Origin of the sequence: Corallococcus caeni (assembly GCF_036245865.1) — a bacterium.
In the GTDB taxonomy this organism is placed as follows: domain Bacteria; phylum Myxococcota; class Myxococcia; order Myxococcales; family Myxococcaceae; genus Corallococcus; species Corallococcus caeni.
Map to the genome: position 1 here is coordinate 56296 of NZ_BTTW01000015.1, position 51840 is coordinate 108135.

General features: G+C 71.2%; 51 protein-coding genes and 1 tRNA gene (1 of these 52 only partly in view). 26 read left to right on the top strand and 26 right to left on the bottom strand.

Translation table 11 applies throughout. From position 1 onward, the window contains the following. The 23 genes from AABA78_RS37925 to AABA78_RS38035 all read right to left on the bottom strand — a co-directional run. Positions 1-107, bottom strand: the beginning of a protein-coding gene (locus tag AABA78_RS37925; RefSeq protein ID WP_338270408.1) for a CheR family methyltransferase. 766 nt of this gene lie to the left of the window's left edge; 107 of the gene's 873 nt are visible here — the first part of the coding sequence; its start codon is at positions 105-107; the stop codon falls past the left edge of the window. Positions 108-120: 13 nt separating this feature from the next. Further along, complete coding sequence (locus AABA78_RS37930; protein ID WP_338270409.1) at positions 121-2115, bottom strand: HEAT repeat domain-containing protein; 1995 nt, start codon at positions 2113-2115, stop codon at positions 121-123. Between the two features lie 175 nt (positions 2116-2290). Further along, entirely contained in the window at positions 2291-2680 is a 390-nt protein-coding gene (locus AABA78_RS37935) for a hypothetical protein (protein ID WP_338270410.1), read from the bottom strand. A gap of 46 nt (positions 2681-2726) precedes the next feature. Further along, on the bottom strand, positions 2727-3254 hold the full coding sequence (locus tag AABA78_RS37940; RefSeq protein WP_338270411.1) for a chemotaxis protein CheW: 528 nt from the start codon (positions 3252-3254) through the stop codon (positions 2727-2729). Further along, complete coding sequence (locus tag AABA78_RS37945; RefSeq protein ID WP_338270412.1) at positions 3251-3814, bottom strand: chemotaxis protein CheW; 564 nt, start codon at positions 3812-3814, stop codon at positions 3251-3253. Before AABA78_RS37945 ends, AABA78_RS37940 begins: the two co-directional genes overlap by 4 nt. Positions 3815-3848: 34 nt before the next feature. Beyond that, the gene (locus AABA78_RS37950; RefSeq protein ID WP_338270413.1) at positions 3849-6095 is read right to left on the bottom strand and encodes a chemotaxis protein CheA; all 2247 of its coding nucleotides are present in this window, start codon (positions 6093-6095) and stop codon (positions 3849-3851) included. Further along, complete coding sequence (locus tag AABA78_RS37955) at positions 6092-6466, bottom strand: response regulator (protein ID WP_120525327.1); 375 nt, start codon at positions 6464-6466, stop codon at positions 6092-6094. Before AABA78_RS37955 ends, AABA78_RS37950 begins: the two co-directional genes overlap by 4 nt. A 54-nt stretch (positions 6467-6520) precedes the next feature. Continuing rightward, positions 6521-7012, bottom strand: a complete 492-nt coding sequence (locus tag AABA78_RS37960) for a M17 family peptidase N-terminal domain-containing protein (RefSeq protein WP_338270414.1) — start codon at positions 7010-7012, stop codon at positions 6521-6523. Continuing rightward, a complete protein-coding gene (gene nusB, locus AABA78_RS37965; protein ID WP_338270415.1) occupies positions 7009-7434 on the bottom strand; it encodes a transcription antitermination factor NusB in 426 nt (141 codons plus the stop codon). Before nusB ends, AABA78_RS37960 begins: the two co-directional genes overlap by 4 nt. A gap of 5 nt (positions 7435-7439) precedes the next feature. Further along, positions 7440-7940, bottom strand: coding sequence for a 6,7-dimethyl-8-ribityllumazine synthase (gene ribH / locus AABA78_RS37970; protein ID WP_171418610.1), 501 nt, complete (start codon positions 7938-7940; stop codon positions 7440-7442). A gap of 27 nt (positions 7941-7967) precedes the next feature. After that, on the bottom strand, positions 7968-8633 hold the full coding sequence (locus AABA78_RS37975) for a riboflavin synthase (protein ID WP_338270417.1): 666 nt from the start codon (positions 8631-8633) through the stop codon (positions 7968-7970). 42 nt (positions 8634-8675) lie between these two features. Beyond that, a complete protein-coding gene (ribD, locus tag AABA78_RS37980) occupies positions 8676-9839 on the bottom strand; it encodes a bifunctional diaminohydroxyphosphoribosylaminopyrimidine deaminase/5-amino-6-(5-phosphoribosylamino)uracil reductase RibD (protein WP_338270418.1) in 1164 nt (387 codons plus the stop codon). 10 nt (positions 9840-9849) lie between these two features. Continuing rightward, a complete protein-coding gene (gene nrdR, locus AABA78_RS37985) occupies positions 9850-10353 on the bottom strand; it encodes a transcriptional regulator NrdR (RefSeq protein ID WP_120556172.1) in 504 nt (167 codons plus the stop codon). Between the two features lie 7 nt (positions 10354-10360). Further along, a complete protein-coding gene (gene glyA, locus AABA78_RS37990; protein WP_120525334.1) occupies positions 10361-11617 on the bottom strand; it encodes a serine hydroxymethyltransferase in 1257 nt (418 codons plus the stop codon). Between the two features lie 59 nt (positions 11618-11676). Beyond that, a complete protein-coding gene (gene rpiB, locus AABA78_RS37995) occupies positions 11677-12123 on the bottom strand; it encodes a ribose 5-phosphate isomerase B (protein ID WP_338270419.1) in 447 nt (148 codons plus the stop codon). Positions 12124-12225: 102 nt separating this feature from the next. After that, positions 12226-13482, bottom strand: coding sequence for a beta-ketoacyl-ACP synthase II (fabF, locus tag AABA78_RS38000; protein WP_338270420.1), 1257 nt, complete (start codon positions 13480-13482; stop codon positions 12226-12228). Between the two features lie 92 nt (positions 13483-13574). Beyond that, complete coding sequence (gene acpP, locus AABA78_RS38005) at positions 13575-13820, bottom strand: acyl carrier protein (protein WP_120604160.1); 246 nt, start codon at positions 13818-13820, stop codon at positions 13575-13577. Between the two features lie 105 nt (positions 13821-13925). Next, positions 13926-14678: a 3-oxoacyl-[acyl-carrier-protein] reductase gene (fabG, locus tag AABA78_RS38010; RefSeq protein ID WP_338270421.1), complete on the bottom strand. Its 753-nt coding sequence runs from the start codon at positions 14676-14678 to the stop codon at positions 13926-13928. Then, entirely contained in the window at positions 14675-15613 is a 939-nt protein-coding gene (gene fabD / locus AABA78_RS38015) for an ACP S-malonyltransferase (RefSeq protein WP_338270422.1), read from the bottom strand. The genes fabG and fabD overlap by 4 nt, the downstream gene beginning before the upstream one ends. 28 nt (positions 15614-15641) lie before the next feature. Beyond that, the gene (locus AABA78_RS38020) at positions 15642-16643 is read right to left on the bottom strand and encodes a beta-ketoacyl-ACP synthase III (protein ID WP_338270423.1); all 1002 of its coding nucleotides are present in this window, start codon (positions 16641-16643) and stop codon (positions 15642-15644) included. A 44-nt stretch (positions 16644-16687) separates the two neighbouring features. After that, complete coding sequence (plsX, locus tag AABA78_RS38025; protein WP_338270424.1) at positions 16688-17749, bottom strand: phosphate acyltransferase PlsX; 1062 nt, start codon at positions 17747-17749, stop codon at positions 16688-16690. A gap of 20 nt (positions 17750-17769) precedes the next feature. After that, on the bottom strand, positions 17770-17958 hold the full coding sequence (gene rpmF, locus AABA78_RS38030; RefSeq protein ID WP_014395447.1) for a 50S ribosomal protein L32: 189 nt from the start codon (positions 17956-17958) through the stop codon (positions 17770-17772). A 58-nt stretch (positions 17959-18016) separates the two neighbouring features. Then, positions 18017-18616 (bottom strand): YceD family protein, encoded by a 600-nt coding sequence (locus tag AABA78_RS38035; RefSeq protein ID WP_338270425.1) that lies wholly within the window; start codon positions 18614-18616, stop codon positions 18017-18019. 185 nt (positions 18617-18801) lie between these two features. Here AABA78_RS38035 and AABA78_RS38040 point away from each other — a divergent pair, with 185 nt between their 5' ends. The 23 genes from AABA78_RS38040 (at position 18802) to AABA78_RS38150 (ending at position 40908) form a co-directional block, all read left to right on the top strand. Next, complete coding sequence (locus AABA78_RS38040) at positions 18802-19674, top strand: hypothetical protein (protein WP_338270426.1); 873 nt, start codon at positions 18802-18804, stop codon at positions 19672-19674. Further along, positions 19671-20159 carry a hypothetical protein gene (locus AABA78_RS38045; RefSeq protein ID WP_120525344.1) on the top strand — a complete coding sequence of 163 codons (489 nt, stop codon included), beginning with the start codon at positions 19671-19673 and terminating at the stop codon, positions 20157-20159. The genes AABA78_RS38040 and AABA78_RS38045 overlap by 4 nt, the downstream gene beginning before the upstream one ends. Before the next feature lie 141 nt (positions 20160-20300). Then, the gene (locus AABA78_RS38050; protein ID WP_171417531.1) at positions 20301-20981 is read left to right on the top strand and encodes a winged helix-turn-helix domain-containing protein; all 681 of its coding nucleotides are present in this window, start codon (positions 20301-20303) and stop codon (positions 20979-20981) included. A 7-nt stretch (positions 20982-20988) separates the two neighbouring features. Further along, complete coding sequence (locus AABA78_RS38055; protein WP_171417529.1) at positions 20989-22350, top strand: sensor histidine kinase; 1362 nt, start codon at positions 20989-20991, stop codon at positions 22348-22350. 13 nt (positions 22351-22363) lie between these two features. Then, positions 22364-23314 carry a metallophosphoesterase family protein gene (locus AABA78_RS38060; protein WP_338270428.1) on the top strand — a complete coding sequence of 317 codons (951 nt, stop codon included), beginning with the start codon at positions 22364-22366 and terminating at the stop codon, positions 23312-23314. 186 nt (positions 23315-23500) lie between these two features. After that, complete coding sequence (locus tag AABA78_RS38065) at positions 23501-25120, top strand: trypsin-like peptidase domain-containing protein (protein ID WP_338270429.1); 1620 nt, start codon at positions 23501-23503, stop codon at positions 25118-25120. 102 nt (positions 25121-25222) lie between these two features. Beyond that, complete coding sequence (locus AABA78_RS38070; protein ID WP_338270430.1) at positions 25223-26989, top strand: chloride channel protein; 1767 nt, start codon at positions 25223-25225, stop codon at positions 26987-26989. Next, positions 26990-27250, top strand: a complete 261-nt coding sequence (locus AABA78_RS38075; protein ID WP_338270431.1) for a hypothetical protein — start codon at positions 26990-26992, stop codon at positions 27248-27250. Between the two features lie 96 nt (positions 27251-27346). Beyond that, complete coding sequence (locus AABA78_RS38080) at positions 27347-28210, top strand: sulfite exporter TauE/SafE family protein (protein WP_338270432.1); 864 nt, start codon at positions 27347-27349, stop codon at positions 28208-28210. After that, complete coding sequence (locus tag AABA78_RS38085) at positions 28207-28656, top strand: DUF1634 domain-containing protein (protein WP_338270433.1); 450 nt, start codon at positions 28207-28209, stop codon at positions 28654-28656. Before AABA78_RS38080 ends, AABA78_RS38085 begins: the two co-directional genes overlap by 4 nt. A 65-nt stretch (positions 28657-28721) precedes the next feature. Then, positions 28722-29201 (top strand): SixA phosphatase family protein, encoded by a 480-nt coding sequence (locus tag AABA78_RS38090; protein WP_338270434.1) that lies wholly within the window; start codon positions 28722-28724, stop codon positions 29199-29201. 61 nt (positions 29202-29262) lie between these two features. Then, positions 29263-29952: a response regulator gene (locus AABA78_RS38095; RefSeq protein WP_171421054.1), complete on the top strand. Its 690-nt coding sequence runs from the start codon at positions 29263-29265 to the stop codon at positions 29950-29952. Positions 29953-30066: 114 nt separating this feature from the next. Beyond that, positions 30067-31347, top strand: coding sequence for a porin (locus AABA78_RS38100; RefSeq protein ID WP_338270435.1), 1281 nt, complete (start codon positions 30067-30069; stop codon positions 31345-31347). 12 nt (positions 31348-31359) lie between these two features. Continuing rightward, positions 31360-32184, top strand: a complete 825-nt coding sequence (locus tag AABA78_RS38105) for a phosphate ABC transporter substrate-binding protein (protein ID WP_171421050.1) — start codon at positions 31360-31362, stop codon at positions 32182-32184. Positions 32185-32242: 58 nt separating this feature from the next. Next, positions 32243-33238: a phosphate ABC transporter permease subunit PstC gene (gene pstC / locus AABA78_RS38110; protein ID WP_171421051.1), complete on the top strand. Its 996-nt coding sequence runs from the start codon at positions 32243-32245 to the stop codon at positions 33236-33238. Next, positions 33235-34146, top strand: a complete 912-nt coding sequence (gene pstA / locus AABA78_RS38115) for a phosphate ABC transporter permease PstA (RefSeq protein ID WP_338270436.1) — start codon at positions 33235-33237, stop codon at positions 34144-34146. Before pstC ends, pstA begins: the two co-directional genes overlap by 4 nt. Before the next feature lie 50 nt (positions 34147-34196). After that, on the top strand, positions 34197-34940 hold the full coding sequence (gene pstB, locus AABA78_RS38120; RefSeq protein WP_171421055.1) for a phosphate ABC transporter ATP-binding protein PstB: 744 nt from the start codon (positions 34197-34199) through the stop codon (positions 34938-34940). Positions 34941-34966: 26 nt separating this feature from the next. Beyond that, positions 34967-35650 (top strand): phosphate signaling complex protein PhoU, encoded by a 684-nt coding sequence (gene phoU, locus AABA78_RS38125; protein ID WP_171421053.1) that lies wholly within the window; start codon positions 34967-34969, stop codon positions 35648-35650. Between the two features lie 108 nt (positions 35651-35758). Further along, on the top strand, positions 35759-36946 hold the full coding sequence (locus AABA78_RS38130) for a ceramide glucosyltransferase (RefSeq protein WP_338270437.1): 1188 nt from the start codon (positions 35759-35761) through the stop codon (positions 36944-36946). A gap of 61 nt (positions 36947-37007) precedes the next feature. Continuing rightward, positions 37008-37859: a metallophosphoesterase family protein gene (locus AABA78_RS38135; protein WP_338270438.1), complete on the top strand. Its 852-nt coding sequence runs from the start codon at positions 37008-37010 to the stop codon at positions 37857-37859. A 50-nt stretch (positions 37860-37909) separates the two neighbouring features. Next, complete coding sequence (locus AABA78_RS38140) at positions 37910-38338, top strand: response regulator (RefSeq protein ID WP_370469509.1); 429 nt, start codon at positions 37910-37912, stop codon at positions 38336-38338. A 63-nt stretch (positions 38339-38401) separates the two neighbouring features. Next, entirely contained in the window at positions 38402-39685 is a 1284-nt protein-coding gene (locus AABA78_RS38145) for a hemolysin family protein (protein WP_338270448.1), read from the top strand. Positions 39686-39810: 125 nt separating this feature from the next. Continuing rightward, positions 39811-40908 (top strand): glycosyltransferase family 4 protein, encoded by a 1098-nt coding sequence (locus AABA78_RS38150; RefSeq protein WP_338270440.1) that lies wholly within the window; start codon positions 39811-39813, stop codon positions 40906-40908. Positions 40909-40918: 10 nt separating this feature from the next. Here the strand turns inward: AABA78_RS38150 and AABA78_RS38155 are convergent, their stop codons facing one another. Together AABA78_RS38155 and AABA78_RS38160 are read right to left on the bottom strand one after the other, a co-directional pair. Then, complete coding sequence (locus AABA78_RS38155; RefSeq protein ID WP_338270441.1) at positions 40919-41320, bottom strand: arsenate reductase ArsC; 402 nt, start codon at positions 41318-41320, stop codon at positions 40919-40921. Positions 41321-41399: 79 nt separating this feature from the next. Then, positions 41400-41473 (bottom strand) — tRNA-Arg (locus AABA78_RS38160). A gap of 249 nt (positions 41474-41722) precedes the next feature. Here AABA78_RS38160 and AABA78_RS38165 point away from each other — a divergent pair. Beyond that, positions 41723-42268, top strand: coding sequence for a hypothetical protein (locus AABA78_RS38165; RefSeq protein WP_338270442.1), 546 nt, complete (start codon positions 41723-41725; stop codon positions 42266-42268). Between the two features lie 19 nt (positions 42269-42287). Here the strand turns inward: AABA78_RS38165 and AABA78_RS38170 are convergent, their stop codons facing one another. Then, on the bottom strand, positions 42288-43451 hold the full coding sequence (locus AABA78_RS38170) for a lipase/acyltransferase domain-containing protein (protein WP_338270443.1): 1164 nt from the start codon (positions 43449-43451) through the stop codon (positions 42288-42290). Positions 43452-43673: 222 nt separating this feature from the next. Between AABA78_RS38170 and AABA78_RS38175 the strand changes: the two genes are divergently transcribed. Together AABA78_RS38175 and AABA78_RS38180 are read left to right on the top strand one after the other, a co-directional pair. Further along, complete coding sequence (locus AABA78_RS38175; protein ID WP_338270444.1) at positions 43674-44504, top strand: mechanosensitive ion channel family protein; 831 nt, start codon at positions 43674-43676, stop codon at positions 44502-44504. A 471-nt stretch (positions 44505-44975) separates the two neighbouring features. After that, a partial coding sequence (locus tag AABA78_RS38180; RefSeq protein WP_338270445.1) for a non-ribosomal peptide synthetase occupies positions 44976-51840 on the top strand: 6865 nt, incomplete at its 3' end.

The window sequence follows — 51840 nt, forward strand, 5'->3', positions numbered from 1 at the left end:
TTCATGTTCTCGTGGATGAGGATTCCGCAGTGCGCGTAGACGTGGTCGCGCAGCAGCCGGAACTCCTCCAGCGTCATCTCCGGGCGGCCCTCGTCGAAGCGTGGCATCCGAGTCCTCCCCTCACCGCCCCGACGACAGCCGGGCCACCGCGTCCGCCAGCGCCGCGCGGGCCAGCGCGTCCCGCTCCACCGACAGCGCCTGCTCCAGCGCGAGGAGGCACTCCGGCCGCCCCAGGCCGCCCAGCACGCGCGCCGCCGCCACCCGCACGTCCCAGCGCGGATGGCCCAGCAGCGACACCGCCAGCGCCGCGCCATCCGCCGAGGCCTCCGCCGACGCCAGCGCCGCCAGCGCCGCCTTCACCACCTCCGCGTCGGGGTGGCTGAGCGCGTCCCACAGCACGCCCGCGCCCACCGTCCCCAGCTTCGTCAGGGCCCGCACCGCCAGCATCGCGAGCCCACTGTCGCCGTGGCGCACCAGCGACTCCAGGTCCGCCGAGCGCTCCTTCGCGCCCGCCGCGCCCACCGCCTCCACCGCGGCCACGCGCACGCCGCGGTCCTCGTCCTTCAGCGCGAGCCCCAGGAACGTCGCGGCCTCCTTGCCGCCCTGCTGGCCCAGGGAGCGCACCGCGGCGATGCGCACCCGGGGGGACTCGTCCGCCAGCGCGCCGCGCGCCAGCTCCAGGCCCGCTTCGCCATCCACGCGGCCCGCCGCCTCCACCGCCGCCGCGCGCCAGGAGGCCTCTTCATCGCGCGCCAGCCGCCGCAGCAGGGGCAGCACCCGCGCGCCGCCCAGCCGGCCCAGCACCGCCACCGCCGCGGGCGTCGCGCGCTGCTCCACCGCCGCCTCCAGCGCGGTCAGCGACGCCAGCGGATGCGCCACGGTCAACTGCTCCAGCGCCCGCGCCGCGATGCCCGACAGCGCGGGGTCCGCGAGCAGCTCCACCAGCGGCGCCACGGCCTGCGGCGAGCGCGTGCGCCCCAGCGCCCGCACCACCACCGCGCGCAGGTCGTCCTCCGCCCACTCCAGCAGCGCGCACAGCTCCGGCACCGACGTCGCGTCCACCAGCAGCACCAGCGCCTCCGCCGCCACCGTGCGCGCGGGCAGCGACAGCGTGCCCATGCCCTCCAGCAGGAGGCGCCGTCCGTCCGGTCCCAGCTGGCCCAGCGTGAAGAGCACCTCGCGCAGGAGCCGGTCCTCGCGCGCCACCTCCGCCACCGGCACCGCGAGCGACGCCTCTCCCAGCGCCCCGGCGGCCACCAGCGCGCCGGCCCGCACCTGGACGTCCTCGCCGTCCAGCGCCTGCGCCACGCGCTCCGTCACGCCCGGGATGCCGCCCAGCACCGAGCGCGCCACCGCGTCCAGCTCCCCGCGCTCGTACGGGCCCAGCGCGCCGGCCTGCGTCCCCAGCGCGACGAGGGCCGCCTCTCGCACCGAGCGCACCGGCGAGGCCAGGGCCCGGCAGATGCGCTCCGTGGCCACGCCCGGAGCGTACAGGCCCAGCAGCCGCAGGGCGCTGCGCTGCAACGCCGGGTCCTCCACCAGCGCCATCACCCGCTCCAGCGGGGGCGCGCGCTTGAGCGACGCGAGGCCTTCCAGCGCGGCCAGCCGCAGCAGGGGCGTGGGCGTGTCCAGCAGCCCCTCCAGCGCTCGCGCCGCGGCGGGCCCGCCCATCCGGCCCAGCGCCTCCGCGGCGGCCACGCGCACGTTGAGGTCGCCGTCGGAGAGCGCGCGCAGGAGCACGTCCTCCACCTCCGGGTGCCCCAGCTGTCCCAGGATGTCCGCCGCCAGCTTGCGCTGATCCGGATCCTCGTGCTCCAGCAGGTGCACCAGCGGCTGCGTCGCCACGGGCCCCATGCCCGCCAGCGCCTCGGCCGCCGCGTTGCGTGCGCCCGTCTCGCCGCGCTCCCCCAGGACGGAGATGAGCCGCGCGGTGACCCCCTGCGCGTCCGGCACGCGGCGCAGGCCCTCCGCCGCCGCGTGGCGCACGCGCCAGCTCTCGTCATGGAGTCCGGTGGTGAAGGTCTCCAGGGCCCCGGGCGCGCGCGGATCCACCGCCTGCAACGCCCGGTACCGGGCCTCCTCCTGCCCCGCGGGGGACCGCACCGTGTCGCTCATCCGCCGTCCTCCTTCCGGGGGTCCGTTCCTCGGGGTGTCCGCATCCTGCTTGAAGCGGCGGAGGGAGTCGCGCCCCACGAGGCCGGAACGGAGGCCCGGCGGGCCCATTCCCCGAGGGCCCCTCGCGCCGGGAGGCAACCTGGCGCCGGCCTGGAACGTTCACCTTCACACCCTTTCAGGGGCTCCAGGGCTCCGCGTCCCAGCCCTCCTGCGAGAAGAACCAGAGCGAGTAGACGCCCAGCGCCGTGCCCAGCGGAAAGGTGGGCAGCGCCACGAGGGCGAGCAGCGTGGCCAGCCCCTTGGAGACACGGCGGCCGCGCACCAGCCCCAGTCCCAGGGCGAGCCCCGCGATGGACGCCGCCAGGAGCACGAAGAAGATGGCCGCCATCGCGAGGACCCAAGGGTTCTCCCACACCGGCAGCCGAGGGGCGGACCTCCCGGCGGCGGCGACGAAGCCCAGGGCGGCCGTGACGTACGCCATCGCCCCCGTGGCCAGCAGCATCAACGCGTGGACGAACAAGTAGAAGAACCCCAGCGACTTCCGGTGCCCGCTCAGGTCTCGCATGACGTCCCTTCCTAAATCCGGGGCGCGCACGGCGAAAACGGCGCGCTCACCCCCCGGACGGAGGGCGCGCGTCACGTTCCAGCTCCGCGCGCAGGAGCGCCTTCAGGTCCAGCAGCAGCCGCAGCCGCTCCGGCGGTCCGCACACGCCCACCACGAACGGCGTGCGACCTCCGGACATGAGCGCCGGCGCGGGCTTGATGTCGCCGCGGCGCACGCGCAGCACCTCCGCCACGCGGTCCACTCGCGCCACCACGCGGCGCGCGCCCAGCCGGCACACGAGCATCCGCGTGCGCCGCGTCTCCTGCGCGGGCTGACCCAGCAGGCGCCGCCGCAGGTCCACCACCGGGAGCATCGCGCCGCGCAGGTGCAGCACGCCCTCCACGAAGGCGGGCGCGTGCGGAATGGGAATCACGCGCTGGGGCGGGAGGATCTCCTCCACACGCATGATGTCCAGCACGTACTCCTCGTTGCCCACGAAGAAGGCGCACAGCTGCACCTCGGCTTCGGCCACCGGCGCGTTGCCGGGAACGTCGCCGCGCGGACGGCGGGTCAGCAGGTTCACGGGGTCCGTCATGGGGCGAGCGCCTGCTCCGGATCCAACAGGATGTAGAGCTGCGAGCCCTTGCGCCCCAGCCCCGCCACGCAGTCGCGGTCCCCGCGCAGCCCCGCGGGCGATAGCTCCACCATGGACGGCTTGAGCCGCACCACGCCCGCCACCGAGTCCACCCACACGCCCGCGGGCCCGTCGTCCATCTTGAGCACGAGGATGCGCGCCTCCCGGGGCGGCAGGCCCGCGTCCGGCCCCGCCACCAGCGGCGGAGCCTCCGCCAGCCGCAGCCGCAGCTTCACGTCGTAGACGGGCAACAGCTCCCCGCGCAGGTTCATCACGCCCAGCAGGTGCGGCTCCGCGCGCGGAATCTCCGTGAGCAGCGGCACCTTGCAGATCTCCCTCACCGCGAGGATGGGCACCGCGTAGCACTCGGATTCCAGGCGGAAGGCGAGGTACTCGACCGGCTCCTCCTCCAGCAGCGGCGGCGCCAGGTCGTCACTGCCCGCGGCGAAGTCCAGCAGGCCGCCGACGTCCTCGTCCGGGCGGTAGAAGAACGCGTCGAGCAGGGCTTCGAAACGGGACACGGCCGGGAGGATAGCAGCCCCCGGCGCGGACGCCTCAAGCGCGGCGCCGCTCGTGCGCGATGCCCTCTTCCAGGAGTTCCGCGACATCCAGCACCAGGACGGTGCGCCGGTTGCCCAGGTCGGTGGCGCCGGAGATGCCCTTCACGCGGCTCAGGCGGCCGCCCAGGGGCTTGGTGACGATGTCCTGCTGGCCGAACAGCTCGTCCACCGCGATGCCCAGCCGCTGCTGCGCCAGGCCCACCACGACGACGAAGTGGCGGTTCACCTCGCGCTCCGGCAGGTGGAACAGGCGCCCCAGCCGCAGGAAGGGCAGCGTCTGGCCGCGCAGGTCCAGCACCTCGCGGCGCTCCACGGTGCGGATGTCGCGCGGCTGCACGGAGAGGATCTCCAGCACGCTGTTGAGCGGCACCGCGTACGTGCGGCCGCTGACGCCCACCACCAGCGCGCGCACGATGGCCAGCGTCACCGGCAGCGTCAGGTGGAAGGCCGTGCCCTTCCCGCGCTCGCTCCACACGTCGATGATGCCGGAGAGGTTGCCCAGGTTGTTCTTCACCACGTCCAGGCCCACGCCCCGTCCGGAGAGCGAGCTGACGCTGGAGCGCGTGGAGAAGCCCGGCAGGAAGATGAGGTTGAGCAGCTCGCGCCGCGTCATCTCACTGACCTGCGGCGGGGTGACGAGCCCGCGCGCGAGCGCCACCTCGCGCACGCGCACCTCGTCGATGCCGGAGCCGTCGTCGGACACGCTGATGACGACGTGGTTGCCCTTCTGCTCCGCGCGCAGCCGCACCACCGCGCGCCGGGGCTTGCCCGCGCCGAGCCGCGCCTCCGGCCCCTCCGCGCCATGGTCGATGGCGTTGCGGATGAGGTGCATCAGCGGGTCGCTGAGCTCCTCGACGATGAGCTTGTCCAGTTCCACCTCGCCGCCGGAGCTGACGAAGTCGATCTCCTTGCCGGCCTCGCGGGCAATCTTGCGCACCAGCCGCGCCAGCTTGTCGAAGACCTGGCCCACCGGGACCATGCGCGCTTCGAGCAGCCCCTCCTGGAGCGCCTCCAGCTTGCGCTCCAGCTGCCGCGTCTCACGCGACAGCTCCTGGCCGAAGAGCTTGGACAGCGCGACCGCCCCGTCCTGCCGGGACGTCTCCGCCAGCCGCTGGAGGTTCGCCTTGATGAGCAGCAGTTCGCCCACCATGTTGATGAGCCCGTCCAGCCGCCCGATGTCCACGCGCACCGTCTGCGTGAGCGAGCGCAGGGACGTCTCTTCCGGCTTGGGACGGCCCGCGGGGATGGGCGCGGACGCGGCGGCCTGGAGCCCGACCACGGTGGGCGGAGGCGACACCGCCCGCATGCGCGGAGGGCTCCCCCCCGGAATCGCCGGCACGGTCGCGAGGCTGGTGGACGTCACGGCCGGCTCGGAGTCCTCGTCGGAGTCCTCCTCGTCGGTGTCCGCGAGCAGGACCTCCGCGTCGGCCTCTTCGCGCCCGGGAGCCGGCGGGGGCACGTCGAACGCGGGCCCCGCCGCACCTTCCCCTGGCTGGCGCACGGACAGCGGGGCCAGCTCCGCGGGCGTGCCCCGGAGGCCGTCCTCCAGCGCCTGCGCGCCGACCTTCGCGCCGAAGATGAGGTCGAACGCGATGCCGTTGGCGCCGCCCGGCCGCGACGAGGGCAGCGTGCTGATGACCTCGCCCAGGGGCTTGAGGCGCGCGTTCAGGTCCGCGAGCCCCTGGTCGAAGTCCGTGAGGTCGAACGCCGCGCGCACCCGCCACAGGGACACCCCGCGCCGCACGTTCTCGCGCAGCCGGTGCTCCTCGTACTCGGTGAAGACGGCGCGCACCGTCGCGTCCAGCTCCAGCCGCTCCAGCGGATCCTCTTCCACGGCGGGCGGAGGCGAGCCCAGCCGCGCCATCCGGTCCTCCATGGCCCGGGTGCGCTGGGTGAGCTCCTGGCCCTCCTCGGTCCGGGACGCCTCCCCGAGCAGCGCCTGGAAGGTGTCCAGCGCGTCCACCAGCGTGTCCAGGACCCCGTCGTCCAGCGTCAGCCGGCCCAGCCGCAGCCGGTCCAGCAGGTCCTCCGCCGCGTGCGCCAGCTGGCTGATGCGCTCCTGGCCGAAGAGGCCCGACAGCCCCTTGAGCGAGTGCGCCGCGCGGAAGATGCCGTTGATGTGCTCCGGATCCGCCTCCTGCCCGCGCGCCTCGTCCAGCGCCAGCAGGTCGCGGCCCAGCGCATCGAGGATTTCCGTGGCCTCGGCGACGAACTCCGCCAGCGCCTTGCCCCCGGGCGTCACAGCGGCTTCAGGAAGCGCCGCAGGAGCGCCTCCAGGTCCTCCGGCTGGAACGGCTTCACCAGGTAGCCGGCCGCGCCCAGCGCCATGCCCCGCGAGCGGTCCTGCTCACGCCCCTCGGTGGTGACGATGATGAGCGGCACGTCCCGGTAGTTGGGGTTCTTCTTGACGAAGTTGATGAGCTCCAGCCCGTTGATGTCGGGCATGTTGATGTCGGTGATGATGAGGTCGAAGCGCTGGCGGGGCAGCAGCTTCAGCGCCTCGAAGCCGCTGGCGGTGGTGACGGCCTCGACGCCGTCCACGGCCTCCACGGTCGCGGCGATGTGCTCGCGCGACACCTTGGAGTCCTCGACGATCAACACCTTGAACTTCATCGCGCGCGCCTCAGGGCCCGGATGCTAGCAGAACCCCCGCCCGGACGCTGCGCGTCAGCCCTTCCGGGATGACAGCGACCCGACAAGCCCCTTGTCCGCGAGGAGGGACACCCGTCCCCCCTTGAACGCGGGCAGGAACTGCCGCTGGTACGCCTCCGCGCGGGCCGAGTCACTCAAGGAAGCCCCCTGGGGGACCTCCAGGGCCACCGACTCCACCTTCGCGCGGCTCAGGACCTTCGCCGCGCCCGCCAGGGCCTCCCCCAGCGAGGCCGCGTCCAGGCGCTTCCGGGAGCCCAGCCCCACCACGAAGATGCGCGGCACGGTCAGCTTCCCGTCCGACGGCAGGAGGAGCCAGTCGTCCTTCACGCCGGTGAAGAAGCCGCCCTGGAGCACGCGGGACAGGGCGCCGCACAGCCGCCAGTCCACGTAGCCGGCGGAGGACGGCAGGGGGCGGTCGTCCTCGGCCACGAAGAGGCAGAGGGCGTCCACCCCGGTCAGCGCGTCCAGGCCCTCCAGGCCCACGTCCAGGGTCTGCGTCTGGCTCACGGCTTCCCGAGCGCCACCGCGACGCGGTCCAACAGGCCGTTGACGAAGGCGCTCGACTCCTCGGTGCCGAAGTTCTTCCCCAGCTCCACCGCCTCGTTGATGGTCACCTTGCGGGGGATGTCCGGGCGGTACTTCAATTCGAAGATGCCCAGGCGGAGCACGTTCCGGTCGATGCGGGACATGCGGTCCAGGCGCCAGTTGTGGCTGTGGCGTTCGATGAGCGCGTCGATTTCGTCGCGGTTCACCTCCACGCCCTCCACCAGCTCCTTGGCGAACTTCACCGCGTCCGGCTCCGGCTTGCCGTCCTCCGCGGAGGCGGCCCAGGCGGAGTCCAGGGCCTCCCGCGTGGTGGCGCCCTGGGTCATCTCCAACTGGTAGAGCGCCTGCAGCGCCCGCTCCCGTGCCGTTCTGCGCGCGCCCATCGCGGTTATCCCTTTCGCTCAGCGCCCGGCATGCGAGCGAAGAGGTTGACCATCTCGATGCAGGCCACGGCGGCCTCCGCGCCCTTGTTGCCCGCCTTCACGCCCGCCCGGTCGATGGCCTGCTCGACGGTATCGCACGTCAGGACGCCGAACGTCACCGACGCCGGCTTCGGGCCGGCCGCCGCGCTGAACGCCACCGAACCAATGCCCTTGGCGCACTCGCCCGCCACGTAGTCGAAGTGGGGGGTGCCGCCGCGAATCACCGCGCCCAGGACGATGATGCCCGCGTACTGACCGCTCTCCGACACACGGCGGGTGACGCCCGGCAGCTCATAGGTGCCGGGGCAGCGGTACACGTCGATGGCGTCGTCCTTCACGCCATGGCGCACCAGGGTGTCCACGGCGCCCTTCAAGAGCTCCTCCGTGATGAAGCTGTTGAACCGGGACACGCAGATGGCGAACCGGCCCTGGGGGGGGAGGAAATCCCCTTCGAAATAGCGAGGCATGGCGCGCTCCTTACACCACCTGCGCCCCTACCCGCGAGGGGTGAAACCCGCCGCCCGCACCACCGCCTCCGTCAGGCCCGTTCCCTGGCCAGCCGCCTCGGGGGCGCCCCGGAGGGCATACAGCCGGGCCACGTACTTCCCAATCAGGTCGCCCTCCAGGTTCACCTGGGCCCCGGGGCCCTTGCCGTGGAGCGTGGTGCGCTGTTGCGTCTCCGGAATCAGCTGCACCCGGAAGGTGCTGGCATCCACCGCGTTCACCGTGAGGCTGATGCCGTCGATGGTGACGGAGCCCTTCTCGATGAAGCAGGGGGCCAGCTCCGGGGGAAGCCGGAACACCATCACCCACGACCCGCCCTCCGCGAACGTCTCCAGGACCTCGCTGACGGCGTCCACGTGGCCCGACACCAGGTGCCCGCCCAGCCGGTCCCCCAGCGCGAGCGCCCGCTCCAGGTTCACCCGGTCGCCCGTGCGCCGGGCCCCCAGGGTGGTGCGCCGCAGCGTCTCCGGGGCCGCCTGCACGCGGAAGGTGTCCCCACCCTTCTCCACCACCGTGAGGCACGCGCCGTCCACGGCGATGGATTCGCCCAGGGCGAAGGCTTCCGCGCCCAGCGAGGTGCGAATCCAGAAGTCGGTCATCGCGCCGGAGGTGACGCGGGTGATGGTGCCAGTGTCCTGGATGAGGCCGGTGAACATGACCGGGACTTATAACGAAAGCCCCGGCGGCACGCTGGCCTGTCAGAGCAGGGCGCGCAGGAGGACGTCGTCCCCCACCTTCTCCATCGTCAGGTCCTTCACGGCCAGGGCGTGGGCCATGTCCTTCACGCCCAGCTCACCCGCCCACGACAGGCCCCCCGCCCCCACCAGCTTGGGAGCGAGGAACAGGGCGAGCGCATCCGCCAGGTGCTCGCGCAGCAGCGTGCCGTACAGGCCCGCGCCGCCCTCCACGAGCACGTGGTTGAGCCCCTCCTTCTTCACGCGCTTCAGGACGGCCTTCAGGTCCACTCGGTCCTGCTTCGCGCGCACGTTCCACACCTCCACGCCCTGGGCCAGGAAGCGCCGGGCGCGCCGGCCCTCCGGGTCCTCCAGCGTGGCCACCACGGTGCGCGCGGGGCTGCGCAGGTTGAAGACGGTGTGGCCCGGGGACAGCTTGAGGTGCGAGTCCACCACCACGCGCACGGGGTCCTTGCCCCCGCCGCCGGGCAGCCGCGTCGTGAGCTGCGGGTCGTCCATGCGCACGGTGTTGGCGCCCACGAGGATGGCGTCCACCTGGTCGCGCAGCCGGTGCACCCACGCGCGCGACGCCTCGCCCGTCACCCACTTCGAGTCGCCAGAGGGCGCGGCGAGCTTCCCGTCCAGCGTCACGGCGGCCTTGAGCGTCACCCACGGCAGGCCCGTGCGCATCATCTTGAAGAAGGGCCGGTTGAGCGCGTCCGCCTCGTCCTTGAGGACGTGCGTCACCACTGCCACGCCGCCGCGCTTGAGCCGGTTGAGGCCCTTGCCGGAGACGAGCGGGTTGGGGTCCGACGACGCGCTGAACACGCGCCGCACGCCGGCCTCCAGCACCGCCAGGCTGCACGGCGGGGTGCGCCCGTAGTGGTCGCACGGCTCCAGCGTCGTGTAGAGGTCCGCGCCGCGCGCCTTGGAGCCCGCGGCCTCCAGCGCCACGACTTCCGCGTGCGCCGTGCCGGCCTTCTTGTGATGGCCGCGCGCGATGATGCGCCCGCCCTTCACCAGCACCGCCCCCACGACGGGGTTGGGGCTGGTGCGGCCCAGCCCCTTGGCGGCCTCCTCCAGCGCGATGCGCATGAAGAACTCGGCCACCGCGTGGTCGAAGTCCGCCGCGCGCTTGGAGCGGGGCGTCTTCACCGCCTGCAACCGTGACCGCGTGAGCAAGCGCATACCGCCCTTCCTAACCGTCCTTGGGCGGAGTCACAGGCGGCTTCGCCTTGCGCTCACGCTCCTGGTCCTCGAGCAGGTCCTTCAGCTCGTGCATGAACTCGGAGATGTCCCGGAAGCTGCGGTACACGGACGCGAAGCGCACGTAGGCCACTTCGTCCAGTTGCTGTAACCGCCGCATCACGTGCTCGCCAATCGATGAGGAGGGCACCTCCTTCTCCCCCATCCCCTGGAGCATCCGCTCGATGTCCTCCACCGTCGCCTCCAGCTGCGCGGCGGACACCGGGCGCTTCTCACACGCCTTCTTCAGGCCGTTGAGCATCTTCTCGCGGTCGAAGGCCTCGCGCCGGCCGTCCTTCTTCACGATGAGCGGGTAGAGCTCCTCCACCCGCTCGTACGTGGTGAAGCGGCGCTTGCAGGCCAGGCACTCGCGGCGCCGCCGGATGACGGAGCCCTCGTGCGACTCACGCGAGTCGATGACCTTGTTCTCCGGGTCCTGACAGAAGGGGCAGCGCACGGGCGGCTTACTTCAACCGCGAGGCGTACAGCGGGAAGCCCTGGGCCAACTCCTTGACCTGCCCCTTGACCCGCGCGAGCGCCGCGTCGTCCTGCGCGGCGTCCAGCGCCTGCCCGATGAGCCGGCCCACCACCGCCATCTCCGCCTCGCGCATGCCGCGCGTGGTGATGGCCGGGGTGCCCACCCGGACGCCGGAGGTCGTCGTGGGCTTCTCCGGGTCGAAGGGGATCATGTTCTTGTTGACCGTGATGCCCGCCTTGCCCAGCACGTCCTCGGCCACCTTGCCGGTGAGCTTCTTGGCGCGCAGGTCCACCAGCATCAGGTGGTTGTCCGTGCCGCCCGAGCACAGCCGCAGGCCCGCGCTCTTCAGCGCCTCCGCCAGCGCCTGCGCGTTGGCGACGATCTGCTTCTGGTAGGCCTTGAACTCCGGCGTCAGCGCTTCCTTGAAGGCCACCGCCTTGCCCGCGATGGCGTGCATCAGCGGGCCGCCCTGGATGCCGGGGAAGATCTGGCTGTTGATGGTCTTCGCGAAGGCCTCGCGCGACAGCACCATGCCGCCACGCGGACCGCGCAGCGTCTTGTGCGTGGTGGTGGTGACGATTTCAGCGAAGGGCACCGGCGACGGGTGCACGCCCGCGGCCACCAGGCCCGCGATGTGGGCCATGTCCACCAGCATGGCGGCGCCCACCTTGTCGGCGATCTCCCGGAACTTCGCGAAGTCGAGCGTGCGCGGGTACGCGCTCGCGCCCACCACCAGCACCTTGGGCTTGTGCTCCAGGGCCAGCGACTCCACCTGCGCGAAGTCGATGGTCTCCGTGTCGCGCGACAGGCCGTAGTGGACGACCTTGTAGAGCTTGCCGGAGAAGTTGAACGACGCGCCGTGGGTGAGGTGGCCGCCGGAGTTCAGGTCCAGCGACAGCATGGTGTCGCCCGGCTTCATCAGCGCCATGAAGGCGCCCATGTTGGCCTGGCTGCCGGAGTGCGCCTGCACGTTCACCGCGTCCGCGCCGAACAGCTCCTTCGCGCGCGCGATGGCCAGGTTCTCCGCCACGTCCACCACCTCGCAGCCGCCGTAGTAGCGCTTGCCGGGGTAGCCTTCCGCGTACTTGTTGGTGAGCACGGAGCCCACTGCCTCCATCACCGCGGGGCTGACGAAGTTCTCCGAGGCGATGAGCTCCAGCCCCTCTTCCTGACGCTCCGTCTCGTGCCGGAGCACCTGGGCGATTTCAGGATCCACCTGGGACAGCGTGCGGGTGTTCTCCATGGGGGTTGCCTCCTGGCGTGCGAACGAAGGGGACTGCGAAGGGACGCTTCAACGGCCCGTCAGCGCTGCTGGGCCTCGACGTCGCGAATCTTCTGGACGCGCTTCTCGTGGCGGCCGCCCTCGAAGGCGGTGGAGAGGAAGGCCTCCAGGATGCCGCGCGCGACACCCGCGCCCACCACGCGCTGGCCCAGGCACAGCACGTTGGCGTCGTTGTGCGCGCGGGTCATCCGCGCCTCGAACTCCGTGGTGCACAGGGCCGCGCGGACGCCCCGGTGCTTGTTCGCCACGATGCTCATCCCGATGCCGGTGCCGCACACCAGCACGCCCAGCGTGCCGGCCTCCGCCACCACCGCGCGGGCCACCTGCGAGGCGAAGTCCGGGTAGTCCACGGACTCGCGCGTCTGGGGGCCCAGGTCCTGGAAGTCGGTGCCGCGCTCCTTCAGGAGCGCCACCATTTCCTGGCGCAGCTCGATGCCCGCATGGTCGGAGGCGAGGATGACTTTCACGGCCGGACTCCGGAAGGCGGGGCCCGCGCTTTTGAGGGCGGGGCCAGGAAGGAGGGCCCCTGCCCGCCGCTCCTTTTCAGGGAGCAGCGGGCCGGAAGGCCGTCAGGTGTAGCGCTTGAAGACGAGCACCGCGTTGGTGCCGCCGAAGCCGAACGAGTTGCTCATCACCGCGTCGACGCGGGCGTCGCGCGCCGTGTTGGGCACGTAGTCCAGGTCGCAGTCGGGGTCCGGCGACGTCATGTTGATGGTGGGCGGCAGCACGTTCTTGGTGAGCACCTGCACGCTCACCACCGCCTCCGCGCCACCCGCCGCGCCGAGCATGTGGCCCGTCATGGACTTGGTGGACGACACCGCCAGCTTGCGCGCGTGGTCGCCGAACACGGCCTTGAGGGCCTTGGTCTCATTGGCGTCGTTGAACGGCGTGGACGTGCCGTGGGCGTTGACGTAGCCCACCTGGTCCGGCCGCATGCCCGCGGACGCCAGGGCCAGGCGCATGCAGCGCGCCGCACCCTCGCCCTCCGGGGCCGGCTGGGTGACGTGGTACGCGTCGGAGTTGGCGCCGTACCCCACCACCTCCGCCAGGATGTTGGCGCCGCGCTTCTTCGCGGCCTCCAGCTCCTCCAGCACCACGATGCCCGCGCCCTCGCCCATCACGAAGCCGTCGCGCTCCTTGTCGAAGGGACGGCTGGCGCGCGCCGGGTCGTCGTTGCGCGTGGACAGGGCCTTCATCACGGAGAAGCCGCCCATGCCCAGGGGCGTGATGGCCGCCTCCGCGCCGCCCGCGATGGCCGCGTCCGTCTCACCCAGGCGGATGGACTTCCAGGCCTCGCCGATGGCGTGCGCGCTGGTGGCGCACGCCGACACCGGGGACCAGTTGGGGCCCTTGCAGTTGTAGCGCATGGAGATGAGCCCAGGCGCCATGTTGATGATCATCTGGATGATGAAGAAGGGCGACAGCCGGTCGAACCCCTTCTCCAGCCCCTTGCGGTGCTGCTCCTCCAGCGAGGAGATGCCCCCGATGCCGGAGCCCACGATGACGCCCACGCGCTCCGGCTGGTAGCCATGGGGCGCGTCCGGGCCGATGGGCAGGCCCGACTCCTTCACCGCCATGTCGGCCGCGGCCATCGCGTACTGGGCGAACAGGTCCATCCGGCGCACTTCGCGCCTGTCGATGAACTGCTCGGGCTGGAAGTCCTTCACCTCGCCCGCGATGCGCGCGTCGAGCTTCCCCAGATCGAAACGGGTGATCGTGCTGATGCCGGACTGCCCGGCCAGCATCGCCTGCCAGTTCTTCTCGGTGCCGGTGCCCAGCGCTGAAATGATGCCGGTGCCGGTGATGACGACTCGACGGTTTGACACTGTTCTTCTCCGCTGACCGCGATGGGGCGCGGAGCGCCGGTGAAGGCCGCTCCCAAAGGCCCCGACACTCCCGGGTGTCGCGACTGCCCTGCCTACTTCTTGTGGGTCTTCACGTAGTTCACGGCGTCGCCGACGGTCTTGATGTTCTCCGCCTCGTCGTCCGGGATCTCGACCTCGAACTCCTCCTCCATCGCCATGACCAGCTCGACGATGTCGAGGCTGTCCGCGCCCAGGTCCTCGATGAAGGACGACTCAGGCTTGATCTCGTCCTCACCCACCCCGAGCTGGTCGGCGATGATGGACTTGATCTTGGCTTCCACGTCGGTTGCGTTGGACATACGTGCAGAACCCTCCAGCTCCAGATGGGACCCGCCGTTTGTCTCGCGGGTCGTCTTCAAGGCGGGCGCGGTATATCCCACGCCCGGCGGCAATCCAACCTTGGCTTACATGTACATGCCGCCGTTGACCTTCAGGACCTCGCCGGTGATGTAGGACGCCGCATCACTCGCGAGGAACAACACGGCCCCGGCGACCTCCTCCGGGTTGCCCAGGCGGCCCAGCGCGATGCCGCCCACCATCTTCTGCCGCAGCTCGTCGTCCAGGTGGGAGGTCATGTCCGTCCCGATGAAACCCGGGGAAACCGCATTGACGCGGATGCTCCGGCTGGCCAGCTCCTTGGCCACCGACTTCGTCAGGCCGATAAGCCCCGCCTTGGCGGCCGAGTAGGCGGCCTGCCCCGGGTTGCCCATCTCCCCCACGACCGAGGTGATGTTGATGATGGCACCGGCCCGCTGCTTCATCATGGGCCGGCTGGCGGCGCGGATGAGCGCGAAGGCGCCCCGGAGGTTGGTGTCCAGCTGCCGGTCCCAGTCCTCGTCCTTGACGCGCATGACCAGGCCGTCAATGGCCATGCCGGCGTTGTTCACGAGCACGTCCAGCCGGCCGTGCGTCTTGACGACGCCGTCGATGGCGCCCGCGCACGCGGCGGTGTCCGCCAGGTCGAAGCGCACGGCCTCCGCCTTCGCGCCCGCCTGCTGGAGCAGGCCCACCGTCTCCTGCGCGGCGGCCTCGTTGCCCACGTAGCTGATGACCACGGTGGCCGCGCCCGCCTTCGCGAAGGCCAGCGCGCACGCCCGGCCGATGCCGCGCGAGCCGCCCGTCACCAGCACCACCTTGTCCTTGAAGCCCTCGCTCATGCTGCCCCCAACGCGGCGAGCACCTTCTCCAGGGTCGCGGCGTTCTCGACGTTGAACGACTCGATGTCCTTGGTGATGCGCTTGATGAGGCCGCCCAGCACCTTGCCCGGCCCCAGCTCCACCACGTGCGTGACGCCGTTCGCCTTGAGCGACTCCACGCACTCAATCCAACGCACCGGCGCGCTCACCTGCTCCAAGAGCAGCGGCACCACGCGCGAGGCGTCCGCGTTGGGCCTGGCCTCCACGTTGCTCACCACCGGCACGGACGGCGCCTGGATGCGCATGCCCGCCAGCACCTCCGCCAGGCGGGGCTTCACGGGGTCCATCAGCGCGCAGTGGAAGGGGGCGGAGACGGGCAGCGGCATCACGCGCTTGGCCCCGGCCTCCTTGCACTTCGCGCCCGCGCGCTCCACCGCGGCGGCGTGGCCCGCGATGACCGTCTGCTCGGGGGAGTTGTAGTTCGCGGGGGCGACGACCTGGCCTTCCGCCGCGGCGTCGCAGGCGGCCTTCACCGCGTCCGGGGTGAGGCCCAGCACCACCGCCATGCCGCCCGTGCCCACGGGCACCGCCTCCTGCATGAACGTGCCGCGCGCGCGCACCGCGCGCACCGCGTCCTGGAGGTCCATCGCGCCCGCGGCCACCAGCGCGGAGTACTCGCCCAGCGAGTGGCCCGCGACGAACGCGGGGGCAGGTCCCCGCTTCTGGAACACCGCGTGCACCGCGGCCGACACCGTGAGGATGGCCGGCTGGGTGGTGGCGGTGAGCTTCAGCGCCTCTTCCGGGCCCTCGAAGCAGGTGGTGGAGAGCTTCTCGTGCAGCGCGTCGTCCACGGCGTCGAAGACGGCCCGCGCTTCAGGGAACTGCTCGTAGAGGTCCTTGCCCATCCCCACGGCCTGACTGCCCTGCCCGGGAAACACGAACGCGACCTTCGCCATGTTGCGGTCCTTCCTTGTGTCGTCCTGCCTACCAGCGCACCACCGCGCTGCCCCACGCCATCCCCGCGCCAATGGCCATCATCGCGATGACGTCCCCGCGCTTGAGGCGACCGGCGCGCTGCGCCTCGTCCAGCGACATGGGCAGCGAGGCGGACGACGTGTTGCCGTACTTGTGCAGGTTGAGCCAGCATTTTTCCTTGGGAATCTCCAGCCGCTCCATCACGGCTTCCAGGATTCGCAGGTTCGCCTGATGGGCGATGACGTGGTCCACCTGCGTCGTGGTCATCCCGTGGACACCCAACGAGGCCTGGGTGGATTCCACCAGCGCGCGCACCGCGAAGCGGAAGACTTCCTTCCCGTTCATCTTGAGCTTGTGAAGATTTGCATCCACGTTGTCCGCGGTGACGGGGGTGCGGGAGCCGCCTGCGGGGATGCAGAGCAGGTTCGCGAGCTCGCCGTCGGTGCGCAGGTGGGTGGAGAGGATGCCGCGCGGCGCCATGGCGTCGCCCTCCGCGTCCGGCTCCGCGCCCAGCACCAGGGCGCCCGCGCCGTCCCCGAAGAGGACGCAGGTGTTGCGGTCCGTCCAGTCCACCGCGCGGGTGAGCACGTCCGCGCCCACGACGAGCGCGCGCTTCACCTGGCCGGAGCGCACGAATTGATCCGCCACGCTCAGCGCGTACAGGCCTCCGGCGCACGCGGCGGACACGTCGAAGGCGAAGGCGCGCTTCGCCCCCAGCTTCGCCTGCACCAGCGCGGCGCAGGACGGCATGGGCATGTCCGCGGTGACGGTGCCCACGACGATGAGGTCCAGGTCGCCGGGGGCCACGCCCGCCATCTCCAGCGCGTTGCGCGAGGCCTGCACCGCCAGGTCGCTCGTCGCCTCATCCGGGGCGGCCTGCCTGCGCTCCTGGATGCCGGTGCGCTCGCGGATCCACGCGTCGCTCGTGTCGACCAGGCGCTCCAGGTCCTGGTTGGTCAGGACCTGCGCGGGGGCATAGGAGCCGGTTCCGATGATGTGCGTGCGTGCCAAGAGGCCTCCGAAGTCGTCGGAGTCCAACGCCCGGCCCGCGCGCTCTAATCGGCCCCTTCGTCCCCGTCCGCCTTCCTCCCCCGCTGGTGGGGAGGAAGCCAGGCGGCGGCGTTGGCAATGCAGCGCGTCAGCTCTTCCTGCACGCCCGCGCGCACATGCTGCAGCGTGGTGACGAGCGCGTTGTGGATGGCGCGGGGGGAGGAGCGGCCGTGCGCGACGATGCCCACTCCCTGGAGGCCCAGGAGCGGCGCGCCGCCATATTCGGCGTAGTCCATGACGCGGCGCAGCCCCGCCAGGGTGGGCTTGAGCAGCAGCGCGCCCAGCTTCTCCGGCAGGCCGCCGCGCTTCTCGATGGCGGAGCGCAGGAGGCCGGTGATGCCCATGCCCACGCCTTCGGAAGTCTTCAGGACGATGTTGCCGGTGAAGCCGTCCGTCACGACGACCTCCACGTCGCCGGAGAACAGGTCCTTGCCCTCCACGTAGCCCACGAACTCCAGGTCCGAGCGGCGCAGGAGGGCGCTGGCGTCGCGCGTGAGCTGCGTGCCCTTGGATTCCTCCTCGCCGTTGGAGAGCACCGCCACGCGGGGGCGCTTCACGCCCAGGCGCGTGCGCGAGTACGCCTCGCCGAGCACGGCGAACTGGGCCAGGTGCGAGGGGCGGCAGTCCACGTTGGCGCCCGCGTCCAGCAGCAGGCAGCGGCCTTCGCCCTTGAGGGCCGGGAACAGGGCCGCGATGGCCGGACGCTCCACGCCGGGGATCCGGCCGAGCGTCAACATGCCACCGGCCATCACCGCGCCGGAGTTGCCCGCCGACACGAGGGCACACGCCTCCCCTTTCCGGACGAGCTCGAAGCCCACCCGGAGCGAGGAGTCCCGCTTGCGTCGGAACGCAGCGGTGGCGGGGTCGTCCATCTCCACCACTTCGGACGCGTGGTGGAGATGCACGTTGGCGGGCGCGCCGGCGCGATCCAGGACGGGACGTACACGCGTGGCGTCCCCGACCAGCACAAGTTCGTGCCCGGGATACGCTCGCGCGAACAGCACGCCCCCTTCCACGACGGCGTCGGGGGCGTGGTCGCCACCCATCGCGTCGAGGACGAGCCGCACCAGCAGCCTTCCGCTTTCAACTACTCCGCGGCGGTCGCGATGACCTCACGGCCACCGTAGTTGCCACAGGCCGCGCAGGCGCGGTGCGGCATCACGGGCTCCTTGCACTTGGAGCACTTGATGACCTGGACGGGGGTCCGCAGGTTGTTGTTGCCGGCCCGACGACGGTCCCGGCGCATCTTCGACGTCCGCTTCTTGGGAACTCCCACGGCTCACCTCGGCATCGGACCCGTCCCCCCTCGCGACCTGCGAGGGGCATAGGGACCGTCAGTTCAACTTGATGTTCTTCAGCGGCGACAGGCGAGGGTCCACGACCTTCGTCTCGCAGCCGCACTTCTTCTCATTGAGGTTCTGGCCGCACTGCGAGCAGAGCCCCTGGCAGTCTTCCCGACAGACCGCGTTCATCGGGAGCGCGAGCAATACCTGTTCCCGGATGATCGGATCCAGATCGATCGTCTTCCCATCGAAAACCTGCTCGTCCGCCTCGCCCAGCGCGAAGGTGCCCCCGGATTCACCCTGGGTGCGTTCCTTCTTCTCCATGGCCTTCTCGTCGTCGTCCTTGAAGTCATCGCCCCGGGCCAGGGACTCCGGCACCAGGTTGATGGTGAAGGACACGGGAAGGTCCAGCTTCACGTCCGCGAGGCAGCGCTTGCAGGGCGCGCCCACGTGGACCGTGAAGCCGCCCGTCAGCAGCACGCCGCCACTGACCTTGCGCAGGGTGGCCTGGAGCGTCGACGGAGCGGTCGCCTGGAAGCCAGTGCCCTCGCCGGACCCCTGACCTTCCAGGGCCTCCTTGAGGACCCCGGGAGCGATGGGCTCGTCGAGCTTCAGCCCCGCGTCTTTGATTTGTTCAATCTTTACGACCATCTACAAGGCTTCCCGGCAAAAGGGCGCGCAACATAGAGGGACTCCCCCCGTCAGTCAACACGCCGGGTTGGACTACCGAGCCGCGCCGCGTGGATCCCCTCAACACCGCTCTGGTAGCTTTCCATCTGATGCGCTTCCCCGCTCGACGTTCGCGGGGCGCACTCTGTGTCTGGGGGCTCGGGCTGATGCTCGCCCTGCCGGCGCAGGCCCGTGCGCCCCTTCCCCCGTCCACCCTCCTCTTCCAGCTTGGCCCGACGAGCCCCGCCATCGACGCGGCGAAGGACCTGCTGGAGGCCGGCCGCTTCCAGGAGGCCCTGGACGTGGTGCGGGGCGGGCTGGACGCGCCCGACGTCACGGACGACGAGCTGGTGGAGCTCTACCGCCTGCAGGGGCTCACCGCCCTCTACCTGGGCGACGAGGCCCTGGCGCGCGGCGCGTACGAGAAGCTGCTCCAGGCCCGGCCGGACTTCGAGCTGCCCCGCTCCGCGCCGCCCAAGGTCCGCGACCTCTTCGCGAAGCTGAAGGAGGACCTGCGCCACCGCCGCGTCCACCCCGTCACCCTGCAGGTGGACCCCATCCCGGACCCCGCGCCGGGCGAGCGCGTGGAAGTGGACGCCACCCTCCGGGACATGGCGCTGGGCGCGCGGGCGCGGCTGTTCTACCGGCGCGCGGGGGCGCAGGGCTTCTCGTCGGTGGACTTCGTGCGCGACCGCGCCCGGCCGGAGCACTACACCGCCGTGCTGCCCGCGTACGAGCTGCCCGTGGAGAGCACGCCCTATGAAGTGGAGTACTACTTCGAGGTCGTGGACGCGGCCGAGCGGCGGCTCGCCGGACGCGGGGATCCGTTCCATCCCCTCCTCTTCCAGGTGGCGTCGCGAAGCGCGCCCACTACGGCCCTGACGGAAGGCGCCAGCCGCCCCTGGTACAAGAGCCCCTGGCTCTGGGTGGCCGTGGGCGCGGTGGCCATTGGCGGCACGGCAGGGGTGGTGGCCCTGTCTTCCTCGGAGGAGCGCGGCCGCGTGCCCATCACCATCCGCCTGGAGGACGCCGCGCCATGAGACACGCAGCCCTGTTGATGCTTTCCCTCCTCTGCGGCTGCGGGCCGGACGCGGCTCCGGGGGCCCTGCCCCTGGGACTGGAGGTCACGCTCAGCCGCGCCGTCGCGAGCCAGGTGGGCGCCTACCAGGTGGTGGTGCTGAAGGACGGCGCGAAGCGCAACTGCACGGAGCTGCAGCGCACCTGCCTGGCCACGCAGGTGGACCCCGGCGACCTGCTGGAGCTGAAGGACGCGGACGGCAACACGGGGCGCACGCTGCGCTTCCCCTCCGCCCCCGGCGGCGCGGCCATGGGGCTGGCGGTGGACGTGCCGGTGGGGCGCGACTACGCGCTCGTCATTGAAGCGCTGACGGCCGACACGCCGACGCGCTTCCTGGGCAGCTCCTGCAACTACCTGCGCGAGGTGAACTCCGGCACCAACGCGACCCTGGTGGCCGCCCCCATCGAGCTGACCTCCCAGGCCTGCGACCCGGTGTTTCCGCGCTGAGCCCCGCTCGGAAGACTACCGGCGCCCCGCTGGGGAGGCGGGCGGGCATGGCGCGTGGATGTCACATGGTTGTCCCGAGCGCGGCGGAACGAATCTGTTACGGGACGCCACGCATTCCATCCCTTCGCGGGAGCACCCTTCATGGCGCGCATCCTCATCATCGAGGACGAGCAGGACCTGGCCGGACTCGTCGACTACAACCTCCGCGCGGCGGGCTTCGAGACGGACACGGCGAACACCGGCGCGGGCGGGCTTGCCCGGGCCCGGGCCCACCCTCCGGACCTGGTGCTGCTGGACCTGATGCTGCCGGACGTCGCGGGCGGTGAGGTCCTGCGCATGCTCAAGAGCGACTCGGAGCTGAAGAAGGCCGCGGTCGTCATCGTCAGCGCCAAGGGCCAGGAGGCCGACCGCATCCAGGGCCTGGAGCTGGGCGCGGACGACTACGTGGTGAAGCCCTTCTCCGTGCGCGAGCTGCTCTTGCGCGTGAAGGCCGTGCTGCGCCGCGCGGACGCGGAGGAGGGCCCCGCCGCGGTGCTGGCCGCGGGCGACATCAGCCTGGACACGTCCCGCCACCAGGTGCGGGTGAAGGGCGAGGAGATCATCCTCACCGCGCTGGAGTTCCGCCTGCTGCGCACGCTCCTGGAGCGCAGCGACCGCGTGCAGACGCGCGAGGTGCTGCTGTCCGACGTCTGGGGCATCCAGGCTGAAATCCACACGCGCACCGTGGACACGCACATCAAGCGCCTGCGCGAGAAGCTGGGGCCCGCGGGCGACATCATCGAGACCGTGCGCGGCGTGGGCTACAAGCTCAGCCCTCCGTGAGGCCGTCATGCCCCTGCGCTTCACGCTCCTGGCGCTGCTCGTTCCTCCCCTCCTGGTCGCGACGCTGCTCGTGCTCTTCGGCCACCCGGCGGGCGCGCTCGCCGCGGGGCTCGTCACGCTGGCGGGCTCCGCGCTGGCGCTGGGCACGAGCCGCGTGGCCATGGAGCGCCAGCTTCGCGCGCTGACCCAGAAGACGCAGTCGCTGGCCGCGGGCGTGGACGTGGCGCCGCCCAAGGGCCTGGAGCGCACCGACGACCTGGCGCAGCTGGAGGACGCCATCGACACGCTGGACGACCAGCTGTCCATGCGCGCCGCCGCCCTCAACCAGGAGGCGCGCATCCTCACCGCCGTGCTGGACGGCATGGCGGAGGGGCTCTGGGTGACGGACGCGGAGGGCACCGTGGTGCGCCACAACGACGCGCTCGCGGAGATGCTCCGGCCCGCGCACGGCGCCATCGTGGGACAGCGGCCGCTCGCGCTCATCCGCAATGAAGCCCTCAACGACGCGGTGGCCCGCGCCTGTCATGAGGGGGCCTCCACGCGGCTGGAGCTGACGCTCGAGGGGCTGTACTCCCGCACGCTGGCCGTGCGCGTGACGCCCGTGGGGCGCGACCTGCCCGGCAGCGCCGCCGTCTTCCACGACGTCACGGAGCTGCGCCGGCTGGAGAAGGTGCGCAAGGACTTCGTGGCCAACGTCTCCCACGAGCTGCGCACGCCCATCACCGCCATCCGAGGCTACGCGGAGACGCTCCAGGGCGGCGCGCTCCAGGACACCCAGGTGGCCCCGAAGATGGTGGAGATCATCCACCGCCAGTCCGAGCGCCTCTCCGAGCTGGTGGAGGACCTGCTGGAGCTCTCCCGCCTGGAGGCGCGCGAGATGACCTTCCAGCGCACGGAAGTCCCCCTGGCCCTGGCCGTCTCCCGCGCCGCCGAAGGCGTGCGCCCCAAGGCCGAGGGCAAGAACCAGCAAATCGGGTTGCACGTGCCGCCAGGACTGGTGGCGCTGGGGGATGGGCGGGCCATCGAGCAGGTGCTGCTCAACCTGCTCGACAACGCGGTGAAGTACACGCCCGCGGGCGGCCGGGTGGACGTGGACGGAGCGTACGAGGGCGGCCGGTGCGTCGTGCGCGTGCGCGACACAGGCGTGGGAATCGAGCCCAAGCATCTTTCCCGGATTTTCGAGCGATTCTACCGGGTGGACAAGGGGCGCAGCCGGGACATGGGTGGGACGGGACTGGGCCTTTCCATCGTGAAGCATCTGATGGGCGCGATGGACGGCGAGGTGAAGGTGGAGAGCCAGCCGAACGCGGGCAGTACCTTTGTCATTTTTCTACCCTCGGCGGCTGGCCCGACGGCTGCGACGGGCTAGGATGGGGGCGGCCATGCGGGTCGCCATCCTCGCGGACATTCACGGAAACCTTCCGGCCTGCGAGGCCGTGCTGGACGACATCACCAAATCGGTGGCGCCGGATTACATCGTCGCGGCCGGAGACCTGGCGCTGCGCGGTGCCCACCCGCGCGAGACGGTGGAGCTGCTCTTCAGCCGCTGCCACGCGCTCATCATGGGCAACACGGACGCGTACCTCGCCGGCAACTACCTGGGCGGCGCGTACCGCGAACGGGACCACTGGAAGACGGAGCTGTTGCGCTGGACGCGAGACCAGCTGGGCGACACGCTGCTCCAGCAGCTGGGACAGATGCCCTTCTCCCTGCGCTACACGCCGCGCAAGGGGCAGGACCTGTTCATCTGCCACGCGAACCCGCGCAACCTGGAAGAGTCGCTGGACCCCACGCTGGACGACCACGCGGTGCGCCGCTTCTTCACGCACCTGGACGCGGCCGCGTGCGCCTTCGGGCACCTGCACTTCCCCTACCGGCGGCGCGTGGGCCGGATGCTCATCGCGGACGTGGCCAGCGCGGGGATTCCTCGCGACGGCGACCTGCGCCCCGCCTACGGCGTCTTCACCTTCACCCCCAAGGGCTGGCGCGTGCAGATCCGCCGCGTGCGCTACCCGGTGCGCAAGGCCACCCAGGCCCTCACCGCGCGCCGCGTGCCCGGGGGGCCGCTGCTCATCCACAAGCTCGTGGAGGCGAGGTACCGCCACCACAACGCCCTGATGGAGGCCGCGCGGCGGCACTCGGGGCTGCCGCCGCCGGGGCCCGTGCTGCGTCCGCCCCCGGGGGCTTCAGGCTCGCGGCCCACGCACGCCGCGCCCTTCGAGAACAGCCCTCCGCCGGAGGTCGATCCGTCCACGCTGCCCCTGGACATGGACGGCACGGTGACGGGCGCCTCGCCGCTGCCGCCCGACGCGCTCAACGACCTGGACGGGTGAGGCGAACGCCCACCGGGTGCGTGCGCGTGAGGCAGGCCCGTCCGGGAATGGACAGGCGTGCCGTCGCTTCTGACGGACAGCGGGCTTTTCGCACCGCGAAAGCCGCCTGCCCTCCCGCGCGCACAGGTGCACAGGGGCGCGGCGGGCCTTAGCAACACCTCAGGCGACGACAACGCGGGAGGGGCCATGGTCGGGTGGATGGTCGGACTGTCGGTGGTGACGGTGTCCCTCACCGCCTCCGGAGCAGCGGCGCCCCCTGCTCCACCGCCCAACGCGCAGGCCCCCGCGCAGGCGCCCTCGGTGGAAGCGCCGCCGCCCGCGCCGTACTGCGAGGGCGAATACGCGGACAGCTACAGCGCGCTGTCCCCCAAGGCGCGGGCCTTCGAACAGGCGCTGCAGAAGAAGTACACGTACTGCGTGCGCAGCACCGCCGTGTACGAGTGCCTGTCCTACGGCGCGGAGGGCAACGTGCGCCGCACGCGCACGCCGGTGTCCGCGCACGGCACCGCGTTCGCGTACCGGCAGCAGGCCGGGGAGACGCTGCTGCTCACCAACGAGCACGTCGTGGAGTGGCCGGACGTCACCAGCGACGCGCACCCGGTGGACGGCGTGCCTGCCGGCTGCAAGCGCGTGAAGGGCGACCTGAGCATCGTGGAGAACGAGGCGGACCACTACGACCGCGATGACATCCCGCTGTCCACGGCGGTGGTGGATCCGCAGCTGGACCTGGCCGTCATCAAGTCGAAGACGCCGCTGACGGTGATGCCGTGGAAGGTGGGCAGGAGCGCCGCCGTGCGCGAGCGCGACGTGGTGGACGTGCGCGGCTTCCCGCTGGGCGTCTTCAACGCCACCAACATGGGCAAGGTCATCTCCGCCTACGACCACGACGAATACAAGGACTGGTACCACGACGACTTCGTCATCGACGCGCTCCTGTCCCAGGGCAACTCGGGGTCGCCCGTGCTCGCCATCTCCTGCAAGACGGGCGAGTTCGAGTTGGTGGGCGTCTACCACGCGGGCTACTCGCGAGGCAGCGCGCTCAACGTGGTGGTGGGAATCGACCAGGCGCGCGACCTGATGAACCACCTGCGCCGCACGCCCAGGCGCGCGACGGAGGGAACGACGTCGCTGGACGCGCTGGCCCGCGCCCGCGTGGCGAAGCGCGCGGAGGTGTCCGCCACGCCGTTCTTCCCCTTCGGCTCGCGCACCGCGGCGGTGTTCCCGCGCGCGGACGGCGCGCTGCTCTTCGCGCTGTACGAACAGGACTTCCCGCGCCGCGTGCACCCGCTCATCGTGATGGAGGACCTGCCCGTCCCTTCCGCGGAGGAGGGCTTCGGGCGCGTGGGGCGCGTCTGGTTCGGAGGGGAGCGGGGCCTGCTGGAGCGCACGCGCGCGGAGCAGGACGCGGAGCTGCAACAGCAGCTGGCCCGGCTGCTGGATGCGCTGCGCAGGGACGCGACGCTCGCGTTCTCGTACCAGGACTCGCTGCCGGGCTCGGATGAATCCCGGCAGACCTTCGACACGTCCGCCCGCCTGGGCAAGACGCTGGAGCGCACCATCGTCGCGCACCGCGACCTGAGCGACGCCGCCGCGGAGCTGGCGGACCGCTTCGCGCCGGGCGAAACCGAGCCCGCGACCCGGACGGAGTCCGTGCTGAAGACCCCTCCGCCTCCCGGCCTCCACCTGGGCCTCGGGGAGGAACCGGGAGGCCCGCCTCCGCCGTCCGCGCCGCCCCGGGCCCCGGGGGTGCGTCAGCCCGCGCGCAGCACGCAGGACAAGGCGGCCAGGACTCCGTCGGGAAGGTAGGCTGTCCGGAGGGCGGCCCGCCGGGCGGGCGGGACCCGGGAAATGCCGCGCCGTTCCGGGAAGACGCTTTCCGGCTCCGTACATTGGACAGGTGTGGAGGCCATGCCCGACCCCGTATCCGGCGCAGTCCACCCCGACCTGAGGACGGGGGCGCCCTCGCCCTGGCTGCGGCGGATCCTCCAGGGCCTGCTGGGACAGGAGCGGCGGTTCTGGGTGCTGGTGGTGGGCGTGGGGCTCATCTCCGGGCTGGGCGCGGTGGCGCTGCTCGCCGTGCTGCGCTTCACCCAGCACCTGTTCTGGCAGACCAACACGGAGCACTTCCTGGAGGGCGCGCTCGCGTCGCCGGGCTGGCGCCGGTTCCTCGTGCCGGTGCTGGGCGGCGCGCTGGTGACGCTGGTGTCCCTGCTGGTGGGCCAGCCCCTGCGCGGCCACGGCACCGCGGGCATCATCGAATCCATCTGGGTGAAGTCCGGGCGGCTGCCCTTCCCGCGCGCGCTCCTGCGCGGCTTCGTGTCCATCATCGCGGTGGCGCTGGGGGCGCCGCTGGGCCGCGAAGGCGCGCTCCTCCAGACGGGCGCGGCCAGCGGGTCCGCACTGTCCGGGTGGCTGCGGCTGGGGCCGGGCCAGGCGCGCGTGCTGGTGGCGTGCGGCGCTTCGGCGGGCATCGCGTCCGCGTACAACGTCCCCATCGGCGCGGCCCTCTTCGGCCTGGAGGTGCTGCTGGGCAGCTTCGCGCTGGAGCTCTTCGGCCCCATCGTCGTGTCGTGCGTGGTGGCGACGCTCGTGTCGCGCACCCTCATCGCGGACCACCCCAGCTACGTCATCCCCCACTACGCCCTCACCCACCCGCGCGAGCTGGTGCTGGCCATCCTCCTGGGCGTGCTCGTGGGCGGGGCCTCCGCGCTCTACGTGCGCGGCATCAACCTGGCCTCGGACCTGCTGGACAAGCTGCCCTCGTGGCTCACGCCGTTCATGCCGCTGGTCGCGATGACGGTGGTGGGCCTCACCGCCATCGCGGGGCCTTACCTCATGGGCAACGGCTACGACTCCGTGAACATGGCGCTGCACGGGACGCTGCCCCTGGCGCTGCTGCTCATCCTGCCCCTGGCGAAGCTGGCGGTGACGTCGCTGTGCGCGGGCGCGGGGGTGCCGGGCGGGCTCTTCACCCCGTCCCTCTTCTTCGGCGCGCTGCTGGGCGGCGCGTTCGGGATGCTGGTGGAGCGGGCGCTGCCGGGCGGCGCGGCGCCCAGCGGAGCCTATGCGCTGCTGGGCATGGGCGCGGTGCTGGCGGGCACCACGCATGCGTCCGTGTCCGCGGTGCTGATGATCTTCGAGATGACCGGCGACTACGACCTCATCCTCCCGCTGATGCTCGCCGCGGTGGTGGCCGCCGTCGTCAGCCGCCGGCTGGAGCCGGAGTCGCTCTACACCTCCGTGCTCGCCAAACGCGACGTGCGCGTGCCAGCCTCCGTGCCGCACTGGCTGCGCGAGGAGGGCGTGCGCTCGCTCCTGTCCCCCGCGACGCAGCGGGTGCCGCCCTCCGCCACCTTCGACGAGGTGGTGGTGCTGCTCCTGGAACAGCCCGCGGGCGCGGACCTGTACGTCACCGACGCGGAGGGGCGCCTGCTGGGCGTCATCACCCTGGACGCGCTCAAGGGGCACCTGCCGGACCACTCGCTGCTCCAGGCCACCGTGGCCGCGGACGTGATGGACACCGGCGTGCAGCCCATCACCCCGGACCTGTCCCTGGCGGAGGTGGCCGCGCGGTTCGGCCACACGGAGCTGGAGCGGCTGCCCGTGGTGGACGGGCAGCGGCGCCTGCTGGGGTCGCTCTCCAAGGGCGACCTGCTCAAGCGGGGGCGCTTCTAGATGGAGCTGGAGCCCCGCACGCGCGCATGGAGCATCGTGGTGATGGGCCTGCTGTGCATCGTGCTGTCGTGGGTGCTGCTGCGCACGCCGCCCCGCCCCGGGCACCACCCCAGGCCGCAAGCCCCCGAGTCCGTGGAGGAGCCCTCCCAGGGAAACCCCTACCGGGGCTGGCCACTCTTCCAGGGCTGGCCCATCCCCCAGCCGCCGGACACGAAGCCGGCGCCGGACACGAAGCCCCAGGAAGCGCCCCAGGAGCGTTGAGGACCCACCCGCGCCCCCGTCCCCGGGGGCAATTCGCGGCAGGCGACCAGACGGGCTCCACGTGAAGCGCTTGCATGCGGGAGGGCCAGGAGGAAGATGGCCACCGCCTTGGACGCCACTCCGTTCAACTTCGTCGCCATTGTCCTCTGCGTCTCCTTCGGTGCGGGCCTGCTGGGTTCCCTGCTGGGCCTGGGCGGGGGCCTCATCCTCATCCCCGTCCTCACGCTGGTGCTCAAGGTGGACATCCGCTACGCGGTGGGGGCCTCCATCGTGTCCGTCATCGCCACGTCCAGCGGCGCGGCGGCGGCGTACGTGCGTGACGGCCTGGCCAACATGCGCGTGGCCATGTTCCTGGAGCTGGCCACCGTGGCGGGCGCCGTCACGGGCGCGATGCTCGCGGGCATCGTGGGAGGCCGCGCGCTGTACTTCCTCTTCGGCGCGGTGATGGCCTATTCGGCGCTCGCGATGCTGCGCAAGCTGCGCGAGGACGGCAGCCCCCGGGAGGAGCCGCCGCCGGACGCGCTCGCGGACAGGCTCGGCCTGCACGGCAGCTACTACGACGTGTCCACCGGCGGCGAGGTGGCGTACCGGGTGCACCGGCCGCTCGTGGGCCTGGGGCTCATGTACGTCGCGGGCACGGTGAGCGGCCTCCTGGGCATCGGCTCCGGCGCGCTGAAGGTGCCGGCCATGGACCTGGCGATGGGGCTGCCCATCAAGGTCTCCACCGCCACCAGCAACTTCATGATTGGCGTCACGGCGGCGGCCAGCGCGGGCATCTACTTCGCGCGCGGCGACATCGACCCGTTCATCGCCGGACCCGTCTGCGTGGGCGTCACGCTGGGCGCGTTCGCGGGCTCGCGCTACCTGTCGAAGCTCAAGAGCGGTTCGCTGCGCATGCTCTTCGTCGTCGTCCTGCTCTGGGTGTCGTACGAGATGCTGTCCAAGGGAATCCACGGATGAGCGCAGCGCCCTCCGAGCCTCCGTCTCCACGGGAGACGACCGCCACCACCGCCGCCCCACACGAGGAGGCGCTCCTCACGCCGGAGCTGCTCATCAGCCAGCTGCTGCGCGGCGGCGTGCTGCTCAGCCTGTCGCTCGTCACCTGCGGCATGGTGATGACGTTCCTGCGCCACCCGGACTACTTCTCGTCGCCGGACGCGCTCCAGCGCCTCACCTCGCCGGACTCCGCGCCGCACCGGCTGCCGGACGTCTTCGAGGGCGTCCTGGCCGTGCGCGGCCAGTCCTTCGTGATGGCGGGGCTCCTGGTGATGATCACCGTGCCCGTGCTGCGCGTGGCCCTGTCCCTGGGCATCTTCCGCGCGCAGAAGGACCGCGCCTTCGCCGCCATCACCACCAGCGTCCTGGCGCTGCTGCTGCTCGCCTTCCTCCTGGGCGGTGTGGAGTAATCCACGAAGCAGTCCACCCGTTCGTCACATCCCCGCGGGCGCGAAACGCACTACAACGCGCGCCCATGGCCGACCGCGACCTGCCCCTCATCCTCGTGCGCCACGCCGTGGCCGAGGACTCCCACGCCCTGGGCGACGAGGCCCGCGCCCTCACCCCCCAGGGCCGCGCCGCCTTCCGTCAGCACGCGAAGAAGCTGGCGCGCCTGACGCCCCTCATGGGCATCATCACCAGCCCGCTGGTGCGCGCGGTGCAGACCGCGGAGCTGCTCGCGGACGCGCTCGGCCTGTCCCACGTGGAGGTCCACCCCGCGCTCGTCCCCATGAAGGGCGCGGCCCGCAACGTGCTGAAGCTGGCGCGGGACGTGGGGCCGGGCTGGGCCCTGGTGGGACACAACCCCTCCCTGGAGCGCGCCGCCGCGCTCGCGCTGGGCCAGGCCCTGCCGGACAAGCTGCGCAAGGGCTGCGCGGTCGCGCTGCGGCCTGAAGGACGCGCGTTCAGCCTGCAGTGGATGGCGGCCCCGGGGCGCTCCCTGCGCCGCCCGTGACGCACTTGTTGCCGGCGCGTCACGTAGGCGCGAAGCGATGCGCGCACAGTACGTGCCCGCCATGTCCCACGTACTCATCGTCGACGACGAGCGCGACCTCGCGGAGCTCATCGACTTCAACCTGCGCGGCGCGGGCTTCACCACCCGCGTGGCCTTCACCGGGGAGGCGGCGCTCACCGCCGCGCGAGACCAGTCCCCGGACGTGGTGCTGCTGGACCTGATGCTGCCGGACCTGTCCGGCATCGAGGTCTGCCGCCACCTGCGCGCCAACCCCCGCCTGCGCGACGTGCTCATCGTCATGCTCACCGCGAAGAGCGAGGAGGCGGACCGCATCCGCGGCTTCGAGGTCGGCGCGGACGACTACGTCGTCAAACCCTTCTCCGTGCGCGAGCTGGTGCTGCGGCTCAAGGCCATCCTCCGGCGCTCGTCCGCGCCCCAGGAGGGCACCCCTCCCCTGGCGCTGGGCCCCCTGCGCCTGGACGTCACCCAGCACCGCTTCTTCGTGGAGGAGAAGGAGACGCCCCTCACCGCGCTGGAGTTCCGCCTGCTGGAGTTCCTCATGGCCCGGCTGGGCCGGGTGCAGACGCGCGAGCAGCTCCTGGAGCAGGTCTGGGGCCTGTCCAGCGCGCTGGAGACGCGCACCATCGACACGCACGTGATGCGCCTGCGCGACAAGCTGGGCCCCGCCCGCGCCCTCCTGGAGACGGTGCGCGGGGTGGGCTACCGCATCGTGGATCCAGCGGCCGGGTAGGCGGGCGCCGTCCCTGCCGTTACCCATTTGTCACGCAAGGGCCGTCAAACAGCCACATCCGCCCCATAGATCGTCACCCGTTCTCGACACCCCCGAGACACCCGCCGACCTTCTATGCGCTCACTCCTCGTCACCGTCTCCCTGCTGACCTCCAGCGCCGCCATGGCCCAGGCCTCCACGCCCCAGGAAGCGCTCCCGACCCCGACGGCCTCCGAGCCGCGCGAGGCCGTGGAGCCCTCCGCCACGGCCCCCCAGGCTCCGGCGTCCCCGACCCCGCCGCGCGCCAACGCCCCCACCGTCCCGGAGGGCTCGCCCTCCATCGACGAGCGGCTGACCGCGGACGAGCACCGCGTGGAGGCGCTGGAGGAGCAGAACACGGAGACGAAGAACGACCTGTCCGCCCTCAAGAAGCTGCGCATCTCCGGCTACGTCCAGGGGCGCTACCAGTACCAGCAGGACCTGGATGACAGCGGCGCGGGCGGCTACAGCCGCTTCGGCGTCCGCCGGGGCCGCTTGAAGGCCACGTACACCACCGAGTGGTCGCAGTACATGCTGCAGATCGACGCGGTGCCCGCGGGCGTGACGCTCAAGGACGCGGAGGCCACCCTCTTCGTCCCCGGCACCAAGCAGCAGCTGTCCGTCACGCTGGGCCAGATGAAGTGGCCCTTCGGCTACGAAGGCCCCCAGTCCTCCAGCGACCGCGAGTTCCCCGAGCGCAGCCGCGTGGTGCGCAACATGCTCCCCGCCGAGCGCGACCGCGGCGCCAAGGTGAACGGCCGCTACAAGTTCCTGCGCCTCGCCGTGGGCCTCTTCGACGGCAACGGCACCGACAGCGGCACCACCCAGGACAACGACAAGGAGAAGGACTTCGTCGCCCACCTGGGCTTTGACCTGAAGTGGATCGCGGGCGGCGTCTCCGGCTGGTACGGCCATGACATGGGCCGGCTGCCCACGGACACCTTCCGTCACGCCTACGAGCGCAGCCGCATCGGCGCGGACCTCCAGGCCTACTTCGACGTGGTGCCCCTGGGCGGCACCTCCCTCAAGGGCGAGTTCATCGCGGGCCGCACCTACGGCGCCGCCAACAACGCCACCCACCTGGATGTGCCCGCGCACGGCTGGTACCTGCTGCTGGTCCAGAACATCGGCCTCAACGACGCGGTGGCCGTGCGCTACGACACCTTCGACCCGCACAACGGCCAGACGGACCTGGCGGCGGGCGAGGTGCCGGGCGCCGACAACGCCGTCGACACCGTGGGCTTCGTCGTCCAGCACCACTTCGGGGAGAACCTGAAGGTCTCCGCCACCTACGAAATCCCCATGACGCACGCCGTGGCCCAGGCATTGGACCCGCACGACAACCTGTTCACCCTGCAGATGCAGGCACGTTTCTAGAGGAGACACCTCATGAAGAAGACTCTGCTCTCAAGCTTCGTCGCCTTCGGGCTCGCCGTCCTCCCGCTCTCCGCCCAGGCAGGCACGGTGACGGTAAAGGGCTCGGACACCATGGTCATCCTCGTCCAGCGCTGGGCGGAGGCGTTCATGAAGAAGAACCCCGCCACCAAGATTCAAGTGACGGGCGGCGGCTCCGGCACGGGCCTGGCGGCCCTGCAGAACGGCACCACCGACATCGCCATGTCCAGCCGCGAAATCAAGGAGGCGGAGGAGGAGAAGCTCCGCGCCCGCTACAACACCCCGCCCACCGGCCTCCCCGTGGCCAAGGACGGCGTCACCTTCTACGTCAACGAGTCCAACAAGGTGGACGCGCTCACGGTGGAGCAGCTCAAGGACATCTACCTGGGCGACACCACGTCGTGGAAGGCCGTGGGCGGCGCGGATGCCCCCATCGTCCTGTACTCGCGTGAGAACTCCTCCGGCACCTACGTGTTCGTGAAGGACACCGTGCTGGGCGGGGACGACTTCGCCGCCTCCGCGCAGACGCTCCCGGGCACCGCCGCCGTCGTCAACGCGGTCTCCAAGGAGAAGAACGGCATTGGCTACGGCGGCGCCGCGTACGCCAAGGGCATCAAGGAGCTGAAGGTGAAGAAGGGCAACGACGCCTTCGCCCCCACCGCGGAGAACGTGAAGAGCGGCAAGTACCCGCTGTCGCGCGACCTGTTCTTCTACCTGCGCAACAAGCCCGCCGGTGAGGCCAAGGCCTTCATCGACTTCGCGCTGTCCGCCGAGGGACAGGCCATCGTCACCCAGGTTGGCTACTTCCCTGTGAAGTAGTCGGCGTCACACGATTGTCACCCGGCGCGGGGGTCCCATGTTGGATAGACAGGCCGTCATGCAGGAGCAGGACCTCGCGCCCCCGGTGGCGCTGCCCATGCTGTCGCCCGCGGCCCGGCGGCGGCAGCTGAAGGAGAAGGCCATCGCGGCGCTCATCACCGCGGTGGCCTTCACGGGCATCGCCGCGCTGGTGCTCATCCTCGTCTTCGTGGCGAAGGAGGCGCTGCTGCTCGTCACGGACGCGGCGGCGCGCGAGGAGGCGAGCTTCTCCAAGATGTTCCTCCCGCAGCTGGTGCGGAAGGGAAAGCCCCTGGCCTACGTGTGGCAGCCGGTGTCCGGCGTGCCCAAGGTCAGCATGATTCCGCTCTTCGTCGGCACGCTGAAGACGACGGCCGTGTCCATGCTGGTGGCGGTGCCGCTGGGCATCTTCGGCGCGCTGTTCGCCGCGGAGTTCGCCCCCCGCCGCCTGCGCGAGGTGCTCAAGCCCACCATCGAACTGCTCGCCGGCATCCCGTCCGTGGTGCTGGGCTTCTTCGCGCTGATGGTGATGGCGTCGTTCCTCCAGGACACCTTCGGCTTCACCTCCCGCCTCAACGCGGTGGTGGCGGGCCTGGGCCTGGCGCTGGCCATCGTGCCGGTCATCTTCACGGTGACGGAGGACGCGCTCACCGCCGTGCCTCGCAGCTACCGTGAGGCGTCCCTGGCCCTGGGCGCCACGCCCTGGGAGACGGCGTGGAAGGTGGTGCTCCCGGCGGCGGCCCCCGGCATCCTCGCCGCGTGCGTGCTGGGCTTCGGGCGCGCCATCGGTGAGACGATGATCGTCCTCATGGCCTCCGGCAACGCGGCCATCGTGTCCGCCAACCTGGGCGACTCCGTCCGCTCGCTGTCGGCCACCATCGCCGCGGAGATGGGCGAGGTGGTGGTGGGCAGCCCGCACTACGCGCTGCTCTTCTTCATCGGCGTGGAGCTGTTCCTCTTCACCTTCCTCCTCAACATGCTGGCGGGGGTGTGGACGAAGAAGGTCATCCAGCGGCTCAAGGGAGGTGCGGGGTGAAGCACACCACGCGCAAGGTCGTGGGCCTGTCGCTCGTGTCGCTCACGGGGCTGGCCGCGTTCGTCATGGTCGCGATGCTGGCCCTCATCCTCCTGGACGTCGTCCGGGGCGGGTGGAGCCACGTGTCCTGGCAGTTCCTCTCCCAGGCGCCCACGGACGGGATGATGGGCGGCGGCATCTTCCCCGCCCTCTTCGGCACCGCGGCGCTCACGCTGCTCATGACCCTGGCGGTGATGCCGGTGGGCGTGCTGACGGCGGTGTACCTGCACGAGTACGCGCCGCCCTCCAGCCTCCTGGCCCGCGCGGTGCGCGTGGCGGTGGCGAACCTGGCGGGCGTGCCCTCCATCGTGTTCGGCCTCTTCGGCCTGGGCTTCTTCATCCTCTTCGTGGGCCGCGGCCTGGACCACGCGCTGGGCTATGAGCAGCTGCACTGGGCCCAGCCGGGCATCCTCTGGGCGGCGCTGACGCTCGCGGTGCTCACCCTGCCCGTCGTCATCGTGTCCACGGAGGAGGCCCTGCGCGCCGTGCCGCAGGAGCACCGCACCGCGAGCCTCGCGCTGGGGGCCACCCAGTCGCAGACGCTGGCGCGGGTGGTGCTGCCGGGCGCGCTGCCGGGCATCCTCACCGGCGCGGTGCTGGCCATCTCCCGGGGCGCGGGCGAGGTGGCGCCCATCCTCTTCACCGGCGCGGCCTACTTCCTGCCGGACCTGCCCACGAGCCTGAACTCGCAGTTCATGCACCTGGGCTACCACACCTACGTGCTGGCCACGCAGTCGCCGGACGTGGAGGCCACCCGCCCGCTCTTGTACGCGACGGTGCTGGTGCTGCTGCTGCTCACCTTCGCCCTGAACCTCGTCGCGGTCCTCATCCGCACGCGCACGCGCCGCAAGGCCGCGGCCGGCCACTGACGCTCCTTCATCCGCCCATGCCCCTCTCCTCCGCCACGCCGCGCAACAAGATGGAAGCCCGCGAGCTCACCCTGCGCTACGGCAGCAAGGTGGCCATCAAGCAGGTGAGCCTGGCCATCCCCGAGCACAAGGTGACGGCGCTCATCGGCCCGTCCGGCTGCGGCAAGTCCACGTTCCTGCGCTCGCTCAACCGGATGAACGACCTCATCCCCGGCGCGAACCACGACGGCAGCGTGTTCCTGGACGGCCGCAGCATCCACGACCGCGCCCTGGACGTGGTGGACCTGCGCCGGCGCGTGGGCATGGTGTTCCAGAAGTCCAACCCCTTCCCCAAGTCCATCTTCGAGAACGTCGCCTACGGCCTGCGCGTGGGCGGCCTCAAGGACAAGGCGAAGCTGGCGGCGCGGGTGGAGAAGTCCCTGCGCGGCGCCGCGCTGTGGGACGAGGTGAAGGACCGGCTGGACGAGAGCGCCCTGGGCCTGTCCGGCGGCCAGCAGCAGCGCCTGTGCATCGCGCGGGCGCTCGCGGTGGAGCCGGAGGTGCTGCTCATGGACGAGCCCGCGTCCGCGCTGGACCCCATCGCGACGGCCAAGATCGAAGAGCTCATCCACGAGCTGAAGGCCACGTACACCATCGCCATCGTGACCCACAACATGCAGCAGGCCGCGCGCGTGAGCGACCGGACGGCTTTCTTCTACATGGGGGAGTTGGTGGAGTGCGGTCAAACGGAGCAGATCTTCACCAACCCCCACGAGAAGCGCACGGAGGACTACGTCACCGGGAAGTTCGGCTGAACCTCCCCGCGACGGAACAGGACGACATGGCGGCCACGCACACCGACAAGGCATTCGAGCAGGACCTGCGCAACCTGCGCGAGAAGCTGCTCGCCATGGGGGCCAAGGTGGAGACCCTCATCGCGCAGAGCACCCGCGCGCTCACCGACCGCGACTCGGCGCTGGCGGAGCAGGTGGTGGGCGCGGACCGCGAGGTGAACCGGCTGGAGGTCGACATCGACGACCTGTGCCGCCGCATCCTCGCGCTGCGCCAGCCGGCCGCCTCCGACCTGCGCCTCATCACCACGGCGCTGAAGATCGTCACCGACCTGGAGCGCATCGGGGACCTGGCGGTGAACATCGCCGAGCGCGCCATGGACCTGAACCAGGTGCCGCCGCTGGCGCCGTACATCGACACGCCGAAGCTGGCGGAACTGGCGCAGCAGCAGGTGAAGAAGGCGCTGGACGCGTTCGTGTCCGGGGACGCCGCCAAGGCGGAGGACGTCCTCAAGGGGGACGACCTGCTGGATGCCCTCTTCCTGAAGATCTTCAACGAGCTGCTGGCGTACATGATGGAGGACTCGCGCAACATCCGCCGGGCCACGGCGTTGATGTTCATCGCGAAGCACCTGGAGCGCATTGGCGACCACGCGCTCAACGTGGCGGAGATGGTCATCTACATGGTGCGCGGCAAGGACGTGCGCCACCCGCGAAGCCGCGACCTGGAGTAGGCGTCCGGCGACTCGCGGCCGGCGGCTTCACCGGCGTGTCACGGCGAGTTGGCCGTCCCGCCGCCCCGCCGCCCCGGTCCCGCCTTGTGGGGCCTCTAGGGTGGCGACATGCTCATCGCCTCCAGCCTCCTCCTGGCCGCGTCCGCAGTGGGCCTCCTGGCCCTCCTCCTCCAGGCGCTGTTCGTGCGCCGCCACCGCCGCACCGTCCCCGCCGCCCCCACGCACCGCCCCGGCCTGTCCATCCTCAAGCCGCTGTGCGGCGTGGATGACGACCTGGAGGCGAACCTCGCCTGGTTCGCCCAGCTGCCCTACCCCCACTACGAGGTGCTGCTGGGCGTGAAGGACGCGCGCGACCCGGCCTACGCGGTGGCCAGGGCCGCGGAGGCGAAGTGGCCCCACGTCATGCGCGTGGTGCTCCAGGAGGGCGAGCCCGGCCTCAACCCCAAGGTGAACCAGCTGGTGACGCTGTCGTCGGAGGCCCGCTTCGACCTCTGGGTGGTGAGCGACAGCAACACCCGCGTGGGCGAGGGCTACCTGGAGGAGATCGCCGCCGCCTTCGAGGACCCCACGGTGGGCTGCGTGACGCACCCGGTGGCGGGGCTGGGCGAGCAGAGCCTCGGTTCGCTCCTGGACAACCTGCACCTGTCCTCCAGCGCGGCGGCGGGGATGATCGCCGCGAAGCACGTGGCGGACCGGGACATCGTGGTGGGCAAGTCCATGGCGCTGCGCCGCGAGGACGTGGAGGCGCTGGGCGGCTTCTTCTCCGTGAAGGACGTGCTGGCGGAGGACTACGTCATCGGCCAGTGGGTGACGCGCAAGCTGGGCAAGCGCGTGGTGCTGGCGCACGCCCCCGTCTTCAACGTGTCCCTGCGCAAGAGCGTGGACGCCTTCTTCCAGCGCTACCTGCGCTGGAGCGTCATCCACCGCACAGCGGTATCGCCCTCGACGTACGTGGCGCAGGCGCTCCTCAACCCGGCTCCGCTCGCGGTGCTGGGCGCGCTGCTCCACCCGTCCGCCCTCACGGGCCTGGCGGCGCTGGCGGTGGTGCTGGGCAAGGTCTGGGTGGACGTGACGGTGTTCCGCGCGCTGCGGCCCCAGCCGGTTCCGCTGCGCGCCGCGCCCGCGGTGCTGGTGAAGGACGCGCTGCTCTTCGCCGCGTGGTGGCATGGCGCGTTCCGGCGCACGGTGGACTGGCGCGGCACGCGCTTGCGCGTGGTGTCAGGCACGCGCCTGGTGCCGCTGCGCGCACGTGGCACTCCCGCGACGGAGTGGATCCCCAGCAACGGGGTGGGTTGAACGACGCGGGCCCAACTTTTGACGATCCTTCGTACAGCAACCCTCGCCGCTCGAAGACCCGATGCCTATCTCCTTCAACATGCCTTCCCTGAAGCTGGCGCATCTTTCGGATCTTCATCTGGACATGAGCCGCGAGAGCGATGCCGCGGCGTCCTCACTGGTGAAGACCCTGGCGGCGCAGGACGTGGATCACGTGGTCGTGACGGGAGACCTCACGCACCGCGGCTCGCAAGCGGAGTTCCAGCGCTTCCGTGAACACTTCGCGCCCTGGATGGAGACCGGACGCCTCACCTTCATCCCCGGCAACCATGACCGTCCCGGCGAGGATGTCGGCAGCGGGTTCATGGAGGGACGCAAGGTCCACACGGTGGAGAAGGCAGGCCTCTTCCTGGTGTGCGTGGACTCCACCGGTGAGCACAACCGCAACTATTTCCACAGCCATGGCGAACTGACGGAAGGCGTCGTGGACGAAGTGGGCCACGCGCTGGACGCCGCGCCGAAGGACGCGCTGGTCGCGGTGCTGCTGCACCACCACGTGATGCCGTTGCCGCTGGAGAGCTTCCCGGAGTGGATCGCCACGAAGATGGGGCTGCCCCACGCGTCGGAGCTCGCGTTGGGAAGCCGACTGCTCGAGCGCGTGGGCGGCCGGTGCGACCTGGTGCTGCACGGCCACCGTCACATCCCGAACGAGACGGACCTGGGCAGCCCGGGCGAGCGCGCGCTGCGCGTCTACAACTCCGGCAGCAGCACGGACCTGGGCCGCTTCCGCGTCTTCAGCCACATGGCCGGCCGGCTGGTGAGCGAGCCGGAGTGGTGCCAGGCCGCGGAGCCGGCGAAGCCGCGCACGGCGGTCCACAACGTCCGGCCTGCCCTCCAGTACCTGGTGGGCCAGCTGGGCATGGCGCTCTTCTAGCGCCTGGCTGGCTGGCTGCTGGATGGCAGGGCTTCACGCAAGTGTCGCGAATGCCCGCGGGGCCATGGAAGGTTCTCCCCAGGTCAGGAGGATGCTTGGGGCGACTCGTGGTGGATGACGGTGCTCGGAAGGTCCTGGTCGTGGATGACGACGCGGACTGGCGGGAATTCCTCCGGGTGAGCCTGGAGGACCTTGGCTATGAGACCACCGAGGCGGCGGACGGCCAGGAGGCGCTGGACTCGCTCAGGCGGGGGGAGCGCTTCGGGGTCATGCTGCTGGATTTGAACATGCCGGGCATGAGCGGCCTGGAGGTGGTGGAGAAGCTGCCGCGGGCGTCAACGAACCCGCGCATCGTCTTCCTCACCTCGGCGGCGGCCCAGGATGTGGGCAGCGCACTCATGTCGGGTCCACACTACTACCTGCCCAAGGGAGCGAGCCGCGACCAATTGTCGCTCCTCCTCCAATCACTGGGGGTGTAGGACGGGAGGCGTCCCCCGCCGGCCAGGAGGTCCGCCATCGTCACGGAGCTCGTCATCATCCTGCTGCTGGTGCTGGCCAACGGCGTCTTCGCCGGCGCCGAGCTGGGCCTGCTGTCCGTGCGCAAGACGCGGCTGAAGGAGCTGCTGGAGCAGGGCAGCAAGTCCGCGAAGGCGGTGGCGGCGCTGCGGGATGATCCGGAGCGGCTGCTGGCCACGGTGCAGATTGGCATCACGGTGATTGGCGCCACGGCGGCGGCCTTCGGCGGCGCGAGCATCGCGCACCGGCTCTCCGGCGTGCTGGCGGGGCTGGGCATGCCGGAGGCGACGGCGAGCCAGGTGTCCTTCGCCCTGGTGGTCGCGCTGGTGTCGTACCTGTCGCTGGTGCTGGGGGAGCTGGTCCCCAAGTCGCTGGCGCTGCGCTACTCGGAACAGTACGCGCTGACGCTGGGCCGGCCGCTCAAGGCGCTCGCGTGGGTGATGCGCCCGCTGGTGTGGTTCCTCACCGCGAGCTCCAACGTGGTGCTGAAGCTCTTCGGGGACCGGACGAACTTCTCCGAGTCGCGGCTGTCGCCGGACGAGCTGCTCCAGCTGGTCGCGGAGGCGTCGAAGCAGGGCACGTTGGATCCGCGCGCGGGGGAGATCGCCTCCCGGGCCTTCGAGCTGGGCGACCTGACGCTGGGCGACGTGATGGTGACGCGCGAGCACATCGTCGCGCTGCGCCGTCACGCGAGCACGGAGGAGATCCGCCAGGTGCTGCTGGAGCACGGGCACTCGCGGATGCCGGTGTACGAGGGCACGCTGGACAACGTGGTGGGCTACATCGTGGCCAAGGACCTGCTGGGCGTGGCCTGGGAGGCGCACCTGATTGTCCTGGAGGACGTGCTGCGCCCGCCGCTGTTCCTGGTGGAGTCCATGCGCGCCATCGCCGCGATGAAGGAGCTGCAGCGCCGGCGCATGCAACTGGCGGTGGTGGTGGACGAGCACGGCGGCGTGGTGGGGCTGGTGACGGTGGAGGACCTGGTGGAGGAACTCGTCGGGGACATCCTCAGCGAGTCCGAGACGCCCGAGGAGCGCGTGCGCCGTGAGAGCCCCTCCGTCGCGGTGGTGCAGGGCGAGGCGAGCCTGCGCGAGGTGAACCGCGCGCTGGGGCTGGAGCTGGAGGAGAGCGAGGACTACGGCACCGTCGCGGGCCTGTGCATCGCGCTGGCGGGCGGCGCCATCCCGGAGCAGGGCGCGAAGCTGTCGCTGCCGGACGGCACGGTGCTGGAGGTGATGGAGGCGTCACCGCGCCGGGTGCGCGAGGTGCGCGTCCATCTGCCGCCCCCTCCCGCTCAACCGGAGGCCTGAGCCCTCGTGGGTCCACCACCCGCGTGAGAATCCTGACGGGGAACCCAGGGCGTTGTTGGTGATGACGCGCCGGGTCGCTATAAGTCCGGGAGGGTTGCCCTCGGCCCGGGAGGCTCGCGCAGCGGATGTCGTCATCGCCCCCACGCATCGCGTTCGCCATCGAGACGACGCTCGGCAACGCGGTGTTCCTGGACAACCTCAAGCGGGCGATGGCGCGGCGTGACGACATCACGCCGGTGTGGCTGCCCATCGACGAGCACGCGGATGACGTCTGGGAGCAGCTGCCGCTGGTGCGCTCGCGGCTGTCGGTGCGCGGAGGGCTGCGGGCCCGCAGCGCGCTGAACCAGGCCCTGGCGAAGGAGCCGGTGCGAGCGGCGGTGGTGCACACGCAGCGGATGGCGCACCTGGCGCACGACTTCATGCGCCGGGTGCCCAGCGTCATCTCCACGGACGCGACGCCGAGCGGGCTGGAGGACTACCTGCGCTACTACGGCCTGCCCACGCAGCACGCGGGTTGGGTGGGCCGGGCGAAGAACGCGCTGCACCGGCGCACGTACGCCATCGCGAAGGGGATGCTGTCCTTCTCCGAGTTCACCAAGCGTTCGCTGGTGGAGGAGTACGGCGTGCCCGACGCGAGCGTGCACGTCGTGTGGCCCAGCGTGGACACGGCGCTGTGGCGGCCGGCGCCGGAGAAGAAGCCCCGGGACGGCGTGGTGCGGCTGCTCTTCGTGGGAGGCGACCTGGGGCGCAAGGGCGGCAAGCTGCTCCTGCGCTGGGCGCGGGAGACGCGGCGGAGGAACTGGCAGCTGGACCTGGTGACGTCCGAGCGCATCGAGGCGCCGCCGGGCGTGCGCGTGCACGTGGGCGTGCAGCCGAACTCGCCGGAGCTCATCGGCCTGGCGCAGGCAGCGGACCTCTTCGTGCTGCCGACGATGGCGGACATGTCGTCGTGGGCCATCGCGGAGGCGAAGGCCGCGGGCCTGGCGGTGGTGTCCACGCCCGCGGGCGGCGTGGGCGAGCTGGTGCGCGACGGAGTGGACGGGCGCATCGTGCCGGTGGGCGACTACGGGGCGCTGGCGAACACGCTGGACGCGCTGGTGCAGCAGCCGGACACGCTGGAGGCCATGGGGCAGGAGGCCCGCCGCATGGCCGAGGCGCACATGGACCTGGACACGACGTGCTCGCGGATGCTCGCGTTCATCCGGAAGGTGACGGGCGTCTGAGCGGGCCGCGCTACCGGCCCCAACCTTCCCGGTTCAGCAACGCCAGGACGCGGGCGCGCACGTCGTCGCGGATCTCCCGCACGCGCTCCACGGGCTTGCCCTTGGGGTCCTCCAGCGGCCAGTCCTCGCGCTTCAGTCCGGGCACGTAGGGGCACGCATCACCGCAGCCCATGGTGATGAGCCACTGGGCGCCCTGGGCCAGTTCGTCCGTCAGTCGTTGAGGCCGGGCGCCCGACAGGTCGACGCCCACCTCCGCCATGGCGGCCTGCACCTCCGGATGGACGCGCGTTCCGGGCTGCGTGCCGGCGGAGACGGCGCGGGCCTTCGAAGGGTCCGCCAGGAGGTTGAAGAAGGCCGCCGCCATCTGCGAACGACCCGCGTTGTGCACGCAGGCGAAGATGACCGTGCCCATCGAAAGACCTCCGCGTCCGCCAAAGGCAAAGGCCCGGAACCCCTGGGATTTCCCCAGTGATTCCGGGCCCTTACGTCTGCGCGCGATGCAGGATTCGAACCTGCGGCCTTTGGCTCCGGAGGCCAACGCTCTATCCAGCTGAGCTAATCGCGCAGAACCGCTTTCCGGTGTCGGAGGAGTAACCGAAGTCCCCAGACGACGCAAGCACGCAATCCTGACCTGGCCCCGCCTGACGGCTCCTGCACAGAGGGCCCATGAGCCCCGCCTGTCCCCCCGGCGTGATGGACTAGACCCGGGGACATGAACCGCGCTCCCCTGCTATCCGCCTGTCTCCTCGCCGCCTGCCTGGCCTGCACGGAGTCACCCCGGACGCCCCCGGCGTCCCCCGCCCCGAGCCCGACCATGCCCACCCCGCCTCCGCCCGCCCCTCCCCCTGCCCCGCCTGCATCCAAGCCGAATGGGGCCAGCGCCCCGGCCGCGGCGTCGTGCTCGGCGAGCCGGCTGAGCCCCGTCCCCAAGCCCACCGCGACGCCGCTGCCCCCGGCCGTGGCCTCCATGCGCGAGCGCATCATCAAGGCCGCCGTGGCGTGCGACTACGCGGGCCTCCAGAAGCTGGGCGACGAGAAGGGCAAGAGCGTGCGCTTCTCCTACGACCCCGACCAGGACATGGCGACCACCTGGCGCATCCAGGAGGAGTGGAAGGACAGCCCGCAGCCCGTGCTGGCGCGGCTGGTCCACGTGCTCAACCTCCCCTTCTACCAGGAGGGCAACCTCTACTGGTGGCCCACCGCCTTCCGCGAGGGCGCCACCGACGCGGACTTCGCCCTGCTCAAGGGCATCTACCCGGACGAGATGATCACCGACATGCGCAAGGAGAAGAGCTACATCGGCATGCGCGTGGGCATCTCCGCGGACGGCGACTGGCAGGCCGCCATCCAGGGCGATTGAGCCTTCGCCGTCGCCCGCGTCAGTCCCCGGTGACGAAGCGCGCGACGGCCTCCATGACCTCCTCGTCGCCCACCATCCCGACGTGGTCCGCCTTCGTCTCCAGCCGGTCCACGTGGAGCGGCGCCGGAGGCAGCGCGCGCGTCGTGAGCACGGAGCCGTCCCCGTCCGCGAGCACGGGGTCCTCGAACGTGGGCTTCCCGTCGATGACCCGGAAGGACTTGATCAACGGATGCCCCACGCCCACCACCGCCAGCGTGCGGAAGGGAGGAGGCGGTCCCCCGCGCTCGGACAGGGCCCGCGCCAGTCCCGAGCGCGCCTCCAGCATGCGCTCCAGCCACTGGCGATACGCGGGCAGTCCGCGCACCGCCGTGTCCTGGAACACGCCCCACCCGCCGTCGACCCACGCGTCCGGCCGGTACGCGTCGAACGCCACCGGCTGGCCGCTCGCGTCCACGAAGAAGTCGCTCTCCGCGGGCAGCAACTGGAACGCGGACGCGAAGGAGAAGAGCGCCTCCGGGGACAGCAGCGCCCGGTTGCGTCCCACCGGCGTGCCCAGGGTGAAGTCGTCGAACATGCCCGGCGCGCCCCGGAACGGCGTGCCCAGGAACACCACGCGCTTCACGTGCCGCGCGCCCGCCCACGTGGGCTCGCCCGTGTCGTCGCCCGCGCCGTAGCGCAGGCAGTGCAGCGTGACGAGCCCGCCCATGCTGTGCGCCACCAGGTTCACCTTCACCCGGCCGCCCCGCGCCGCCGCCAGCTCGTCCAGCAGCGCGCACAGCCGCTTCGACGTCACGCGGTTGTCCTGGCGCCAGTCGTAGTCGAAGACCATGAAGCCCGGCAGACGCTCGCGCGCGAACTCCTGGAAGCCCTTGTAGATGTCGTAGCGCGCCACCCACGGCAGCACCGTGAAGCGCGTCATCGGCCCGTCCACCTCCAGCGCCCCGAAGTTCGGCGTCGCCCGCTGCCCGGGAAACGGCAGCGCCAGCGAACGCTCCCCTCGCGTCAGCAGGTCGCCCACGGACACCCACGCCCGCTCGTGCTCCGCGTCCGCCGTGGCCAGGAACGACCCACGGTAGCCGTGGATGAAGACCGTCACCTCCTCGCCCGTGGGCGGAGGCAGCGCGACGCGAGAGGCCGTGCAGGCGCTCAGCAACATCAGGAACGGGACCGGGAGCAGACGCATGCGGCGCAACGTCTCCCCCGGCGCCCCCTCCACGCAAGCACCCGCCGCATCCCGGGCGCTGACGCGTCAGCCCGTCCCTCCGGCGCGTCAGGTCCCGGACTGACGGGTCAGGACTGCCCTCCCGGACAGCAGTGACTTCCCAGCAGGTCGGCTTGCATCCCGTGGCCTGTCCCGTGCAAAAGGCACGGCGCACGCCCGGCCCGGGTCAAGGGAGTTCGAGCCATGGATGAAATCGTCGTTCAGTTGAAGTCACTTGCCATCACCGAAGCGCTTCCGCTGCTGCTCAAGGTCATTGGCGCGCTGTTCATCTGGTTCATCGGGCGGGCGGTGATTGGCGGCTTCCGCAAGGTGCTGGACATGGGCCTGCAGCGGCGGCAGCTGGACGCCACGCTCATCCGCTACGTCGGCTCGCTCTTCACCGGCACGCTCACCCTGATGCTCATCGTCGGCATCCTGGGGGTGATGGGCGTGGAGACGACGTCCTTCGCCGCGTTGATCGCCGCCGCGGGTATCGCCATTGGTGCCGCCTGGTCCGGGCTGCTCGCCAACTTCGCCGCGGGCGTCTTCCTGCTGGTGCTGCGCCCCTTCCGCGTGGGCGAGGAGATTGAAGCCGGCGGCGTCGTGGGCATCGTCCAGGAGATCGGCCTGTTCGTCACGACGCTCGACACGTCGGACAACGTGCGGATCTCCGTGGGCAACAACCAGATGTTCAGCGACAACATCGTCAACTTCAGCCACCACCCGCACCGCAAGCTGACGGTCAAGGTGCCGCTGATGCACGGCGTGGACGTGCGGGTGCTCCAGCAGGCGCTGCTGGACCGCATGCCTTCGGTGACGGGCGTCCAGGCGAAGCCCGTGCCCCAGGTGGAGATCGCGGAGTTCACGCTCCAGGGGCCCGTGCTGGCGGTGTGCATCTTCTGCAAGCCCACCGAGTACAACGACACGCAGGCCAACGTCGGTGACGCGATCGCGGAGACCCTCTTCGTCGCGGGCTACACCGTGCCCACGCCCGCCGTCCTGGCCTCGCCGCTGGCGCGCGCGAAGGCCGGCTGAAGGCGGACCGGCGCATTCAGCGGAGGCGCCCAGGCCTCCCGTCAGCGCGTCCAGCAGGGAGCTAGTGTCGAAGGGGCCATCGTGCCGGTGGCCGGTGGCGAAGAAATGAAGGGGCCATGGAAGGGCTCCTCGCTGGCCAGAATCCGGGAGGGCCCCACCGCGCTCGCACCAGACGGTCGTCGGCCCCGGATCCTGCTCCCCCTCCAGACGGACGGACGACCGCGCGAGCAGGTCCCCTCTGGAGGACACAGGAAGTTCTTCCCACAACGACTTCGGGGAACCCGCCTCTTCCCGCAAATGCATGGATTCATTCGGGCTTCCGTCAGGGCGCCCCCATGACAGGTCGCTCGCCCAAGAATAATATGGCGAGTGTGGATTTGACCCACCCCGCGCTTTACCCGGCAAAGCAGCGCAGGGCGTCAATCCGGAATCAACAGCAGGCCTGAGTCCCCGCGAACGTCACCGCCCCGGGTGACGCTCGCGCTGGCGTCCCCGAGCGCGGAGTCCATCGAGATGAGCAACGAGCTGTCGAAGCGGATCGCCAACCTCTCACCGGAGAAGCGCGCCGAGTTGCTCAAGAAGATGGCCGCGCAGAAGGCCGCCACGGGCAACGTCGTGCAAGGCATCCCGGTGCAGGACCGCTCGCACCCGCTGCCGCTGTCGTTCGCCCAGCAGCGCCTGTGGTTCATGGATCAGCTGCAACCCGGCACCCCGCTCTACAACGTGCCCATGGCGGTGCGCGTGGAGGGCGCGCTGGACGTGGCCGTGCTGGAGCGCGCGCTGCGCGAGGTGGTGCGCCGTCACGAAGTGCTCCGCACCACCTTCCACGAGGACGCCTCCGGGCAGCCCGTGCAGGTCGTGTCGCCGGAGCCGGTGCTCACGCTGGAGCACCACGACGCGGTCGGCTCGTCGGACGCGGCGTGGCGACTGGCGCGTGAAGCCGCGGCCCGGCCCTTCGACCTCGCGAAGGGTCCGCTCCTGCGCGCGCTGCTCCTGACGTGGGCGCCGGGAGAGCACCTGCTCGCGGTGGTGGTGCACCACATCGTCTCCGACGGCTGGTCCATGACGCTGCTGGTGCGCGAGGTGGCGCTGCTCTACGGCGCCTTCGCGCGAGGCCAGCCCGCGCCCCTGCCGCCCCTGGGCGTGCAGTACGCGGACTTCGGCGTCTGGCAGCGCGAGTGGCTGCGGGGCCCGCGGCTGGAGAAACAACTCGACTACTGGAAGCAGCAGCTGGCCGGGGTGCCCTCCGCGCTGGAGCTGCCCACGGATCGGCCGCGCCCCGCGGCCCGCGGTGGCCGGGGCGCCCGTCATGACCTGCTGCTGTCGCGGGAGCTGACGGAGGCGTTGAAGGCGCTGGCGCAGCAGGAGGGCGCCTCGCTCTTCATGGTGCTGCTGACGGGCTGGCAGGTGCTGCTGTCGCGCTACGCGGGGCAGGAGGACGTGACGGTGGGCTCGCCGGTGGCGGGCCGGGATCGCGGCGAGGTGCAGGGCCTCATCGGCCTGTTCGTCAACACGGTGGTGCTGCGCACGCAGGTGGAGCCCTCCGCGTCCTTCCGCGCGCTGCTGCGCCAGGTGCGCGAGACGGTGCTCGCGGCCCATGAGCACCAGGAGGTCCCCTTCGAGCGGCTGGTGGAGGAGCTTCGTCCGGAGCGCACCCAGGGGCGCACGCCGTTCTTCCAGGTGATGCTCACGCTCCAGGCGTCCCTGCGCGGCGCGACCTCCGTGGAGGGCGTGAAGCTGGAGGCGCTGGAGCTGGACACGCACACGTCGAAGTTCGACCTGCTGCTCCAGGTGCTGGAGACGGAAGCGGGCCTCAAGGGCTTCCTGGAGTACGACGCCGACCTCTTCACCGCGCCCACCATGGCGCGCATGGCGGAGCACCTGCGCGTGCTCCTGGAGGGCGTCGTCCGCCGTCCGCACGAGGCCGTGGCCCGGCTGCCGCTGCTCACCGACGCCGAGCGCCACGAGGTGCTGCTTGCCTGGCAGCCGCCCCGCCCCACCCCGCTGCCGTGGACCTCGCAGCACGGCGCCTTCGAGGCGCAGGCGGACCTCACGCCGGACGCGGTCGCCGCCACCTTCGGCGACGCGTCGCTCACGTACGCGCAGCTGGAGGCACGGGCGTCGCGGCTGGCGCGTCACCTGCGCCGGCTGGGCGTGGGCACCGAGGTGCGCGTGGGCCTGTGCGTGGAGCGCTCGCTCGACATGCTGGTGGCGGTGCTCGCCGTGTTGAAGGCCAGGGGCACCTACGTGCCGCTGGATCCGGCGTTCCCCACGGACCGGCTGGCGTACATGGTGGAGAGCAGCGGGATGCCGGTGCTGGTGTCCCAGCGCTCGCTGGAGTCCCTCCTGCCGCCACATTCGGCGCGCGTGGTGCTGCTGGACGGGGACGCGGAGGCCATCGCGGCGGAGGACGGCTCGCCGCTGCGCGACGCGGTGTCGCCAGAGGCCGTGGCGTACGTGCTCTTCACCTCCGGCAGCACCGGCCGACCCAAGGGCGTGCAGGTGCCGCACGGCGCGGTGGCGCGCTTCCTGGCGGCGCTGCGCGAGACGACGGGCCTGTCGGCGCAGGACGTGTTGGTGGCCGTCACCACGCTGTCGTTCGACATCGCGGTGCTGGAGCTGTTCCTGCCGCTGTCGGTGGGTGGGCAGGTCGTCATCGCGTCGCGGGACATCGCCGTGGACGGCTCGCGGCTGGCGGGCCTGCTCCGGCGCTGCGGGGCGACGGTGCTCCAGGCCACCCCCAGCACCTGGCGGCTGCTGCTGGAGACGGACTGGAGGGACCCGGGGCTGACGGCGCTCACCGGCGGCGAGGCGCTGCCGCGCGAGCTGGCAGAGTCGCTGCTCCAGCGCTGCCGCGCGCTGTGGAACGTGTATGGCCCCACGGAGACGACGGTGTGGTCCACCGCGCACGCGGTGGCGTCGGGCACGGGCAGCGTGCCCATTGGTCGGCCTATCTCCGGCACGCGGGTGTACGTGCTGGACAGCGGGCTGAACCCGGTGCCGCGCGGCGTGCCGGGCGAGCTGTTCATCGGTGGTGACGGCGTCACCCGGGGCTACCTCCACCGGCCGGACCTGACGGCGGAGCGGTTCCTCCCGGATGCGCACGGCGGCGTGCCGGGCCTGCGCGTGTACCGCACGGGCGACCGCGTGCGGTGGGCGGCGGACGGCGTGCTGGAGTACCTCAACCGCGTCGACAACCAGGTGAAGCTGCGCGGCTACCGCATCGAGCTGGGGGAGATTGAAGCGGTGCTGAGCCAGGCCCCCGGCGTGCGCGACGCCGCCGTGGTGGTGCGCGGCAGCGCGGCCGACGCGCGCCTCGTGGGCTACGTGGTGGCGCGTCCCGGTCAGACGCTGGAGTCCCCGACCCTGCGGGCACTCCTGAGGGAGCGGCTGCCCGAATACATGGTGCCGTCCGCGCTCGTCGTGCTGGACGCCATGCCCCTGACGCCCAACGGGAAGGTGGACCGCAAGGCCCTGCCCGCGCCGGACGTGTCCACCGAGGCCACGCGCGAGTTCGTCGCGCCGCGCACGCCGATGGAGGCCCAGGTCGCGGAGCTCTACGCGTCGCTTCTGAATGTGCAGCGGGTGGGCGCGACGGACAGCTTCTTCGAGCTGGGAGGCCACTCGCTGCTCGCCACGCGGCTGACGTCGCGGTTGCGCACGGCGTACCAGGTGGACCTGCCCCTGCAGGCGTTGTTCGAGTCCCCCACGGTGGCGGACCTGGCGGCGCGCATCGCAGCCTCGACGAAGGATCCGCGCTTCGCCGGCCCGCCCCCGGTGGTGCCGGTGTCGCGCACGAGCAAGCTGCCCGCGTCCTTCGCGCAGCAGCGGCTCTGGGTGCTGGAGCAGTTCGATCCGGGCTCGGCCGCGTACAACATGCCGTTCTCGCTGCGGCTGACGGGGGCGCTGAACCTGGAGGCCCTGCGCCGCGCCCTGGAGCTGGTGGTGCACCGGCATGAGTCGCTGCGCACCACCTTGCGGCCGGACTCGGACGGGCCGGTGCAGGTCATCGCGCCGCCCGAGCCGCTGGTGCTGCCGGTGGTGGACCTGCGCGCCCTTTCGCCGGAGCAGCGCGACGCGGAGGTGAAGCGCCGCACGGAGCTGGAAGTGCGGCTCCCGTTCAACCTGGAGGTGGGGCCGCTGCTGCGCGTGTCCGCGCTGGTGCTGGATGCGCGGGAGCACCTGGTGCTGCTGACCCTCCACCACGCCGTCTTCGACGGTTGGTCCATGAGCGTCCTGATGCGGGAGCTGTCGGAGGCCTACCGGGCCCTGGTGGCGGGGACGCAGCCCGTCCTGCCCGCACTGCCATTCCAGTACGCGGACTTCGCGGTGTGGCAGCGCCAGTGGCTGTCGGGCGCGGAGAAGGAGCGGCAGCTCGACTGGTGGCGCCAGCAGCTTGAAGGCATGCCGTCCGTTCTGGAGTTGCCCACGGACCGTCCGCGCGGCCTCCGTGAAGCGCATCCCGGTGCGCTGCTGCCGGTCGCGTTCCCCCTGGAGCTGACGCGGGCCGTGGAGGCCCTCTGCGTGCGCGAGGGCATCACGCCCTTCATGTTCCTGCTCGGCGCGCTCCAGGTGTTGATTGGCCGCTACTCCGGTCAGGACGACGTGAGCGTCGGTTCTTCCGTTGCGGGCCGCAACGACGCGCAGCTGGAGGGGATGCTCGGGTTCTTCATCAACACGCTCGTGCTGCGCACCCGGATGGGCGGCGAGCCCACCGTGCGGGAGCTGCTGGGCCGCGTGCGCACCACCACGCTGGGGGTGCTCGCGAACCAGTACGTGCCGTTCGAAGAGCTCCAGCCGATGCGCAGCCTGCGCCAGTCGCCGTTGTTCAACGTGCTGTTCCTCATGCAGAACATCCCGGAGGTGGACCTCTCGCTCGCGGGAGTGAACGTGCAGGTCGAGGAGCGCACGGGCGCGTCCGCGAAGTTCGACCTCACGCTCTCGCTGTCGCGGACCGAGAAGGGCTTCACGGGAGAGCTGGAGTACGACACCGACCTGTTCGACAGGTCCACCGTCACGCGGATGATGCGGCACCTGCGGCAGGTGGTGGAGGGCTTCGTCGCGAAGCCGGAGCAGCGTGTGTCGTCGATTCAGCTGCTCACGGGGGAGGAGCGCGAGCAGGTGCTGATGGAGTGGAACGCCACGCGGGCGCCGTTCCCGGAAGCGTGCGTGCACTCGCTCTTCGAGGCGCAGGTGCGTCGTGAGCCCGAGGCGCTGGCCGCGGTGTTCGAGGGGACGGAGTTGACGTACGCGCAACTGGATGCGCGTGCCAATCAGCTCGCCCATGCCCTTCGCCGTCGTGGCGTGGGCCCGGAAGTCCGCGTCGCCCTCAGCGTCGAGCGTTCGCTCGATATCGTCATCGGCCTGCTGGGCATCCTGAAGGCTGGTGGTGCCTGGGTGCCGGTGGATCCGCTGCTGCCCCGTGAGCGCCTGGCCTTCATGCTGGAGGACAGCGCCGCGCAGGTGCTTGTCACCCAGCAGGGGCTGGTGGACCGCTTCCCGGATGCGCTGCGTGGCCGAGCGCTCTGCCTGGACACCGAGCGCGGCGCTCTCGCCGAGGAGTCTACGGACGCACCTACGACGGGCGTGACGCCCGCGAACATGGCGTACCTGCTCTACACGTCGGGCAGCACGGGCACGCCGAAGGGCACGGCGGTGGAACACCGCAGCGTCGCCAACCTCGTCACGCATGAGGCAGTGGCCTACGGCATCGGGCCCGGCAGTCGCGTGTTGCAGTTCGCGAGCCTCAGCTTCGACCTGTCGGTGGAAGAAGTCTTCACCACGCTCTGCAACGGCGCCACGCTGGTGCTCGCGCCGCTGGAGAAGTTGATGCCGGGCGCCCCCCTGCCCGTGCTGCTGCGTGAGCAGGAATTGAGTGTCGTGAGCCTCACCCCGGCGGCACTTGCGGCCACGTCCTCCGAAGGGCTGCCCAAGGTGCGCACCGTCATCTCCGGCGGTGAGGCCCTGCCCGCCGACGTCGTTGCGCGCTGGGCTCCGGGACGAAGGTTGATCAACACCTACGGCCCCACGGAAGCCACCGTCATCGCGACGTTCGGCGAGGTGGTCGCGGATGGGAACGTGCCCTCCATCGGCAAGCCGTTGGCGAACGTGCGCGTCTACGTGCTCGACCCGCAGGGGCAGCCGGTGCCGGTGGGCGTGCGCGGTGAGCTGCACATCGGTGGCGTGGGCGTGGCGCGTGGATACGCAGGGCGCCCGAGCCTCACCGCCGAGCGCTTCGTGCCGGATGCCTTCTCCGGTGAGGAAGGGGCTCGCCTCTACCGCACGGGCGACGTCGTGCGCTGGCGCGCGGACGGCCAGCTGGACTTCGTGGGACGCATTGACGCCCAGGTGAAGGTGCGCGGCTTCCGCATTGAGTTGGGCGAAGTCGAGAACGCCCTGCGGGCCGCTCCGGCCGTGAAGGACGCTGTCGTGCTCGCCCGCGAGGATGCACCGGGCGACAAGCGGTTGGTGGCCTACGTCGTGGGTGAGGCCCTCGACGTCACTGCCCTCCGCGCCTACCTCAAGCAGCACCTGCCCGAGTACATGGTGCCCGCGGCCTTCGTCTCCATGGAGGCGCTGCCACTGACGTCCAACGGCAAGGTGGACCGTAAGGCCCTCCCTGTCCCGGACGCCGGCCTGCTTCGGGCCTCGCACGCCTATGAAGCCCCCTCCTCCCCTCTGGAGGAGAAGCTCGCGGCGCTCTGGAGTGAAGTGCTGCGCGTCCCCACCGTGGGCCGCACGGATAACTTCTTCGAGTTGGGTGGCCATTCGCTGCTCGCCACCCAGCTAGTGGCCCGCGCGCGCGCCGCGCTCGACGTGGAGTTGCCCCTCCGCGTCCTCTTCGAAGCCCCCACCATCGCGGCCCTTGCTGAACGCCTCCAGCGCTCGGTGACGGGCACGCGCCTGCCGCCTCTCACCCGCACGCGCACTGAAGGCCCCCAGCCGCTTTCCTTCGCCCAGCAGCGCCTCTGGTTCCTCGACCAACTGGCGCCGGACGACGCGTCCTACAACCTCCCTGTCGCGCTGCGCCTGCTGGGGCGCCTGGATGTCGAAGCCCTGCGCCGTTCCTTTGAAGCGCTGGTGGCGCGCCACGAAGCCCTGCGCACCACCTTCTTCGAGCACGAAGGCCAGCCCTTCCAGCGCATTCATGCTCCCGCCTCCTGGTCCCTTCCCGTGGAGGACTTGTCTGGGTTGGAAGAGTCCGCGCGCGAAGCGGAGACGGTGCGGCTGGCCACCCGGGAAGCCCGGCAGCCCTTCCACCTCGTCCAAGGGCCGCTGCTGCGCACTGCCCTGCTGCGGCTGGCCGAGGAAACGCACGTCCTCCTCGTGACGATGC

What these genes read in the sequence shown, in the direction of transcription:
- AABA78_RS38090 (WP_338270434.1), top strand. Translation starts at nt 28,722, where the DNA reads ATGGCCGACCGCGACCTGCCCCTCATCCTCGTGCGCCACGCCGTGGCC.
- AABA78_RS37940 (WP_338270411.1), bottom strand. Translation starts at nt 3,254, where the DNA reads ATGACGGACCCCGTGAACCTGCTGACCCGCCGTCCGCGCGGCGACGTT.
- AABA78_RS38055 (WP_171417529.1), top strand. Translation starts at nt 20,989, where the DNA reads ATGCCCCTGCGCTTCACGCTCCTGGCGCTGCTCGTTCCTCCCCTCCTG.
- AABA78_RS38105 (WP_171421050.1), top strand. Translation starts at nt 31,360, where the DNA reads ATGAAGAAGACTCTGCTCTCAAGCTTCGTCGCCTTCGGGCTCGCCGTC.
- AABA78_RS38175 (WP_338270444.1), top strand. Translation starts at nt 43,674, where the DNA reads ATGGATGAAATCGTCGTTCAGTTGAAGTCACTTGCCATCACCGAAGCG.
- AABA78_RS38140 (WP_370469509.1), top strand. Translation starts at nt 37,910, where the DNA reads ATGCCCGCGGGGCCATGGAAGGTTCTCCCCAGGTCAGGAGGATGCTTG.
- AABA78_RS38085 (WP_338270433.1), top strand. Translation starts at nt 28,207, where the DNA reads ATGAGCGCAGCGCCCTCCGAGCCTCCGTCTCCACGGGAGACGACCGCC.
- ribH (WP_171418610.1), bottom strand. Translation starts at nt 7,940, where the DNA reads ATGCCTCGCTATTTCGAAGGGGATTTCCTCCCCCCCCAGGGCCGGTTC.
- pstC (WP_171421051.1), top strand. Translation starts at nt 32,243, where the DNA reads ATGCAGGAGCAGGACCTCGCGCCCCCGGTGGCGCTGCCCATGCTGTCG.
- AABA78_RS37935 (WP_338270410.1), bottom strand. Translation starts at nt 2,680, where the DNA reads ATGCGAGACCTGAGCGGGCACCGGAAGTCGCTGGGGTTCTTCTACTTG.
- ribD (WP_338270418.1), bottom strand. Translation starts at nt 9,839, where the DNA reads ATGCGCTTGCTCACGCGGTCACGGTTGCAGGCGGTGAAGACGCCCCGC.
- AABA78_RS37955 (WP_120525327.1), bottom strand. Translation starts at nt 6,466, where the DNA reads ATGAAGTTCAAGGTGTTGATCGTCGAGGACTCCAAGGTGTCGCGCGAG.
- AABA78_RS38155 (WP_338270441.1), bottom strand. Translation starts at nt 41,320, where the DNA reads ATGGGCACGGTCATCTTCGCCTGCGTGCACAACGCGGGTCGTTCGCAG.
- AABA78_RS38045 (WP_120525344.1), top strand. Translation starts at nt 19,671, where the DNA reads ATGAGACACGCAGCCCTGTTGATGCTTTCCCTCCTCTGCGGCTGCGGG.
- AABA78_RS38075 (WP_338270431.1), top strand. Translation starts at nt 26,990, where the DNA reads ATGGAGCTGGAGCCCCGCACGCGCGCATGGAGCATCGTGGTGATGGGC.
- AABA78_RS38170 (WP_338270443.1), bottom strand. Translation starts at nt 43,451, where the DNA reads ATGCGTCTGCTCCCGGTCCCGTTCCTGATGTTGCTGAGCGCCTGCACG.
- AABA78_RS38080 (WP_338270432.1), top strand. Translation starts at nt 27,347, where the DNA reads ATGGCCACCGCCTTGGACGCCACTCCGTTCAACTTCGTCGCCATTGTC.
- acpP (WP_120604160.1), bottom strand. Translation starts at nt 13,820, where the DNA reads ATGTCCAACGCAACCGACGTGGAAGCCAAGATCAAGTCCATCATCGCC.
- fabD (WP_338270422.1), bottom strand. Translation starts at nt 15,613, where the DNA reads ATGGCGAAGGTCGCGTTCGTGTTTCCCGGGCAGGGCAGTCAGGCCGTG.
- fabG (WP_338270421.1), bottom strand. Translation starts at nt 14,678, where the DNA reads ATGAGCGAGGGCTTCAAGGACAAGGTGGTGCTGGTGACGGGCGGCTCG.
- AABA78_RS37930 (WP_338270409.1), bottom strand. Translation starts at nt 2,115, where the DNA reads ATGAGCGACACGGTGCGGTCCCCCGCGGGGCAGGAGGAGGCCCGGTAC.
- AABA78_RS38130 (WP_338270437.1), top strand. Translation starts at nt 35,759, where the DNA reads ATGCTCATCGCCTCCAGCCTCCTCCTGGCCGCGTCCGCAGTGGGCCTC.
- AABA78_RS38100 (WP_338270435.1), top strand. Translation starts at nt 30,067, where the DNA reads ATGCGCTCACTCCTCGTCACCGTCTCCCTGCTGACCTCCAGCGCCGCC.
- phoU (WP_171421053.1), top strand. Translation starts at nt 34,967, where the DNA reads ATGGCGGCCACGCACACCGACAAGGCATTCGAGCAGGACCTGCGCAAC.
- AABA78_RS38065 (WP_338270429.1), top strand. Translation starts at nt 23,501, where the DNA reads ATGGTCGGGTGGATGGTCGGACTGTCGGTGGTGACGGTGTCCCTCACC.
- AABA78_RS38040 (WP_338270426.1), top strand. Translation starts at nt 18,802, where the DNA reads ATGCTCGCCCTGCCGGCGCAGGCCCGTGCGCCCCTTCCCCCGTCCACC.
- AABA78_RS38135 (WP_338270438.1), top strand. Translation starts at nt 37,008, where the DNA reads ATGCCTATCTCCTTCAACATGCCTTCCCTGAAGCTGGCGCATCTTTCG.
- pstB (WP_171421055.1), top strand. Translation starts at nt 34,197, where the DNA reads ATGGAAGCCCGCGAGCTCACCCTGCGCTACGGCAGCAAGGTGGCCATC.
- AABA78_RS38150 (WP_338270440.1), top strand. Translation starts at nt 39,811, where the DNA reads ATGTCGTCATCGCCCCCACGCATCGCGTTCGCCATCGAGACGACGCTC.
- AABA78_RS38070 (WP_338270430.1), top strand. Translation starts at nt 25,223, where the DNA reads ATGCCCGACCCCGTATCCGGCGCAGTCCACCCCGACCTGAGGACGGGG.
- AABA78_RS38165 (WP_338270442.1), top strand. Translation starts at nt 41,723, where the DNA reads ATGCCCACCCCGCCTCCGCCCGCCCCTCCCCCTGCCCCGCCTGCATCC.
- nusB (WP_338270415.1), bottom strand. Translation starts at nt 7,434, where the DNA reads ATGGGCGCGCGCAGAACGGCACGGGAGCGGGCGCTGCAGGCGCTCTAC.
- glyA (WP_120525334.1), bottom strand. Translation starts at nt 11,617, where the DNA reads ATGGAGAACACCCGCACGCTGTCCCAGGTGGATCCTGAAATCGCCCAG.
- AABA78_RS38035 (WP_338270425.1), bottom strand. Translation starts at nt 18,616, where the DNA reads ATGGTCGTAAAGATTGAACAAATCAAAGACGCGGGGCTGAAGCTCGAC.
- AABA78_RS37975 (WP_338270417.1), bottom strand. Translation starts at nt 8,633, where the DNA reads ATGTTCACCGGCCTCATCCAGGACACTGGCACCATCACCCGCGTCACC.
- AABA78_RS38060 (WP_338270428.1), top strand. Translation starts at nt 22,364, where the DNA reads ATGCGGGTCGCCATCCTCGCGGACATTCACGGAAACCTTCCGGCCTGC.
- AABA78_RS38050 (WP_171417531.1), top strand. Translation starts at nt 20,301, where the DNA reads ATGGCGCGCATCCTCATCATCGAGGACGAGCAGGACCTGGCCGGACTC.
- AABA78_RS38095 (WP_171421054.1), top strand. Translation starts at nt 29,263, where the DNA reads ATGTCCCACGTACTCATCGTCGACGACGAGCGCGACCTCGCGGAGCTC.